Here is a 57,671-nt window from a genome sequence, read left to right on the forward strand (position 1 = left end):
ATGCCCTATAGCTAAAACATCTTTAGAAAAAGTATGTAAATTATAGTCACCTCCAACTACCGCTAAGAGTTTTCCATTAGCATAAACAGGAATGGCATAAGTAATTCCTATTTCTCCTGTTGTTACAGATTTATATGGATCAGTTGTTATAAATTTTCCAGCTGCTTTAGCTTCTTTATACCAACCTCTATTTTTAGTATCATAACCCTTTGATAAATCAAGTACTTGACCATCTGATTGATAATTTTTGCCACTATCTTCAAAACCAACATAAACTAGCTCAAACCCAGAAGTTTTTGCAGCTAGTTTGAGAATTTGCATAATTTGTTCTGAAGGCATATTTAAATTACTAGAAAATTGCTCTGCTAAAGATTCTATAGCTAATCTTTTAGTTTTTCCATAAAAATCATACAGAGCATTTGTATCCACCATATTGTTTACTTGTATTTCTGTTAGTAAATCAAAAGTACTATTTTTTGAATTAAAATAACTGACTAAATTAATCAGTATTACAATAGAAACTACACCTACACACATTATCCATATAAGCTTTGAAGATAAGCTCTTAGAAAATGAAAAAACCATAACAGCTCCTTAAAATTTTGTAGTAAATTTTTATACAACGATTATCATGCTATTAATACAATAAAATGACAACAAAATAATAAATATATAAAATAAAAAGTAAATTATTTATTACATGATGTCCTAGTTATAATATTTTAAAAGCATTTATCAAAAATGTATATTAATCAGTATATTTTGAGAGTATTGTAACTTTATAACACAATTTATACTAAGCTGAAAGAAAAACTTTCAGCTTAAAAAATTATAATTTATTTTCGTTTTTACTTAGATAATCAGCAACACCTTTAGGGTCAGCCTTCATACCTTCATCGCCTTTATTCCAACCAGCTGGGCAAACTTCACCATGTTCATTAGTAAATAGCATAGTATCAACCATTCTAATCATTTCATCAATGTTTCTTCCAAGTGGTAAGTCATTTATAACTGCATGGCGGATTGTTCCATCAGCATCAAGCAAGAAAGAACCTCTTAAAGCAACTGCTTCTTCAAATAAAACATCAAAATTTCTGGCAATTTGTTTTGTTAAGTCAGCTACTAAAGGAAATTTAACTTGACCTATACCACCTTGATTTACCGGCATATTTTTCCAAGCAAAGTGAGAGAATTCGTTATCGCAAGATACACCAATTACTTCAATACCTCTATCTTTAAAATCTTGATATCTTTTATCAAAAGCAATAATTTCAGAAGGGCAAACAAAAGTAAAATCTTTTGGATAGAAAAATACTACTGCACCTTTTGGTCCTATATTTTTATAAAGATTAAAATCTTCAACTATTTCATTATTACCTAATACAGCAGGTGCTGTAAAATCAATAGCTTTTTTAGTTACTATCATCGTTTATCTCCTAATTAATAAATTTTATTTGTAACAAAATAATATCATTTGTAAATTTAAAAATTTATTAATTGTGTAAATTTGTATGTAAATTAATTTTATTATCAAAATTAAAAGATTTTAAGAATAAAATTAAGACAATTTTGATAATCTTATATTAAACTTTTAATATTTAAGGAGTAAAAATGGCAGTTAAAATTACTGATATTTGTATAGCATGTGGTTCTTGTATAGATGAATGCCCAGTAAGTGCAATCGTAGATGATGCAAATAACCCTGAGGGCGAAGATAGATATTATGTTTATGCTGATAAATGTGTTGAATGTGTAGGACATAATGATCAGCCAGCATGTGCAAGTGCATGTCCAACTGATGGCTGTATTGTATGGAGCGATGTAGTTAGTGGTCAACCAAGTCGTGATAATATCGGAAGCGATTTAAGAGATGGCTCAACTCCGGTATTTGCTTAATTAATACCCAATACAAGCATCTTTCTAGTATTTAAGATGCTTGTAGCTTCTTCATTTTATAACTCAAAATTACAATTTTTATATAAATTTAAAGCATTTTTTGATATAATTAACTCTTTTATAAACATAAAACTTATCTAAATTAAGGGGACGATTTTGGAAAAAACACTTTCTATTATTAAACCTGATGCAGTAAAAAAAGGCGTTATTGGTCAAATTTTAACACGCTTTGAAAGCAATGGTCTAAGAATAGCGGCTACAAAAAAAATACAGCTTTCAGAAAAAGAAGCACAAGAATTTTATGCTGTACACAAAGATAGACCATTTTTTAAAGACTTAGTTGAATTTATGATCAGTGGTCCAGTTGTGGTTTCTGTTTTAGAAGGCGAAAATGCTGTGTTAAAAAACAGAGAATTAATGGGTGCTACAAATCCAAAAGAAGCGGCTCCTGGTACTATCAGAGCAGATTTTGCAGATAGTATTGATGCAAACGCGGTTCATGGAAGCGATAGCTTGGAAAATGCAAAAATTGAAATAGAATTTTTCTTTTCAAAAACTGAAATTTTATAATGAAAATTGCCTTTGCAAAACTTAGCTCTGTAGCTTATCCTTTTAAACTAGATCTTGATAATATAGTTTTTGAAGGAACTATTACAAAAGTTAATCCAAAATTAGCTAAAATAACAGCTAATTTTAAAGGATTTACTTATAGAAATTGCGATCGATGTGGTGATGAAATGGAACTTGAAATCGATCAAAATATAGAGCTTTTTGCAAGCGATGGAATTTTTAAAGATGAAAATAATACTTTAAGTGATACTATGGAGTTTTTTGACTCTCATATTGACTTAATAGAGCTTGCTACAAGTGAATTACAATCTTACTTAAGTGATTATTTTTATTGTAATAAATGTTTAAATTAATAAAGGAGTAAAAAATGGCAGTACCTAAGAGAAGAGTGAGCAAAACTCGCGCAGCAAAACGCAGAACTCATTACAAAGTTACCCTACCTATGCCTATTAAAGATAAAGATGGTAGCTACAAAATGCCTCATCGTGTAAATCCTGTAACTAAGGAATATTAAGAACAATGACGAGCATTGCTATTGATGCAATGGGTGGTGATTTTGGGGAAAAGCCTATTATAGAAGGTGTAATTCAAGCTCTAAAAGAGCGAAAATTTAAAGCCGTCTTAGTAGGAGATCCTCAAAAGCTTAAAACCTTAATCCCTCAAGAATTAAACTCATATATAGAATATGAAGAGGCTTTTGATGTATTTGCTATGGAAGAAAATTCTACAGATGCATTAAAACGAAAAGATAGTACAATCTACAAAGCCATAGATTTAGTAAGAAATCAAAAAGCAAAAGCTGTTGTGTCAGCTGGACATAGTGGAGCTACTATGAGTTTGGCTACTTTAAGACTTGGAAGATTAGCCAATATCGCTAGACCTGCAATAGCCACTTTAATGCCAAATATCCATTCAAGAACATTAGTGTTAGATGTTGGCGCAAATGTTGATTGCAAAAGTGAGCATTTGTTTCAATTTGCCATTATGGGTGAAGCCTATGCTAAAGAAATTTTAAAAATTGCTAAGCCTAGAGTTGCTTTGCTTTCAAATGGTGAAGAAGAATGCAAAGGAAATGAGCTTACTAAAGAAACCCATCAACTTTTAAAGCAACTTCCAAATTTTGTCGGAAATGCTGAAGGAAGAGATATATTTAATGGCACGATAGATGTATTAGTATGCGATGGTTTTAATGGAAATATCTTACTTAAAACCGGTGAAGGTGTAGCAAGTGTTATTACAAAACTTTTAAAACAAGAAATTCAAAAATCTTTTTTATCAAAACTTGGCTATCTTTTAGCAAAACCTGCTTTTAATGAATTAAAAACCCACATTGATTATGAAGAATATGGAGGGGCTCCACTTCTAGGTGTGAAAGAATGTGTCATTATAAGTCATGGTAAAAGCGGTCCAAAAGCTATTAAAAATGCTATTTTTCAAGCATTAAATTTTACACAATCAAATATAAATCAAACTATAGAAAAAGAACTTGCCAATTATGAAATCAACTAAAGCTTCATTAAAAAGTATAGCTTCTTACATTCCCGAAAAAATACTTAGCAATAAAGAATTAGAATCTATGGTGCAAACTAGTGATGAGTGGATATTAAGAAGAACAGGAATAGAACAAAGACGCATAGCAAATGATGATGAAAACACAAGTGATCTTGGTACTAAAGCAGCTATCAAAGCTATACAAAGAGCGAATTTAAAACCTCAAGACATAGATGCTATTATTGTTGCTACTTTAAGTCCTGATTGCTTTACTATGCCATCAACTGCATGTAAAATTGCTCATAATCTTGGATTAAAAAACATCACTGCTTTTGACATTTCTGCAGCATGTTCAGGGTTTATTTATCTTTTAGAACTTGCTAAATCTATGGTTGAAAGCAAAACAAAGAAAAATGTTTTAATTATTGGAGCTGAAAAAATTAGCTCTATTATAGACTATACAGATAGAAGTATTTGTGTTTTATTTGGCGATGGAGCTGGTGCTGGAATTGTATCTTTAGATGATAATTATCCGATTATAGATACTCATACAGCAAGTGATGGGGAGTTTGGAGATTTATTAATAACTCAAAGATCTCAAAAAAGTAGCATTTGCTCTCCTCTTTCTATGCAAATGAAAGGAAACGAAGTATTTAAAATTGCAGTAAATACTCTAAGTAACGATGTTGTTGATATTCTTGCAAAAAATAATATAAAAAGTGAAGAAATTGATCTTTTTATACCTCATCAAGCTAATTTAAGAATTATTAAAGCCGTACAAGAAAAATTAAATTTTGCAGATGAACAATGCGTGGTTACAGTGCAAAAATACGGCAATACTTCAGCAGCCTCAATACCTATGGCAATGAATGATGCTTATGAACAAGGTCGTTTAAAACAAGGCTCACTAATATTGCTTGATGCTTTTGGTGGTGGATTTACTTGGGGTTCAGCATTGCTTCGTTTTGGCGGAGAAAATAACAAATAAGTTTATAAAGCTTATTTGTTATTTAAAAGTTTCTATTTGATCTAATACTGACTTTCTAACTTGATTGTCTGAAGAATCTACACGAATATAAAACTCTACCCTATTATTTATTTCATCTTCTTTATTTGCACTTAAAGGATAATTATCACCAAAACTTACAACTATAAGTTGAGTTGGATCGATTCCTTTAGCTATTAAATAATCGGCTACAACTTGAGATCTTTTACTAGCTAAATCAAAATTTCTCTTAGGATCCCGATCGCTTGCATCAGTATAACCTCTAAGTTCTATTTGAGCTTGCTTTGGCATTTTCTTAAGCACTTCACTAATACGCTTTAAAAAATCTTGTACATCAGCAGAATCAATCTGAATACTACCCCTAGCAAATTCAACTCTAGCTGGTAAATTTAAAACTATATTATTTTCTCTTTGATCTAATGCTGCTTTTAATTTTTCTATATTTTCTTGTTGAGTAATACTTAATTTCTTAAGTTTTTCAAGCTCTTCTACATTTGCATTTGAAGGTGCGCTATATTTATTATGCACTTCACTTTCTTTTTCTAAAGGACTAGAAGCAGTGAATTCAAAAATTTTAACAAATTCAGTTTTCAAGGCTTCAGTTTTTGCAGGATTACTTTCAGAAATCGCCCAAAGAGCAATAAAAAGTGCCAAAAGCAAACTTAAAAAGTCTGCATAAGGCACTGCCCATTTTTCACCTGCTGGACATTCTGGACATTTATGTTTTTTTCCCATTTTTAACTCTTATTTATCAAATTGAGAAATTCTAGGCTCATCATGGCTTAAATAGTTAAATAACTTTGCCTCCAAATCTCTTGGATTAGCTCCTTCTGCAATGCTTACAATAGCGTGAGAAATAACTATTCTTTCCTTAATTAAATCATGTGAATTAGCTTTCATTTTATTACCCCAAGGCCCAAATAAAGCATAAGCACCAAAAATTCCCGTAACAGTTGCTGTAAAAGCTCCTGAAATACCCGCTGCCATAGCCTGTGGATCATCAAGTAGTTTAAGTGCCAAAATCAATCCAAAAACAGCACCAACAAGCCCCATAGTAGGACAAGTTTCACCAAAGCGTATCCAATATTCTGCACATTCTTTATAATATTCTTCCATTTCTTCTACTTGAATTTCCATACTTTCTTTAATTTCTTCTACGCTCTTACCATCTACCATCATCATCATAGCTTCTTTTAAGAACTCATTGTCAATTTCATTAGTTTTTGACTCTAAAGCCAAAAGTCCATCTCTTCTTGCTATAACAGAGTATTCTACAAGCTCAGCTATTCTTTGACTTAAATTTACCCCCGAACCTTTAAAAACTACCTTTAATTCCTTATATGCACCTTTAACAATTTTTTTATGTGTAGAAGTCATTGCGCAAAAAGCTGCTGTAGGCACCACGATAATAAAAGACGCTAAGTGTAAAACATGCAAAGGGTTACCACCCTCTAAAATATCCCCTACAGAAATACTAACAACAGCTAATACCATCCCAAGTATGGTTGAAAGATCCATTAAACATTCTCCTTATTTTAATATACCCCAATTTTTGGCAATACTTGATGAAGTTTTTAATTTAACTTTTAATTTTACAATATTTTCCATAATATCACTAGCTTTTTTTGCAAAATCCTCACAAAGTTCATCTTTTACTTCAAAAATAAGCTCATCATGAATTTGCAAAATTAAGCGTTTGTTTTCATCCAAATTTCTACTTATTTCTATCATTGCCAATTTTATTATATCGGCAGCTGAACCTTGAAGTATAGAGTTAATACTCTCTCTTTCATGCATTGCAATTTGCATAGGCTTTGCATTTTCAAAATCAAAATAACGCTTACGACCTAGTAAAGTACTTATAAAGCCATTTTGCTTAGCTTCATTTTTTACTTTTTCAAAATAAGTTTTAATACTAGTAAAATTCTCAAAATATTTTTCAATATATTCTTTAGCTAACTTCGCTTCTATTTTTAAATTTTGACTCAAAGTCTTATAACCCATACCATAAATAAGACCAAAATTTATACTTTTAGCAATACTTCTTGTCTCATAATCACTATGGCCAAAAATCATAATAGCAGTTTTTGCATGAATATCCTCATCGTTTGAAAACGCTTCTAATAATTTCTCATCTTCACTAAAATGTGCTAGCATTCTAAGCTCAATTTGTGAATAATCAAGTGAGATAAAACTAAATCCTTCTTTTGCAATAAAGCAAGATTTATAATCCTTAGCATATTGACCATGTGCAGGGATATTTTGCAAATTTGGATCTTTTGATGAAAGGCGTCCAGTAGCTGTTCCTGTTTGCAAAAAACTTGAATAAATTCTTGAATTTTCATCTTTTTTAGCTAATTTTAACAAAGGTTCACAATAAGTAGAAACTAATTTTGCAAGCTCTCTGTAAGCTAAAATTTCTTTTACAATCAAATGTTCATCTAAAATAGCATTTAAAACCTTTTCATCAGTAGAATAACCTGTCTTACCTTTTTTACCACTTGGTAATTTTAATTTTTCAAATAAAATATCCCCTACTTGTTTAGGAGAGTTAATATTAAATTTTTCACCCGCTAAATCATATATTTTTTCACTTAGTATTTTAATATCTTGATTAAAACTTTGCATTAAGTTTTCAAGCTTTTGAGTGTCAAGTTTAATGCCATTATTTTCCATCATAATAAGCACTTTGATAAATTCAAACTCACTTTTTTGTGCAAGTTCAAACAAAGGCTTTTCTAAATTTTTTAAAAAATACAAATAAAATCTTAAAGTAATATAAGCATCTTCAGCAGCATATTTACAAGCTTTTTCTACATCCACTCCTGCAAAGCTTTCTCCTTTTTTTACCAAGTCTTCAAAATGTAAAGTCTCATAAGTAAACAATCTTTTTGCCAAATCATCCATATTTACACGCAAACTTGGCTCTTTAAGCCATGCAAGTATCATAGTATCAGCATAGTTTTTTGGAGGAAGTAAATTAAAATTATTTTTTATGATTTCAAAGTCATATTTAAGATTATGGCCTATAACCGTGCTTTGATATATTTTTTCTATACCCTTTTTAGCTACTTGCATAGAAATTTGCTTACAAACTCCTAAATAATCATGTGCAAGTGGCACATAAAAGGCTTCACTTTCATGAAAACAAAAACTAAACCCTACTATCTTAGCTTCTTTAGTATCCAAGCCCGTAGTTTCGGTGTCAAAAGCAACAATACTTTGATCATCAATTTTTTCTAAAATTTCAAATAATTCTTTCTCATCTAAAATTAATCTTGCATTAAATCCTAAATTTTTATCTTTATTAGTAGGATTAGTGCGTAGTTTTTTTAACAAAGCATTTAATTCATAATGCTCTAAAATATCCATAATCTTAAGCAAAGGCTCATCTTTTGGATACTCACAATTTAAAAGCATATCTTTTACATCTAAATTTTCATACAAAGAAGCAAGTTTTTTGCTTAAAAAAGCATTTTCTTTGCCTTCAAGCAACAAATTACGACTTCTCTCATTACGCACTAGTGTTAAGTTTTCATAAATTCCCTCAATACTTTCAAACTCATCAAGTAAATTCTTAGCACCCTTAGCACCAATTCCTTTTACCCCTGGGATATTATCTGAACTATCTCCACATAGAGCTAAAAAATCTCTTATTTGGCTAGGTTTTACCCCATATTTTTCCAAACACCCTGCTTCATTATAATCATTTTTTGAAATAGGGCTATAAATACTAACTTTATCATCTTTTATAAGTTGATACAAATCTTTATCTTGAGTGATAATTCTTATAAAAATATCCTTACTTTCACACTCTTTAACTAAAGATGCGATGATATCATCAGCCTCATATCCTTCGCAAGAAAAACTTGAAAAACCCATTTTTTCTATCATTTGAATGCAAATTGGAATTTGAGCTAATAAATCAGGCGGAGGTGGAGTGCGGTTGATTTTATAATTTGGATCAATTTCACTTCTAAAAGTTTTTCCTTTACTATCAAGAGCAAAAATAATCATATCACTAGGATGTTCATTTTTCAAACTATAAATAAAATTAGCAAAACCACTAATCATATTACTAGGCTCACCTTTTGAATTTTTCAAACCCTTTAAAGCATAAAAAAGTCTAAAGAAAAAACCAAAAGTATCAATTATTGTTAAAGTTTTCATTTTTTTCCTATATTAAAAAATAATAATAATTATCGCCCAAAATTATTTAAAAGTCGGTAAAAAGTATTAAATTTCCATTTTAAGCATTTTAGTTACAATTATATTTTAAATTTAAAACAAAGGTTTAATCTTGCAAACAAAATCAATCGCGGATGAAAATTTTCAAACTCCACAAGGAAAAAAGGCATTTAAAAAGGCTGTGTTTTCATGCTGGCTAGGAACTGCCATGGAATATGCAGATTTTGCACTTTATGGCTTAGCTGCAGCTACTGTTTTTTCAGAAGTTTTCTTTCCTGAACAAACTCCTGTTATAGCATTATTGCTTAGTTTTGTTACTTATGGTATAGGTTTTATTGCTAGACCTATTGGAGCTTTATTTTTTGGATATTTAGGAGATAAATACGGAAGAAAAAATGTATTAATGAGCACCATTGCATTAATGGGTATTTCAACTACTTTAATTGGTTTTATACCAAGTTATGCAGTAATTGGAATTTGGGCTCCTATATGTTTGGTTATCTTGCGTTTTATGCAAGGCTTTGGAGCAGGTGCTGAGCTTTCAGGTGGGACTGTCATGCTTGGAGAATATGCTCCTAGCAAACATAGAGGTTTAATCTCTTCTGTTATAGCACTTGGATCAAACAGCGGAACCTTACTTGCGGCTTTTGTATGGCTTTTAGTTACAAGTATGGATGATGCTAGTTTTAAAGAATGGGGATGGAGAATTCCTTTTATAGGAAGTATTTTTATAGCACTTTTTGCTGTTTATATGCGTTTAAATGTAAAAGAAACTCCTGTTTTTGAAAAACAAAAAGAATTAATGCTAAAAATTCGTCATGAAAATGAAGCACATATGAAAAAAGATGAAAGAACTTTTTGGCAGAAAAGTCGTGCATTTTGGACTATGGTGGGTATAAGGATAGGAGAAAATGGACCATCTTATCTTGCACAAGGCTTTATAGTAGGTTATGTAACTAAAATTTTACTTCTTGATAAATCAGTAGCCACAACTGCTGTTGTTATCGCTTCTTTGGTGGGATTTTTGGTTATACCTTTAGCAGGATATTTAAGTGATAAATTTGGAAGGCGTATTACTTATAGAACCTTTTGCTTGCTTTTAATGCTTTATGCTTTCCCTGCTTTTATGCTACTTGATAGTAAAAATGAAATTATTGTAATTTTAACTATCATTGTAGGTATGTCTTTGGCATCTTTAGGAATTTTTGGCGTGCAAGCTGCGTGGGGTGTGGAGCTTTTTGGAGCAAAAAATCGCTATACCAAAATGGCACTAGCAAAAGAATTTGGCTCTATACTTTCAGGAGGAACCGCTCCTATGATAGCTTCAGCTTTGCTTGCTTATTATGGCACTTGGTGGCCAATAGCCTTGTATTTTGTTATCACCGCAGGAATTGGTTTTATAACAACTTTCTTTGCACCAGAAACTAGAGGCAGGGATTTAAATTTAATAGAAGATGCGATATGATACGCCTTATTTTAGATACTGATATAGGCAATGGAATAGCAGGGGCTAATACTGATGATGGTTTAGCCCTTGGACTTATTTTAGCCTCCAAAGAAATCAAACTTGAAATGATTAGCACTTTAAGTGGTAATGTGCAAGCTTTAACCGCTTATAGTGTTGCTAAAGATTTATTAAATAAGCTTAATCTATATATACCTTTGTATTTAGGTGCTCATGAAGCTTTATGTGAAGATAGTCATTTTTGGAGACAAAGACTAGATAAAGGCGTAGAAGAGTTTAAGCTTACTCATCTTTGGGATCATATAAAACCTATAAAAATCCTAGAAAACATAAACCCAAATGCTTGTATGAAAATGGGTGAGCTTATTATGCAAAACCCAGGTGAAATTTCAATTTGCGCTATAGGGCCTTTAACAAATATAGCCATAGCTATGAAGCTTTTCAAAGACTTTGATAAAAATGTAAAAGAAATTTTTATCATGGGTGGAAGTTTTGATATGCCTTATCATATCAAAGATACGAATTTTGGTTTTGATCCTGAAGCTGCTAGTATAGTTTTAAACTCAAGAGCTAAAATCACACTTGTTCCTTATAATGCAACAATGCAAACTATGCTCACACATGAAGATTTAAATGCTTTAGAAAATCAAAATCCTCTTTGTGATTTTTTAGTGCAGACTTTAAGAGTTTGGATTGATTTTGCAAGCAAAACAAGAGGCACAAATGGCACATGGATACACGATGCATTAACTATTGCTTATATGCTTGATCCAAATTTAGCAAATTTTGATGAGTATTTAGTAGATGTCATTTGTGATAGTACTTTTGCTAGAGGAAGCACGATAAGGTGTTTTAAAGATGCAAAAATGCCTATGAAAAATCATGAATTAAAAAACACCATAAAAGTTTTAAAAGATGTTGATAATGCTAGACTTTTAAATCTTTTAAAATCAAGGCTTTTAAATGGAATTTGCTATGAAAATTACAAAAGCATAACGACTTAATTTACCCAAGGCTATAAAAATACTTGCTTTTAAAAAAGAATACTTAGCAAATCCAAGCCCTAGTGCAAAAAGATCTCCCACTATGGGTAAAAAAGTAAAAAAAGCATACAAAGAGCCAAATTTTTTAAAGTTTGCATTGATTTTTTCTAATTTACATAAAGAGTTTTTAAAATATTTTTCCAAAATTTGACTCTCTCCAAAATAAGCTAACGCATAGGTACTTAAACTACCCAAAGTATTCCCCAAGCTTGCTATAAATAAAACCATATAAGCATTAAAATCTAATTTCACAAAAACAAGCACAAAAGCCTCACTTGCCATAGGTAAAAGCGTGCTAGAGAGAAAACATACTATAAAAAGCCCTATATAGCTTATATCATTATATAAAAAATCAAACATTATAAATTTTCTTAGTATTTATTTTATAAACTATCATTTTAAAGAATTTTTAATAATAATTATCTTAGAATGTAAAGTCATTTGGCAATTTTTTAAAAGGAAAAACTATGGAAAGGAAAAAATTTTCTAAACTAAATTTAGAATACTCATTTAACAAAGCTTCTTTTTCTTGGCGTTAAGCCTGCTACTACATTTTCAATCATTTTTATTTTACATTTTTAGTTTTAGTTGATCATTTTTTGATTTTAAATTATTAATCATTTTAAGGAAATACTATGAAAAAATATTATGGAAAATTTGGTGGGCAATTTGTGCCAAATGAAGTAAAAATAGCATTAGATGAAGTAGAAAAAGCTTTTTTAAAACTCAAAAAAGATAAAGATTTTAACACAGAATTAAAAGAACTCTTAGCTAATTATGTGGGAAGACCTACGCCTTTATACTATGCTAAAAATTTAAGCAAGCTTTATAATCACGAAATTTATTTAAAAAGAGAAGATTTAACTCACACAGGAGCTCATAAGATCAACAATGCCATAGCTCAAGCCTTAATGGCAAAGAAAATGAATAAGAAAAAAATTATTGCAGAAACTGGAGCAGGACAACACGGGCTTGCAACAGCTACTGCAGCAGCACTTTTGGGACTTGAATGTGAGATATTTATGGGAGCTATTGATGTAAAAAGACAAGTCTTAAATGTCTATAAAATGCAGCTTTTAGGAGCAAAAGTTCATGCGGTAGAAAGTGGAAGTAAAACTTTAAGTGATGCGGTAGATGAGGCTTTAAAGTTTTGGGTTAAAAATACCAAAGAAGTATTTTATGTAGTAGGAAGTGCAGTGGGGCCTTATCCTTATCCACAAATTGTTACGCATTTTCAAAGCATTATAGGTAAAGAATGTAAAATGCAACTTAGAAAATTAAATAAAAAAGTTGATTACATCATAGCAGCAGCTGGAGGTGGTAGCAATGCTGCTGGAATTTTTCATGCATTTTTAAAAGATGAAAAAGTTAAACTCATAGGCGTTGAAGCAGCAGGTTTAGGAAAAGATACACCTTATCATGCAGCCACACTTACTAAAGGCGAAGAAGGTATTATCCATGGTATGAAAACTAAAGTTTTACAAGATGATAAAGGCAATATTGCTCATACTTTTAGTATTTCTGCTGGGCTTGATTACCCTGGCATAGGGCCTTTGCACGCATATTTGCAAGAAAGTAAAAGAGCAAGTTATCATGCTATTAGTGATGATGAGTGTATTAATGCTTTAAAATTATTATGTAAAGAAGAAGGTATTATACCCGCTATTGAAAGCTCACATGCATTAGCTTATTTAGAAAAACTTTGTCCAACTTTAAAGAAAAAAAGTGTGATAGTTGTAAATCTTTCAGGAAGAGGAGATAAAGATATGCAAAGTATTTATGAATATAAAAAAGGTGAAATTTATGGTTGAAGAATAACTTCAACCAATTTATTTTTTTATGCTTTTTAGCTCTAAATTTAGATAATACCCTGTATAAGAACCACTTTTTTTATGATTTTTAGCAAGCTCTTCAACGCTACCTTTAGCTATAACCTTACCACCTTTAACTCCACCTTCAGGTCCCATATCGATGATATAATCAGCATTTTTAATCACATCTAAATTATGCTCTATCACAAACACACTATTTCCAAGATCAACTAAATGTTGCAAAACTACAATAAGTTTATTAACATCTTCAAAATGAAGTCCTGTTGTAGGTTCATCTAAAATATAAAGAGTTTTTCCTGTATCGCTTCTACTTAATTCTTTAGCTAACTTAATACGCTGAGCCTCCCCACCACTTAAAGTAGTTGCATTTTGTCCCAAGGTAAGATAATCAAGCCCAACTTTTACCAAAGTATCAAGCTTTTGTTTTATCTTTGGCACAGAAGTAAAAAACTCACTTGCTTCAATAATACTCATATTTAAAACATCAGCTATGCTTTTACCTTTATATTTAATCTCTAAAGTTGCATCATTATATCTTTTACCATTACAAACATCACAAGTTACCATCACATCAGGCAAAAAGTGCATTTCTATTTTAATTTCACCATCTCCACTACACTTTTCACATCTTCCACCTTTAACATTAAAAGAAAAACGCCCTGCTTTATAACCTCGCATTTTAGCTTCTTTGGTAGCTGCAAAAAGATTACGAATTTCATCCATAGCACCTGTATAAGTAGCGGGATTTGAACGAGGAGTCCTTCCTATAGGACTTTGATCAAGATAAATTACCTTATCAAGTTTTTCCAAACCTTCTATCTTAGCCCCACTTAGTTTTTTAACTTTTTTAGCACGGTTAAGCTCTTCTTTTGCAAATGGAAGCAAAGTTTGCAAGATTAGCGAGCTTTTACCACTTCCTGAAACACCTGTAATTGCTACTAAATTATGCAATGGAAAATCTACACTTAAATTTTGAATATTATTAATACTCACATCTTTTAAACTAATAAAATCTTTTTGTTCTCTATTTTTTTGATGGGCAATTTGCTTTTTACCACTCATATAAAGGGCAGTTTGGCTTTTACTTTTTAATAATTCTTTATAAGTTCCACTAAATACAACTTCACCACCAAATTTACCAGCATTTGGACCAATATCTACGATAAAATCTGCTTCTTCTATTGTCATTTTATCATGCTCAACCACGATTAAAGTATTACCCTTTTGCTGAAGATTTCTTAAAGTTTTAATGAGTTTTGCTGTATCTCGCTCATGCAAACCAATGCTAGGCTCATCTAAAACATACATCACCCCACTTAAACCACTACCAATTTGAGATGCTATACGAATTCTTTGAGCTTCACCTCCACTAATTGTTCTTGCATCACGCCCTAAGGATAAATACCCAAGTCCTACATCATAAAGAAAAAACAATCTTTCATTAATTTCTTTAAAAATAGGCTTAGCTATCAATCTTTCTTGCTCACTCAAATATGCAAAATTAGCTTCTTTTGAAAAAAATGCAGTAGTATTTTCTATGCTCATATCTAAAATTTCACCCAAATTTTTTTCAGCAACTTTTACAGCTAAACTTTCAGCTCTTAAACGATGACCATTGCAATCTTTACAAGTTTTTTCGCTCATATACTCGCTTAAATCTTTTTCATCTTTTAGCATTTCATAAGCATATTTAACTGCACCTTCAAATTTGCGATTTAAGCGATGTCTTTTCCATAAAAAGTTAATTTCCTTGGCATTACCATAAAGTACTAGACGCTTTTCTTCTTCGCTTAGCTCATTATATGGAATTTTTACCCTTATATCATTTTGCTCGCAAAAGGCCATTAAAAACTTATAGTAATAACTTTTATTAAACCCATATAATAGCTTTACAGCTCCTGCTTCTAAGCTTAATTCTTCATTGATAAGCTTTTTCATATCTAGCGTATATCTTATACCAAGACCATCACAACTTGGACAAGCACCTTTTGGAGAATTAAAAGAAAAACTCAAAGGCTCAAGCAAAGGAAAAGAAATTTTACAATCAAAACAAGCATTATGCTCACTATAATGAAAATGTTTTGCTATATTTAATTCTTCATTATTTAAAACTTCAATTTCCACTTCACCAAAGCTCTCACTAAGACCTTTTTCTATATCGCTTGCAAGTCTTGCCAACATATCATCTTGCACTTGGAGTCTATCTATCACAAGCTTTATTGTATGTTTTTTAGTTTTAGCAAGCTCAATATCCTCATCAAGACGCGTTAAAACCCCATCAATTTGTGCTCTAACATAGCCTTTTGCGACTAAATTTTCCAAAAGATCTGCAAAAGTTCCTTTTTTTTCTTTGATCAAAGGAGCATAAATGATGATTTTTGCCCCTTTTGGAAGCTTTAAGATTTCACCTACGATATCTGCTGCACTCATAGATGAGATTTTTTGGCCACATTGATGACAATGTTGTGAGCCAATCCTTGCATATAAAAGTCTTAAATAATCATAAATTTCAGTAATAGTTCCAACGGTTGATCGAGGATTTTTAGAAGTTGTTTTTTGATCAATAGCAATAGCAGGAGTTAAACCTTCTATTTTATCAACATTTGGCTTACCAACTTTATCTAAAAACTGCCTTGCATAAGCACTTAAACTCTCAATATAGCGGCGTTGTCCTTCTGCATAAAGCGTACCAAAAGCTAAAGTGGATTTACCACTTCCACTAAGTCCTGTAAAAACTATAAGCTTATTTTTAGGAATTTCTAGGTTGATATTTTTAAGATTATTCTCTTTAGCACCAATTATATTAATAGTATCATTCATAACTTTTCCTAAATATTTAAAAATAAATTTATGATTTTAACATAAGAAAAATTAAAATATTTTTCTTTTTTATAAAGGAAAAATTAAAATACATTCTTAAGTTTTATATAAATAAAAATATATATAATGATTATCAAAATTATTTTAAAGGAGAAAAAATGAAATTTTCAAAAATGGTGTTTTTGAGTTTTTTTATAGCAAGTTCTGCTTTAGCTCATCAATTCTTTCCTATGCAAACTAGCAATGGATATGAAGTAGGTTTTTGGGCTGATGATCACTGGGGACAATATCAACCTGATAGGGTTTTTGGTATAAGTGCAAAAGATTCTCAAGGAAAAAATTTAAAAGCTGGCTATGACTACGAAAATAACAAAATATTTATTGAGGGAAAACCTGCTGTTGCAAGTGTTAATTATGATTTTGGATATTACACATTTACAAAAGATGGAAAACATTATGCACAAAAAAGATCTGATATTACAGATATTACTGGTGCAAATGAAGTCACTCAAACAAGAAAAATTTTCAAAATGGGAAAAAGTATTTTTTCTTGGGATGAAGGTTCAAAAAAACCATTAGGATTAAAATTTGAAATAGTTCCTTTACAAAATCCTTTAACACTACATGAAGGAGATAAATTAAAACTCCAAGTTTTACTAGATGGAAGACCCGTAAAAGGAGTTGAATTTGAAGATCAAAATGATGATATCGACAACATAGCAACAAATGAAAAAGGTATAGCAACAATCACACTCACAAAACCAAAAGATGGTTTACAAATAATAGCTGCAAACATCAAACTACCATACAATCTAGACAGATATGGCGATACTTTACAATTGACAGCGACACTAAGTTTTAAATCTAAATAATTTCAAATTCTTAGTCAATAAAATTAATTTTTAATTGACTAAGAAATATGTTACATTTTGTAATATATTAATTTTTTATTTATCCTATATAGCAATAAAATATAATTCTACGATACACTAAATAAATTCACTAAAGCAAAGGAATTAAATGAATATTACTAACAAAATATTATGGTTTTTTGTTGCCATTGTCGGTGCTGTTTGTTTTGGCATATTAGCACTCCAAAATGGCGAAAGTATTTCAGCGATTTATCTTGTTATTGCTGCTTTATGTATTTATATCATAGGGTATAGATTTTATGGTAGATATATTGCCTATAAGGTGCTAGAGCTAGATAAAAACAGAGCAACTCCTGCTATGGTTAAAAATGACGGATGTGATTTTGTCCCTACAAATAAAATTGTACTTTTTGGACATCATTTTGCCGCTATCGCAGGAGCTGGTCCTTTGGTAGGTCCTATACTTGCTGCACAAATGGGTTATTTACCCTCTATGCTTTGGATATTAATAGGCGGTGTTTTAGCAGGTGCGGTACATGATTTTGTAGTTTTATTTATATCTACGCGTCGTAATGGAAAATCTTTAGGAGAGATGATAAAAGATGAATTAGGACAATTTATCGGCGCAATAGCAATGATTGCTATATTTGGAATTATGCTTATAATTATTGCGATTTTAGCTATGGTTGTTGTAAAAGCTTTAGCAGAATCTCCATGGGGATTATTTACCATCGCAATGACCATTCCTATTGCTGTTTTTATGGGAATTTATATGAGATTTTTAAGACCTGGTAGGGTTGGTGAAGCTTCTATTATAGGTTTTATATTGCTCATATTAGCCATACATTATGGAAGTGAAATAGCTGCTGATCCTTATTGGGCGAAAATATTTACCTTTGATGCACCAACTTTAGCGCTTATTATGATGGCTTATGGTTTTATAGCTGCAATTTTACCTGTTTGGTTTTTACTTGCTCCAAGAGATTATTTATCAACTTTTTTAAAAATCGGTGTTATTGTGGTTATGGCTTTAGCTATTGTATTTGTAGCACCTGATCTTCAAATGCCAAAAATTAATTCTCAATATTTAGATGGAAGTGGGCCTGTATTTGCTGGAGCAATTTTTCCATTTTTATTTATTACCATTGCATGCGGAGCTATTAGTGGTTTTCATGCATTAATTTCAAGTGGCACAACTCCTAAAATGCTTGAAAATGAAACTCATGCATTAGCTGTTGGATATGGCTCTATGCTTATGGAAAGTGCTGTGGCCATCATGGCTTTAATTTGTGCTTGTATTTTACACCCTGGTCTTTACTTTGCCATCAATGCGCCTGCTGCTACTATAGGTGTAGATGTTGCAAATGCAGCTGCTGCTATTTCTAGCTGGGGTTTTAAAATAACTCCTGAAGAAATCACTACTTTAACTACAAATATAGGCGAACAAAGCATATTATCAAGAACTGGTGGAGCACCAACATTTGCTGTAGGTGTTGCTTTGATTTTACATGAATTATTTGGTGGAGTGAATTTAATGGGCTTTTGGTATCACTTTGCTATTTTATTTGAAGCCTTGTTTATTTTAACTGCAGTTGATGCTGGGACAAGAGCTTGTAGATTTATGGCTCAAGATATATTGGGTAATGTTTATAAACCTTTAGGAAATATCAATAATACCTTAGCAGGAATTTTTGCAACAGCTTTAAGTGTTGGTGGATGGGGGTATTTTCTCTATCAAGGAGCGATAGATCCAAAAGGTGGAATTTACTCATTATGGCCACTTTTTGGAGTGAGTAATCAAATGCTTGCTGGCATGGCATTGCTTTTAGCAAGTGCGATTTTATTTAAAATGGGGAAGGCAAGATATACTTGGATTACTCTCATACCTGCTTGTTTTGTTTTAATCGCAACACTTTATGGGGGTATTCAAAAAATTCTTCCTTACAAAGAAGGAGATCCAATCCATAATGCTATAAGTCATGTTGCTGCTGTACAAATAAATACGCAAAAAATACAAGAATTTAATTTAAAACTTTCTCAAACACAAGATGAAGCAATAATCGAGCAAATCAAAAAAGATATAAAATTAGCATCTCAAGCTAAAAATTCCAATTTAATAAATGCAATTTTATGTGTGTTTTTCATGATTACCACTTTGCTTGTTGTACTTTCTTGCTTTGGAATTTTTATCAAAAAATTAAACATTCCTTTAAAAGAAAGCCCTTATATAGCATTAAAAAAGGAAAAAACATGATAAAAAAACTTAAATTATGGTATGAAAAATCCGAAAGGTTTTTTCATCCCTTAGTTGGAGTTGCAAGCTATGATAAATATCTTGAACATATGAGAGAAAAACATCCTAAAGCACCTTGTAAAAGTAGAAAAGAATTTTTTAAAGATTTTCTTGAAAAAAAATACAATAGTGGCTTAGGAAAATGCTGATAAATATTAAAGAGTAAAGTTTTTACTATACAAATGATTTTTGGTGAAAATCACCAAAAATCAAGCATGTTTTTTTGCAAAAGCTTTCATAAATTCACTTAACTTTTGAACCTTTTCAATGCTGATAGAATTATAAATACTAGCACGAATTCCACCTAAAATTTTATGTCCTTTAAGACCTATCATACCATTTTCTTCAGCTTCTTTTACAAAAACTAGCTCTAAGTTTTTATCATAAGCTATATTAAAACTAACATTCATTAATGATCTATCCTCTTTTTTGGCATGACCTTTATAAAAACCATTACTCTCATCAATCACATCGTATAAAATTTTGGCTTTTTGTATATTTTGCTCATTGATTTTGTCTAATCCACCTTGATTTAAAAGCCATTTCATTTCAAGATTAAACATATATATAGCAAAGGTTGCTGGAGTATTAAATAAAGAATTATTTTCAGCATAAACGCTATATTTTAACATACTAGGTATATTTTTGTTTTTACTACGCTCTATCATATCTTTACGCACAAAAGCACAAGCAAGCCCTGAAATTCCTGCATTTTTTTGCACCCCACCAAAAAGCATAGCAATATTAGAAAAATCTATCTTTTTAGAGAAAAAATCACTAGAAGCATCAATTATCAAAGGACTTTTAGTCTTTGGATAGCTTTTATATTGAGTTCCATAAATGGTATTATTAGAGCATATATAAGCATAATCTGCATTATCGCTAAATTCAAATTGTGGGATATGATCAAACTCACTTTCTTGACTACTTGCTACTATTTTTGTATTTACTCCTAAAATTTCAGCTTCTTTAATAGCCTTTTTAGTCCAAACTCCCGTATTAACAAATTCACAAACTCCACCCATATATAAATTCATAGGTATCATAGCAAATTGCAAACTAGCCCCACCTTGCATTAAAAGCACTTCATAATCATCATTTACACCATAAAGTTCTTTTGCCATTTTGATAGCTTCAAAATGCACTTCTTCAAAAACCTTTCCACGATGAGAAACTTCCATAATAGAAAAGCCTTTACCATGATAATCAAACAAATGTTCCCTAGCTTCTTTTAAAACCTCATCAGGCAGGTTTGAAGGACCTGCACTAAAATTCATCACTCTCATTTTATCTCCTTTTATAGTATTTGAGCTTCTTTACTCTCATTTATTGAGCAAAGCTTTATAATATCTCCTTTTTTTAGCTTTTCAAGAGAGATATTTTTGCCATCTTTTTGTAAATTTATCAAATTTTTACTTTTATCAAAGAAATTTTTTTGCTGAGTTAAAAGTTCCTCAAAATTATCAAGCTTATTTTCATAATTTAATAATTTTAAATTTAAAACGCTCTTTAGTTGGCTTTGTAAAAAATCAAGCTTTTGTTTTCTAAGAAAAAAAGCATTTTCTAAAGACTTAGCTTTGGCTAAATTTTGCAAATGATCGATTTTGTTTTGATAAAACTTAAGATGATTTAACATTTGGTTTTTAAAACGCATAGCAAGCTCATCAAGTCCTTGTTCTAAGCTTAGTTTATTTGGAAAAATCATATCAATAGCTGCACTTGGAGTTGGTGCTCTTAAATCTGCTACAAAATCACTAATAACATAATCAATCTCATGTCCAATAGCAGAAACAATAGGCGTTTTTAAAGAAAAAATACATCTTGCAAGTTCTTCATCGTTAAAACAAAACAAATCTTCTCTGCTTCCACCACCTCTTGCCAAAATAATCGCATCTAAATTATACTCATTGGCTTTTTTTAAAGCATTTATTAAAGAATTTGGGGCACTTTGTCCTTGGGTAAGGGCATTAAAAATAGTTATTTTGCAAAGATTGTATTCTTTTTGTGAAATTAGCTTTAACATATCTTGCAAAGCAGCTGAAGTAAAAGAAGTAATTATGCCTATTTTTTTAGGAAATTTAATAATGCTTTTTTTAACATTTGTATCAAACAAACCTTCTTTTTCAAGCTTTTCTTTTAGAGCTAAAAATTTAGCTTCTAAATCTCCAAGACTTGTTTTTTGCATACTTTTGGCGATAAATTGATACCTGCCACTTGCTTCATATAAACTCACATAACCTCTAAGTTCAAGCATATCGCCAACTTTAGGTTTAGCTTGGACAAACTGATTAAAGCCTTTAAACATCACACAAGCTATGCTTGATTTTTCATCTTTTAAATCAAAATACCAATGTCCTGAACTATGAATGGTAATTTTAGAAATTTCTCCACTAAGCTCTATATCATCAAGATGAAATTCTAATAAACTTTTAGCTTTTAGATTAAGTTCTGAAACTTTCATTTTTTTCTTGCAATAAACATAGAGCAAACACCAAAACTAAAGCTTTTATACTCTAGCATTTCAAAATACTCACTCAATTCTTTAATAAATTCTTCTTTGCTTAAAAAATCTTCTATCGAATTTGGTAAATACTCATAAGCACTATAATTTTTACTGATAAATCCACCCACTTTTGGTAAAATATTTTTTAAGTAAAAATCTCTACAAGCAGCTATAAAACCACCCTGCTCTCTTTTAGTAAATTCAAGCACAAGTAAAATCCCATCCTTTTTCAACACTCTTGCAAATTCTTTTATAGCTTCTTTCCTATCTACCACATTGCGTATGCCATAACTTATACTTATGATATTTGCACTTTCACTTTCAAGTGGAAGTTCTTGTGCTTTTGCTTGCACAAAAGTCGCATCAGGAATTTTTTTCTTAGCCACTTCAAGCATGCCCGCACTTGGATCAACCCCTTTTATACTAATGATATTTTTATTTGTCCTTAAGGCTTGATTTTGCCATTCTATAATCATATCGCCTGTACCACAAGCCACATCGATAATATCAAGTTCATTGTTAGAAAATTTAAAAACATCTAAACAAGCTTTTTTTCTCCAACTCACATCACTTCCAAAACTTAAAATTCTATTAGCCTTATCATAAGTTGGTGCTATATCATCAAACATTTTGACTATTTTTTCTTGTTTCTGCATGTTTTTCCTAACTATATATTTTTAATTTTTTAATGCTTTTTTCAATTTGTTTTATTGTATTTTCATCATATGAAATTTGTTCTAAATGATTATGTTCAAAATAATTTTTTAGTTTTTCAATACTTTTTTCTTCAAACATAGTTGCAAAATAGCATAATAAAAATTTTATTCTTTCTAATTCTTCTTCATGATTTGTTTGAGATTTTACAATTTTTTTCTTTAAAAAAACTAATTCTTTTCTTAGTTTAAAAGCCACTAAAGACTTTAAAATTTGATTTTTCTCTCCTTGATAAAAACTACAATCATTCTTTAAAATAAAATCCATATCAAGAAAAATATCATTGATTTTTTCATCACTTAAAATAAAAATATATTTTTCTAATTCAAATTTACAAATTTTATCATTACAAATTTGTTTTTCCAAATTCAAAATATAATCTTGAAGTTTATTTTGAATACTCTTTTCAAAAAGAGTGCTAAAAAGCTCAAAGAAAATGCATATTTGCCTAAGACTTACAAAAAATTGCTCAAAACTTTCAAAATTTAATTTTTGTAAAAAATTCAATCTGTCATTTTTTAATCTTTTTAAAAGTACAAAAAGTAAGATTTTACCCGCTTCAAAACTTTGAATTTGATTTGGAAAATGTAAGCTAATATCTTCTTGTTTATCCAAAATTTTAATACATCTAGCACTATCAAAAATTTTAGAAAAATCTCCATATAATGCTAAATTTTTGCTGTAGAAATTTTCATCATCTGAAATCTCTTTATAGCTTTTAAAAAAGTGAGGTAAATTAAATTGCTTTGCTTTTTCAAAAGTAGGAAAAACAACTTTCAAAATGACCAAATCTTGTAGATTATTTTTAAACTTATAAAGTAAAAATCGAGCACTATTAATCTCAAAACTAATTCTAGTTTTCTTAATAACACTTCCTATAAGTTTTTTACTTTGCTGTTTAAATTCTTTTTTAGAAAGTTTATGATTTTTTTTATCTAAAATATCATGCAGTTTATAAAGTGAAAATCGATAATAATTTTTATTAAATTTTTTATATTTAACATCACAAAAAGGACTTATACGCGTAAAGAAAACGCGTATTTTATCCTTAGAATATATAATTTTCTCTTCTTTTAAAATTTTTATAAAGTCATCATTTTTGAGTAAAAAGCGTCTTTGGACTTCACAAACCATTTTATTTTTTACAAGCTTTACAACCATTCACATAAGCAAATACGCCAAGATAATCAATAATATTGCCAATTTTTTTCTCAAGATCTTCTTGGTATTTATTTATCCCACTATCTTCATAACACACATCTTCTATATGATTGCATTTGCTACAAATTACATGTATATGAGGATATTCATAAATATCATAACAAGTTTTTTGATTTGGAGTGTTGATTTCTACAACCAAACCTTGTTCTTTTAAAGTATTTAAATTTTTATACACTGTAGCTAAAGAAATAGAAGGATATTCTTCCTTAATGCTTTCGTATAAAGATTCTATATTAGGATGTTCATGGCGTTTTAAAATTTTTAAAATACAAAGTCTTTGAGGAGTAGCTTTTAAATCACAATTTTTAAGCAATTGAATAAGTTCCATTATTAATTCTCCGATATTTTTTATATAGTATAACGCTTTTTTTATAAAAAAATGATTATATTAAAGGATATTTTTTATCTTTTAATAAATTTTAATCTTTTTACACAAAGATTCAACATCAATTTCTAGAAATTTTTCTACTTCATTTGTTTTACCATGAGTTATAAATTGATCTTCAAATTCAAAACTTACTAGTTTTATATGATAAAGATTTTCTTTTTGCAAGAAAGTTGCAATCAAACTTCCCACTCCACCTATCTTAGCACTATCTGAAAAAACAAACCAAGTTTTTGTATCTTTTGCCAATTCTTTTAAAAGCTCTTCATCTAAAGGTTTTGCAAAAATCAAATCTATTAAGCTTGCATAATCTAAACCAAGTTTATCTAAAGCTAGTTTTGCCTTAGCCACACCCTGACCAAAACCTAAAAATACTTTATCGCTTTGCACTTTAGATAAAATTTGAGCTTTTGCAAGTTTTATCTCACATGGATTAAAATTTTCATCTAATAAAAAATTACCTCTAGGATAACGAAAAGCAAAAACACCTTGATGAAAATAAGCATACTCCATAATTTTTTCCATCATAGCCTCATCTCTTGGAGCCGCTAAAGTAATATTTGGTATAGCACTTAAAAAACTAACATCAAAAGCACCTTGATGAGTTTCTCCATCTTCTCCTACTATGCCAGCTCTATCCATAGCAATAACTACATTTAAATTCATAATAGCACAATCATGGATAACTTGATCATAAGCTCTTTGCATAAAAGTGCTATAAATTGCTATAAAAGGCTTAAAACCTTCTTTAGCCATAGCTGCCATAGAAGTAACTGCATGTTGTTCTGCAATTGCTACATCCCAAAAACGCTCAGGATATTTTTCCATTAGCTTATCTATTCCAGTTCCACTTGGCATAGCAGCAGTTACACCTACTATATTTTCATATTTTTGAGCTAAATTTAAAAGTGTATTTGAAAAAATTTCTGTCGCACTTTTTTTGTTCATATTTGCCTTTAAACTCTCTCCACTACTTCTATCAAAAGCACCTACTCCATGCCATTTGGCATTTTTACCTTCAGCTAATGTATAACCTTTGCCTTTGATAGTTTGCACATGCACTACACAAGGTTTATTCATAGCTTTAGCTTGATTTAACGCATTTATAACTTCATTTAAATTATGTCCATCAATAGGTCCTATATATTCAAGTCCTAATTCTTCAAATAAGAGTCCAGGTGTAATAAGTCTTAAACCCTCTTCAAAACGCTTTGCCATATAAGATGCGCCTTGAGGAAAATACTCTAAAAGATTTTCTATGCGTTTTTTAAACTTTTGATAAAACTGCGTTGCCATTGCTTGAGAAAGGTATTTTGAAATAGCTCCAATTGGCCTTGAAATACTCATTTCATTATCATTTAAAATAATCACACAAGGATATTCTCTATCGCCAAGCTCATTTAAAGCTTCATAAGCCATACCTGCACTTAATGCCCCATCACCTATTAATACAACAGGTAAGCGATCTTCTTTTTTTAATCTTATAGCCTTACAAGCTCCAACTGCTAAAGATATAGAAGTGCTTGAATGTCCTGCTACAAAATAATCCCCCTCATCAGGCTTTGTATATCCACTCAAGCCATTAAATTGTCTTAAAGTATGAAAATTATCTATCTTACCACTTAAAAGCTTATGTGGATAAGATTGGTGTGAAACATCAAAAATAAAAGGATCTTTTCGCACATCAAAAACATAATGCATTCCTATACTAAGTTCAACTACACCTAAATTTGAACTTAAATGTCCACCATTTTTACTCACTGTATCTATGATAACTTCACGCAAATTACTAGCTAAATTTTCCAGTTCTTTAATTTGCATATTTTTAATATTTAAGTTATTTAAATCTATCATTCATTAACCATGTTTTTGATTTTTTGCAAACGATTGTTAAGGTTTGACTCTATATTACCCGCATCACTTAATATTAAAATACTTCCCTTATTAATCGCATCATCAAGACTAAATTTAATATTGCTTTGTTCTTGCAAGTGTGTTTTTACATATTCAAAATCATCAGGACTTAACTTTAATTCTATTTTAGTAGCATTTTTAAGTTCACTCATAAGTTCTTTTGCTAAATTTAATGCTATAAGTGATGAATTTTCTTCGAGCTCTTTTGCAATCACTTCTTTTGCAATAATTACAGCTGTATCGGCTAATTCTTTTTCATTTTTAGATAAAAACTCATTTAAATTTTGCACTGTATTTTCAAGCTTTTCTACGCTTTTTAAGTATTTTTCCTTCAAGGCTTCTAATTCACTTTCAAAATTCTTTTGTGCTTGTTCATAACCTTCTTTAGTAAATTTTTCCTTTGCATGTTCTAATTCTGTGTTTAAACGATTGTTAAATTCAGCCTCTTGGCTTTCTATCTGCATTTGCAACTTAATGATATTTCCTGACATTTCATCAGTTTTTTTAAGTAAATCTTCAACAAAATCAGGTTGAATTTGTGGTTGTGGGGCTTGTGGAGTAGCTTCTATTGTTTGATTTTCTACTGCTTGTTGTGTGTTTTGGACGGGAGAGACTTGATTTATAGTTTGAATTTCTTCTTGTTTTTGTTCTTCACTAGAGGGCATTTCACTCATAACTTTAAAATGATAACCCTCAACTACATGAGCAGAAATATTTTCAGGTGAAATTACATTGGTTAATTTTGCCATAATCTTACTCTATCATCTCATCAGCCTCACCCACTTGGATAAGACCTTGTTCTGCAAGTTTTTGCACCACTTCTACAACTTTTCTTTGTGCTTCTTCTACATCTTTAACACGCACAGCACCCAAAAAGCCCATTTCTTCTACAAAAGCTTCAGCAGCGCGCGTAGACATATTGGACATAAATTTTTGTTTTAAATCCTCGCTTGCGCCCTTTAAACCTATCATCAAATCACGCTTGTCAGCAGCTTTTAAAACTTCTCTAATCGCATTAGTACTAAGTTGAGAAATATCATCAAAGGTAAACATTAAATCTTTAATGGTTGTAGCAAGTTTTTCATCACTTTGCTCAATATAAGAAAGTGTTGTTTTAGAGGCTTTTTGACCCAAGCGATTAAGCACTTCAGCAACTGCTCTTGGACCACCCACTTCAACTTTATAAGAAGTAAGACTTTCAAGCTTACTTTCAAGCACAGCAGATACTCTTTTGATAATTGAAGGAGATATATCTCCAAGATTTGCCATTCTTATTACAACTTCAGCTCTTAATTCATCGCTAAAATATTCCAAAGTTTCAGCAGCTTGAGTAGTATCCATATGAGCTAAAATCAAAGCTATAGTTTGCGGGTGTTCTTTAATGATAAAGTCTGCAAGTTGTTGTGGTTTAATTTGTGAAAGATAAGCAAAATTTTGATTATTTTCCATACTTTTGGTAAGTTTTTCCAAAATTTTATTGGCAATTTCAGGACCAAAAGTTCTAAATAAAATTTCTTTTGCATATTCCAAACCACCACTTTTTAAGTATTGATTTGATTGTAATAAAGTATAAAATTCCTCAAGTACAGCAGTAGCAACTGGCTTATCAACATTTTTTGCTAAAGCAATATAGCGAGAAATTTCAGTGATGACATTAATATCCATATGAGAAAATAAAACTGTCGTTACATCTTCTCCAAGTTGGATTAAAAATATAGCAACCTTTTCTGGCATAGAAAGGTCATCATAGACCATTTTTTGTTCTTCGCTAAGCTTTATCATTAGATATCCTTCTCACCAAATTCAGCTTCATTTTCAACAAGTTTTTGCAACAATAATGCCACTTCTTCGCCTTTTTCATTAGCTACTGCTCTTAATTTTTCAAGTAAAACATCATATTGTAATGCATCCTCATCAAAACTATCTCCAAAACCAAGCTGTTCTTCAACTTTTCTACGAGCAGCATTGAATTTTTCAATAGCATCTTCAGCCTCATCAATAATCTGCCCATCCTTACCTTCCATCTCTTCTTCAAGTCTAATATCTGCAAGCATTTTTTGAGAAAATGGCACAATAACTTTTTTGTAAAAGATAAAAAGCAAAATCGCCGCAAATACATACTTAACAGGTGGAATAAAAGGCTCAACAAATCTTGAATAAAAAGTTTGAACCTTATTTTCAACTTTAGCTGTTCTATGAAATTCCAAATTATTTACTTCAACCGCATCACCTCTAGCAAGATTAAATCCTATGGCACCTTTAGTAAGATTTTCAATCGCTTTAATTTCTTTATCACTCAAAGGAATATATTCATTAGTAATATTTCCCTGATCATCAGTAATTACTTTATACTTTCCATCTACCACAACAGCTGCAGAAATTCTTTTAATGGTTGCAAATTGCTTAGTGGTGTTGGTAATTTTTTTAGAAATTTCATTATTAGTTGTAGTTTGATTTTTAGTATAAACCTCGCGCGCACCTTTATCATCCAAACCTTCCACAGGACCGATGTTTGAAACAGCACCTGGTACACCTTGAATTTCTTTATCTTTATAGCCTTCTCTATGCTCTTCCAAGGTTTGCTCACTACGCACAACGGTATTTGGATCATATACTTCACTTTGTGATTCTTCTTTAGAAAAATCATAATCAATACTAACCTTTGCTACTACCCTATCATAGCCACCTGCAAATGGAGCAATAGAAGCAACAATTTTTTGCTCTAATTCATATTCTTGATCTCTTTTATATTTAATTTGAGCAGCAATTAAATCACTTTCAAAAGCACCCTCATCATCTAAAGGAATACCTTTTTGATCCATGATTTTTACATTTTCTGGAGTAAGTTTTGTTACTGAAGAAGCGATTAGGTTTTTAATCCCCATAATTTGCTTTTTGTTAAGCTTTAAACCTTCTTTTATAGTCAAAGCTACTGAAGCAGTTGGTGGAACTTGTTGTTGGGTAAAAAGTGTATCTTTAGCAAAAGCAATATGAACCGTAGCACTATGAATAGGCTCTAAACTTTCAATCGTTCTAGCAAGCTCACCTTCTAATGCTCTTTGGTATTTTACCTTTTGCTCAGCTTCTGTGGCTCCAAATTCTTGTTTATCAAAAAGCTCAAAGCCTACTTTATTATCTTTTGGCAATAATCCTGCAGAAGCAATAGCTAAACGCTGTTTATATACTTGTTCATTAGGAACCAAAATCGTTCCTTCATTACGCAAAATATAAGGAACTCCACTTTTTTCAAGTTGAGTTACTATCATCGCCGAATCACTAGTATTAGCATTTTCAAATAATACTGAATATCCAGCTTCGCTAGCTACTGTAGAGCCACTTCTAAAAAGGGTTAAAAATACTAAAAATCCAACTACAACAACAATAGAAGCAGCAATAATAATACGCTGTCTTAAACTTAAATTTTGATAAAGCTGACCTACTTGGTGCAGTATAGTTTTATAATCCATTTATTTCCTACAAACTAAAAATTTTTAGAAAACTCTTCAAAAAACCTTGAATTTTCATACTCTGTACCTATACTTATACGCACAGCATTTAAACCATAACTTTGTAAATTTCTTATTATTATACCGTTTTTAAGCAGTTTTTCAGATAAATCTGTGCTATTTTTTTCATCAAAAAAATAGGTAATAAAATTTGTATAGCTTGGAATGTATCGAATTTTATAATTTTTAGCAAAATCTTCATAAAGTTTCATTTGTGAAAAATTATTTTCTAAGGTTTTTTGCACAAACTCATCATCATCTAATGCAGCAACAGCAGCTTTTAAACTCAAATTAGTCACATTAAAAGGCGCTCGTAATTTATAAAATGCATTGATAATTTCCTTGCAAGCTATACCATAACCCACTCTCATGCCACCCAAACCATAAAGCTTAGAAAAGGTTCCTAGATATACTGCATTTTGAAATTTATGGATTAATTCTTTAGGATTAATATGCTTTTTGCTATCTTTAAATGAAGCAAATTCATTATAAGCTCCATCAATGGCCACCAAACAATCTTCATCAATTTTCTCTAAAAACTCAAAAACCTCACTTGCGTCTAAACACTCGCCCAAAGGATTATTTGGCAAGCATAAAAAGATTACTTTAATTTCATTTTTATGCTTTTGATATAACTCATATAACTCATTTAAATCATGGGTTAAACTTGGAGTTTTATAAACCTTAACTCCTAGTTGTTTTGCATAAATTTCATACATAGCAAAACTAACCCCACATTGCAAATAAGCCTTAGAATGATCAAGTTTTGCATGTACTATATATTCTATGATTTGATCACTCCCACTACCTATGATGAGATTTTCTTTTAAAATATCATATTTTTGTGCTAGAGCTTGTTTTAATTCACTCATAGTATCATCAGGATATAAATGAGCTAAATGTGCATTATTTATGATGGCTTCTTTAGCTTTTTTGCTTGTGCCATAAGGATTTTCATTACTTGCTAGTTTAATAACTTCTTTTAAACCATATTCTTTAGCAACTAAATCCATATCCTTGCCACTTTCATAAGTTTTAATAGCTTCTAAAAAAGGATTAAATTTCATTGCTTTCTCCTGATAAATATGATCCAAGCCATTTTATATGCTCAGCTTTTTTTAATACTCTTTGGACATTTTCATCATCAATATGTCCTTCAAAATCAATATAAAAACTATGCACAAATTCTCTTGTTTTTATAGGGCGCGATTCAAGTTTTGTTAAATTTATCCCCTCTTTTTTAAACTCATACAACAAATCGCTAAGCCCACCTGGTTTGTGTGCAGCAAGTGCTAAGATAGAAGTTTTACAATGAAGCATTTGAGGTATTTTTATATCACTTAAAATCAAAAACCTAGTGCGATTTGCCAAATTATCCTCAATCGTTTCAAATAATATAGGTACATTATAAAGTTTTGCTGCAATTTTAGAGCAAATCGCAGCTGAAGTAACATCTTGCGAAGCTAAGTAAGCCGCATGAGCTGTGGATTTGCTTGCTACAAATTCTACTTCACTTAAATCATGACTTTCTAAAAAATTTCTACATTGATTATAGCCTTGTGGATGAGAATATATGCGTTTAATATCTTTTAAATTTTCACTCATACTTACAAAAGAATGATGAATGTCCATATAAATTTCAGCAAAAATCTTTACATCTTCATATTTTCCAAGACAATCAAGCGTCACACCCACTGCACCTGCTGTATTATTTTCTATAGGTACTACTCCATATTTTGCTTCTTTGTGAGCTAATTCTTTAAAAACATCTTCTATATTTGCAAGTGGAGTATAACGACTCATAGCACCAAAACGCGTTCTTGCTACTTGATGCGTATAACTTCCTTCAGGCCCTAAATAAGCTATGCTTTGAGGCATTTCTAAATTTCTTGATACGGCAAAAATTTCTTGGTAAATTGCTTCGATTGCATTTTGATCTAATAAACCATGATTATAATTTTTAAGTCTATTTATAATAGCTCTTTCACGCTCAGGTCTATAAATACTCCCACCTAAATTTTGTTTAATAACTCCTATATCTTTAACATGAAGCATTCTTTCATTAAGCAAAGCCAAAATTTTATCATCGATAGTATCGATTTTATTGCGTAATTTTTCTATATCTTTCATTTAAACCTCGATATGTAGTAATCCTTAATACTATCATATACAAAATTAAGTTTAGTTGTATCAAGACCTTGAGTGTTAGAAATTTTACCACTTAAAACTAAGCCTGTTTGCATACCAAGCTCATAAGCACCAAGCAAATCGCCTTTAAAATCATCACTAATAATTAAAGTTTTTTTAAAACTCACATTACAATCTTGCTGTTTTAATAAATTTAAAGCACTTTCATAAAAAGCCTTACTAGGTTTTCCTATCACTTTATAATCAAACTCGCATGCATTTTTAAGCATAGACATGATACTTCCAACGCCTGGATAAAGCCTTGAGTTTTTCTTATAAATACTACCCTCATGCATTGCTATAGCTTGCACGCCATCTTTAATATACTCTATCATATTAGCAAAATCTTGAAATTTAAAATCATCATAACTTGCTAGCAAAAATGCTTTTGGATTTTTATAATCAAGCTCATAACCTAACTCTTGAAGTGAATCTGAAAATTCTTTTGCCCCAAAAGCTGCTATTTTACAAGGTTTTAAATAATCTTTTAAAACACAAAAAGGATCAATATAAACCTTTTCATTAATTTCAAAACCCAAATTTTGCAAATAATTTAAAAAATCTAATCTTTTGGTGTTATTAGTAATAATCACATAAGGAATTTTTTCTTTATTTAAAGATTTAATGAGTTCTAAAGCACCATTTATAGGACTTTTATCATGATCTGAAATCAAAGTTCCTTGCACATCTAAAAACAACATTTTAATCCCTTAAAAAATCAAGCTCTAAAGCAATTTGATCCTCATAACTTTCTCTTTTTCTAATCATTCTTACCTTGCCATTTTCACAAGCTAGCTCACATACTCTATTGCGAGTATTGTAATTACTACTCATGCTAAAACCATATGCACCTGCACTTTTAACTATGATCAAATCTCCTGCTTTTGTTTTAGCTAGTTTTCTATCTTTAGCTAAAAAATCTCCACTCTCACAAACCCCACCAACAATATCACAAAGACTTTCTTCTTTATTTTCACTCAAAAGCTTGATTTCATGATAAGCACTATATAAACTTGGACGCAATAAATCATTCATCGCCCCATCAATAATCACAAAACGCTTTTTATCATTAAATTTTTCATATAAAACTTTAGTAACAAACTCACCTGCATTTGCTACCAAAAACCTGCCAGGTTCCATACCTATACACACATCAAGACCTTGCAAACTTGCTAAAATTCCTTGAGCATAATCATATAAATTTGGCTCTTGTTCATCTTTATAACAAACCCCTAAACCCCCGCCTATATCAAAGAATTTAATATTAATTTTCAAAGCTAAAAGTTCTTTTACTAATTTTGCAACAATCGCTGAGGCCTCATGGATACTACTTATATCAAGAATTTGTGAACCTATGTGAAAATGCACTCCAACTGACTCTAAAAATTGTGAGTTTTTAGCATAAAGATACATTTTTTTAGCACTTTCTATATCTACACCAAATTTATTTTCATGCAAACCTGTAGAAATATAAGGATGTGTTTTGGCATCTACATTTGGATTTACCCTTATACTTATACGAGCTATCTTTTGACTTTCTTTAGCAATTTGCTCCAAAAGAAGCATTTCTTCATAACTTTCTAAATTTACATAAAGTATGTTTTGCTCTAAAGCATATTTTAATTCATCAGCACTTTTACCTACCCCGCTAAAAATAATTTTATAATTTTTAGCCCCTGCTTTTAAAGCTCTATAAATCTCACCCGCACTAACACAATCAAACCCACTATCTAAAGAAGCTAAAAGCTTTAAAACACTTAAATTAGAATTTGCTTTGACTGCATAAAAAATTTGTGATTTTCTTGCCTTAAAAGCATCTTTTAACATTGTAAAACGCTCTTTAATTTTATCAAAATCATAAATATAAAATGGTGTGTTGTATTCCTTTGCTAGTTTTAAATAATCCATAAAAACCTCACTTGTAGTTATTTGTGTTTAAAATAATAAAAACTTCCTATACTTATTAAAATAAATACTGGTAGCATTATACCAAGCTCTGGAAGTAAAATTTCATTTTCACTCAATCTTGTTAATAAAAACAACAAACCCCAAACTAAAAGTATGCACACAAAAAACACAAAAGCTAAAAGTGCGAGATTAAAAAATCTTGCTGTTAAAGGAAAATAATAATACACAATAAGCATTAAAAATGGCGCAAAAAATGGTGTAAGAACTAAAGAATATAAACTTGTTCTAAGTGTATTAGTAGAAATATTTTGTTTTGCAAAAATTGCCATACTTTCTAGCGCGTCTAAAATAGAATAAGAAGGATTGCTCTCTACCAAAGAAATTCTTTCTAAAATTTTTGGAGAAAAATCTTCTAAGCCTTTGATATTTTTAAATTCTTCTACGCTTAAACCCTCTTTTGAAACAATCAAATTTTGTGGTACATTAGTAGTTTTAGCATCATTTAAATCCCAAGAATCTCCATTAAATTTAGCAGTTTTTGCATGGATTGTGCTTTGAATGTCTAAATTTTTTACATCAAAGATTTTTATATTATATAAAGTTTGAGAACTTGTTTTTTGTATATAAATAAATTTATCATTATATTTAATCAAAACTTCCCCACCCTCTCTATCTACAACGCCACGCTTGAGAATATTACTTTTATATTCATCTGCATAAGCAAAGGCACTAAAATTAAGTCCTACATAAACACAACAAAAAAACATAGCCCATAAAAAAGGATAAAAAATCACTTGATTTTTACTTAAACCCAAAGCATACAAGCTAACAAATTCATTCGAGCGTATCATATTAAAAATACATAAAACCAAAGCAAGGACTATAGCTAAAGGTAGTATATAAGAAGCTGCTGAACATGTTAAGAAAAATATATACAAAAGCTCTAAATTTGCACTTTTTGGCAGTCTATTGAAATTGAGTAAAAAATCAATCGCTACGAAGAAAAAAGTCAAAGAAAAAAATAAAATAAAAAATGATTTTAAATACAAAGATGAAATATAGCGAAAAAATATACTCATCGTTTAACTTTTTAAAGAATATTTTGAAGCGATTTTTTCTATATCAGAATTTAAAAGCTCAAATAAGGCTTTTTTACTATGTTCTAAAACCTTAGTTAAGCTTTCTTGTTCTTCTTGTTTAAATTTTCCCAAAACATGAGAAATTACATCTTGTCCTTTTCCTACTCCTATGCGTACCCTCTCATAAGCATTGCCACAAAGATTATCTATACTTTTAAGCCCATTATGTCCACCGCTTGATCCACCCATTTTAAATTTCAATGCACCCAAATTTAAATCTATATCATCATGGATTACAATGATTCTATCACATTTATAATATTCACTAACAGCTTTTACACTTTCTCCTGATAAATTCATATAAGTGGAAGGTTTTAAAAAAAAAGTAGAAGAGCCTTTAAAAAGCTCTCCTTTAAATTTGGGATTTGAAAGCTTTGTTGTTTGCAAATCTTTCAAAATTAAGTCAATTAGCATAAACCCTACATTGTGACGGGTTTGGGCGTATTGTTCTCCTATATTACCAAGTCCTACGACTAAGGTCATTTTATCTTGCTTTTTCTACGCCAACTACAGCTACTCTATCAGCATCAACCATAGTTACACCCTCAGGCACAACTACATCGCGGATTAAAAGTGCATCACCAACATCAAGTTTAGTTACATCTAATTCAAAATAATTTGGTAAGTTTTCAGCTGCACATTTTACTTTCAATCTTCTTTTTGATTGGATTAAAACACCTTTATTTTTAAGACCCATAGCTGTTCCTACGATCTTTACAGGAACCATATATTTAGAAATAACACCTTTTTGTGCTACTTTTAAATCTACGTGTTTTAATTCTGCAGTTACAGGATCTTTTTGATAATCAACTACCACAACATTTAATACTTTATCTGCTACTTTTACATCAAAAGCTAAAGTAGTTTTTTTGCGTACTTCTTTAATAAATTCATTTACTTTAAAAGCAGCATTGATGTTTTCTAATCCTTTTCCGTAGATGTTTGCGATTAGATAACCATCTCTTTTTAAAGCTTTAGCAGCTTTTCTACCGATACTCTCTCTAACGATACCTTCTAACATCTGTTTCCTTTCTAAAAAAATAAACGCTAATTATAGCCAAATAAGTTTATAAAGATTTTAAAATATCTTCATAAGCTATGCAAAATTGCTCCAAACCATCATCAAGCAAATCTTTGCAAGCTTTGCTTAAAGCATCTTTTGAAATATTTGCATTTAATTTTTTCTCTATACATTCATCTTTCAAAGGCTCTTTAAATATAATTTGCTTACCTTTAAAAGCCTTAATAGCATCTAGTGGTGCAGTATTAATAGCTTTATCATAGAGTAATTCTTTAATATAATAATCTTTTTCTAAATCATCACCCTTAACACCTGTACTTGCAAATAAAGCTCTAATATTTGTTTCATTTTGTTTAATGATATAATTATAAGCCTTTGTTGCGGTAAGAATTCCTATATAATTTTTATCTAAAACTTGATTATTTAATAATCTATCAAAACGGCTTACAAAAATACTAATAACTGCTCGAGGCTCTTTTTTAGCTGTGGTATTATTTTTTCTAAATTCTTTTAAACCTAAATTTAAAGCTTCAAAGCATTTTTTAGTTTGCTCAAAATCAAAAATCAAAGTAGCGTTAACATTAATACCATTTTTCATTAATTCTTGCATTACTTCATAAGAAGCTTCTGTAGCAGGAATTTTCATCATCACATTTTCTTTTGCAATTTGCATGTATAATCTTTTTGCTTCGGCCAAAGATAGGCTAGTATTATCTTTCAATCTTGGATCAATTTCAATACTAATAAAACCATCATTATTTTCATAATAATTAATAGCTAATTTATCCGCAGCCTTAGCTATATCTTCTATCGCAAGATACTCATATAAAGCTTTTTTATCTTTAAGATTTGATTTTTTGATTTTTTCTTTATAAATAGCTGAGTTTAAAATCGCATTTTTAAAAATAGCAGGATTTGAGGTAGCACCATTGATTGTTTTTGAGTAAATTAAATCTAAAAATTCATGATCTAAAAATTCATTTTCTATAAAATCACACCATAGTGAAAATTTTTTCATTGTATTACCTTTATTATTTCTTTTAAATCTTTCTTATCTATACAAATATCTGCATGAGATTTTAAAATTTCTTTGGCACAAAAAGCTATTTTTAATCCACATTCTTTAAACATAGAAATATCATTAGCTCCATCGCCTACACACATAATTTCTTCTGTTTTTAAATTTAAAAATTTCTTAAGTCTTTGTAGTATAATACCTTTTGAGTTATTAAACATAATTTCTCCGCCAACTTTTCCTGTTAAAAAACCATTTTTACTATGTAAAAAGTTAGCAAAACCAAAATCAAAATGAAGTTTATTTTGTATTAAATCAATTCCTTCATGAAATCCACCACTAAAAACGATTATTTTTATATTCTTACTTTTTAAATATTCACATAATTCTTTAGCGCCATTCATCAAAGGTAAATTTTCACAGCATTTCTTTACCTGCTCTATAGGCATACCTTCAAGCAAAGCTACTCTAGCACTTAAACTTTCAAAAAAATCAAGCTCACCATTCATTGCTTTGTTGGTGATTGCTTTTACAGCATCACCAACATTATATTCTTGCGCTAAAATATCGATAGTTTCCCCATCCATTAGCGTAGAATCAAAGTCAAAGGCACAAAGCTTTATCATTAAAACTCACGCTTTAATAAAGCTTCAGCTTTTAATATAGTCAAGATATTTTCTTCTCTTTTGCCTATACCAAAAATCATACCTTTTTCTTTTAGTAAAGTTTCAGGTGGTGGATCAATCCTACTTCTGTGAATTTTAATAGCTTCTGTTAATCTATCTATCACAAAGCCTGCATTACCTGCAGGAGTTTGATTGCCATTTGCTATACCTTTTAAAACAATATATCTTGTTTGAGGAGTCATTTTAGAACTACCTTGATTAAATCTTTTAGCAAGATCAATCAAAGGCATAACATTACCCCTCATATTAAATACACCTAAAACATAATCAGGTACACTTGGAACCCTAGTATATTCTATAGGTTTAATAATTTCTTGGATATTAAGAATTGGAATAGCGTATTCCTCATCTCCTACCACAAAGCCAACAAGCTGAATAATATCCTCTTCTTTATCTACATCAGGTTCTGCAATTTGCGCTTGTTGTTTTTGCAAAACCTGGTTTAATTTATCATTCATCTTCTTATCCTAGTTTTAAATTTTTTCTAACTACATTTTCTAAGTACTCTGGAGAGTAAGGCTTAGTAATATACTCAGTCATTCCTACTTCCACACCTCTTAAGCGGTCTGATTTACTAGTTCTTGAAGTTACTGCAACAAGTGGGAGGTTTTTATATTTAGAATATTTTCTAATTTCACCTGCTAAGGTATAACCATCCATTCTTGGCATTTCAATATCAATCAACACAGCATCAATATCATGCTCGCCTGATTTAATTGTATTTAATGCTTCAACACCATTAGTTGCTTCTATAATACTTACACCTAGTGGCTCTAATGATTTTTGCATGATATTTCTATCCATTTTAGAATCATCCACTATAAGCACTGTATAATCACTTGGTTTTTCTTTAGTTGTTTTTTTAGATTGTGATTCAATTTGTGCTTTAATATCAACTTTAATTTCTTTAGCTATATCCATCATAGCAGCAACATCGATAATCAAAGTTACTCTACCATCACCACGGATAGTTGCTCCTGCTATACCTTGGATATTTTGCAAATACTCACCCATAGACTTGATAACAATTTCTTCTTGACCTACTAAAGTATCTACTATAATACCAAGCTTACTTTCTGCCACACCTATAACAACTACATAAGTTTGATCAGTATTTTCAAGCACTTGTTTTACGCCAAATACATCCGAAAGTCTTACTAAAGATAAAACCTCATCTCTTAAGCGAAGTACATTTTTACCTTCAATGGTATAAATATCATCAATTGGCACTCTAACTGTTTCAAGAACACTTGCAAGTGGAATAGCATAAAATTCTTCTTGAGTTCCCACAAGTAAAGATTGAATAATCGCCAAAGTAAGTGGAATTTTAAGCTTCATCACAGTGCCTTTTCCAAGCTCACTATCGATTTCAATCACACCATTTAATTTTTCAATATTAGTTTTAACAACATCCATTCCAACACCACGCCCTGAAACATTGGTGATTTTTGCAGCGGTTGAAAAACCTGGTTTGAAAATCAATGCAAATGCTTCTTTATCACTCATTTGATCAGCTTCACGCTCTGTGATTAAGTTTTTCTCTATTGCTTTTGATTTTAACACATCAGCATCTAAACCTTTACCATCATCGGCAATTTCAACAACGATATGATTTCCTTCATTATATGCTTTAAGATTAACCGTTCCTTTTTCTGGTTTACCATTAGCTATACGCGTTGCTGGATCTTCTATACCATGATCACAAGAATTTCTAATCATATGCATAATAGGATCGCCAATTTCTTCTACAATAGACTTATCAAGTTCAGTTTCTTCCCCTGAAATTTCAAGCTCCATTTGTTTACCAAGTTCACGGCCTAAATCACGCACAACTCTTGGGAATTTATTAAATACTTTCGCAATAGGTTGCATTCTTGTTTTCATAACCGCAAGTTGAATATCTGTAGTGACAATACTAAGTTGAGAAACAACTTGATTTAATTCTTCTAAGAATTTTTCTCCATCATATCTTTCTTCAACATCATCATAAATTTTTAACAAGCGGTTTTTACCTAATACAAGCTCACCAATTAAGTTCATTAAATGATCAAGTCTTTTAACTTCAACCCTAATTGTTTGATCCATATTTGCACCACTGCTTCCACCACCTGCTGCAGGGACCTTTTTCTCAGCTGCTGCATTTTGTGCCTGTGGAGCTGGCTTACTTGGGGTTGGAGTTGATTCTTGAGTTTTTTTCTTTTCAGCGCGTCTTGCTTGATCTTCAGCTTTTCTTACTTTTAAAAGTCTTTCAATTTCAGCTTCAACTTCATCATCACTAAGCTTATTAACATCAACTTCAGGTTCTTCAGCTTTTGGCTCTTCTTTAACTTCTTCTTTTGGCTCTTCAGCCTTAGTCGGAGTAATTGATTCTAAACTTTCTCCTTCTGAAATTGCGGTTAATCTTGCACAAATTGGAGCTATATCAAGTCCGATTGCTGTATCATTTCCATTATCTCTAATAGAATTTAATAAAGTTTTCATCATATCAATAGATTCTAAAACTACATCCATTACTTCAGGAGTAATTTTAAGCTCATTATGTCTTGCTTTATTTAAAACATCTTCCATATGATGAGTAAGTTTTGTTAAAACATCAAAATTTAAAAAGCTTGACGATCCTTTAACAGTATGCGCAACGCGGAAAATTCTATTTAATAATTCTAAATCTTCAGGATTTGCTTCTAATTCAACCAAATCATGATCAATTTGCTCGACTAATTCAAAGGCTTCAACTAAAAAATCCTCAAGTATTTCTTGAATATCTTCCATTTTTACTCCTCACCTTTTTCATGTTTTGCTATGATACGAGAAATTTCAGCAAAGAAATCACTTGCATTAAATTTAACTAAATACCCATCTCCACCTGCTTCTTTAACACCTTTATCACTCATAAATTCATTTGATAAAGAAGAGTTAAATACGATAGGAATATTTTTAAATCTCTCATCATCTCTAACTTTTGCTGCAAAATGGAATCCATCCATTTGTGGCATTTCAACATCACTTACAATAATTTTTAAATGTTTATTTAAATCACTGCCATAAGTACTATAAAGCTCTTCTAGTTTATGTAAACCTTCAACACCATCTTTAGCTTCAATTACTTTAAGACCAATTTTATTTAATAAATCTTTAACAAGCTTTCTTGCAGTTGAACTATCATCAAGTGCTAAAGCCATACCTTCGATTTTTTGAATTTTATCATCGTCAATATCAGTTTGCGGGGTATAAATTCCAAGTTCTTGCACTATACTTTCTAAATCTAGGATAAGTAAAACCTCATCTCCTTCGATCTTAGTTACACCAGTAATTTTACCCTTATCTAAACTACCCGCACTTGTTGCAAAAGTAGCTGGCTCAATATTTTTCCAGTTAATTCTACGAATTCTTTTCGCCTCATGGACAATAAAACCGATTAAAACATTACTAAATTCAGTAATGATAACTCTAGGTTTTATATTTGTCATTTCTGGTTCTTGAATTTGCATCCATTTTGCTAGGTTGATTACAGGAATCACCACGCCACGAAGATCAAAAATACCTTCTACATATTCAGGTACTCCTGGAATTTCAGTCAAAAAAGGAATTTTAATGATTTCTCTAACCTTAGAAACATTTACACCATAAATTCCCTCATAGACTTTATCGTGGCCTTGCTTAAAGATGCGAAAATCAACAAGTTCCATTTCATTTGAACCTGTTTTAACGACATTCTCATCAAACATTATGCCTCCTTAAGTTCTATTTTGTGAAATCTGATTTCTGGCTCATATTTTACTATAAAAAAACTTTCCTTGTATGCAAAAGTAGCTAAATTTAGATATTTTATATCTTCATTTTTTAAAAATACATCTTGATGATAATGACCTTCTATTACAAAGCCTATATTATAGTGCTTTAAACGCTCTTTTACTAAAGCAGAAAAATGGGGAATTTTTCTAATAAGTTGTTTTTTGTTTTGATTTTTTAGAATTTTTTGAGTAATTCTTTCTTTACTAATAACATTTAAAAAATTTAAAAAAAGTAGCAAATAATGATTTCTCAAACTCTTTAAGCAAAACTGCAAAAAAGGTTTTAAAAAAATATCCCCATGGGCTAATTTTACTAAGGTTTTATCTTGAAATTCGCAAAGCAAGGGTTGTTGTTTTATACTAAAAACTTTCACTTTTTTAAAAAATTTAGCTAAATTAAAATCATGATTGCCTTCTAAATAAATGATTTCAATTTCATACGCAAGTTCTTCAAGTAAGTCTATATAAGCTTTTGCAAAATCATGCGTGGCCTTTACTTCATAAATTAAAAGATCAAATATATCACCCATTAAAAAAAGCTGTGGAGTTTGAATTTTTTTATTTTTTAAGGCTTGCAAAAACTCCCAAAAACCACGCCTATTTTTATTTTCATGCGCATCGGCAATAAAAATAGCATTTTCTTTTATAATTATTTTTTGCAAAAATTAAAATTCCAAAGCTTTGTATTCTATAGAAATGATTTCAAATTCACTCTCGCCTTTTGGCAAACGCACTTTAAAATCATCCCCTTCTTTTTTACCAAGCATTGCTTTAGCAATAGGTGAGCTAATGGAAATATAGCCTTTTTCTAAATTTCCTTCATTTACCCCTACCAAAGTATAAGTGCTTTGTTTTTCACTTTCTAAATCCTCTACAACAACAGTTGAGCCAAATTTCACACTATCATGCTCATAAGAAGATGGATCGATGATTTGTGCTCTTGAGATCAAATCTCCAAGTTCAGCAATCTTTCCTTCTATAAAAGCTTGTTTTTCTCTAGCCGCGTGATATTCTGCATTTTCTTTTAAATCTCCATGACTTCTTGCTATGTCTATTTCTTCTACTACTTTTGGGCGTTCAACTTTCTTTAAATGTTCTAATTCTTTTTCTAATTTCTCATAGCCATATTTACTCATAGGTTCTTTTTGCATGATTTATCCTTATTTGATTTCATAAAGTATTTTAGCTAAATTTTTTGCACTTGCAAATTGCAAATATTCTTTTAAAAAATCTACTTTATCAAAAAATGCCTTATAATCGTATTTAAGATAAGCTTGATATAAATTTTCCACATTCACTTGCTCTTGTAAAAATTCAGGATTAAGCTCGCTTTTTCCTGCAAAATCCAAAAAGATATTTGCAAGGCCTATATGTTTGAGTTTTACAAAACATCTTGCGATAAATACATCAATAGCTTTAGCTTTATAAGCAAGCACAAAAGGCGTGCCAACCAAAGCTGCTTCAAGTGTAGCTGTGCCACTACAAATAAAAGCAAAATCAGCATTTTTTAGCACCTTTGGGGTGTTAGTTTGAATTTCAAAATTACTCATTTCTCCGTAAATTTCTAATCTTTTTAAATTAAACTCGGGTACGCAAAGGATTTTTTTACCTTTAAATTTAGTGCTTAACTCTCTAAAAATAGGCATCAAACGCTTTATTTCACTTTTTCTTGAGCCCGGTAAGAAAGCGATGATTTTTTCATCATCTTTTTTTGAAAGTATAGAATTTATATCTTCTTGATTTTTAAATTCTTTTATCTCATCTAAAAGCGGATGTCCCACATAAGTGCTTTTACTAAAAAACTCACTATCAAAAGGTAAAATAGAAGCTAACACATCAAAATGACTTTCTATGATAGGAATGCGTCCTTTTTTCCATGCCCAAACTTGAGGTAAAATATAATAAATTCTTTTTACTTTGGAATTTGCTTTTTTTAAAGCCTTTGCAAAAGGTAAGTTAAAGGCAGGAGAATCTATACATAAAATCGCATCAATTTTTTGAGCAAAACTTAAACTCACTAGCTCTTTTATGGCTCTTTTAGCTTTTAAAATGAGCGGCAAAACCTCTATAAAACCCATAGCACTAAACTCATGTGAGCTATAAAGTGGCTTGGAATTTAAACTAAATTCTTCACATAAATTCTCATCATAAATTCCCATTAAATCAAATTCTTTATACTCATTTTTATAAGCTTTTAAAACTTCTTTTAAATGCAAATTTGCTGAAGGCTCTAAGGCACAAACTAAAAAGGTTTTCATTTGAAAATATCCTCTATTGTAGATTTAACAAAGTCTTTTAATTCATCTGAAAAAGTATAATTTTTATTATAAAAAAACAAATTAACTTTTATACTTTTATCTTCATAACTTAAATTTTTATTTTCAAATATTGCTTTAAAGCCTTTTAATTTAAATCTAGGATTATCTTCTATTTTTAAGCCTTTTGGATCTATAAAATATATAAAAAAATCTCCACTTTGTTTATTTTTTAACCAAAATATAAAATCAGGATAAAATTTTCTTTCTTTTTGCTGTTCTTCATCAAAATAAGGGATATAAATTTCATCTTGATTTTCTACCAATTTAGAAAAATACCATTCATATTGTTCAAAAAAAGACAAATTTAAATTACTTTCTAAATCTTCTAAAAATTCTTTTTCACTTTTATTAGAAATGGCAAAATTAATCTTATTTTCTTTATCATTTTTATTGTAAATGATTAAAGGGCTATAATAATGCTTGCTAAGTTTTGCACTAATTATATAGTTTTGCACCTCCTTGCTTTTTTGACTTTCTTTTATACCTTGCATTAGCTCATCTAAATTTATTTTTTTATTTTCAAAGTCTGCTTTTAATTCATCTTCACTTTTTGCGTTTAAAACATCTTTTATAGTCTTATTAATTTTTTGAACGGTTTCAAAATCTAACTTTGCTTGTATATTTTTATAGTGCGTTATTTCTTCTTCTAGCTTTACAAATTTATCCAAAACTTTGGCATTAGAATTTAACACACTATTGATTGTTTTTAATGTTGTTTTTTCATTAAATTCTACATTGTTTCTTAGTAATTGAATTTTACTTTCTCTTCCTTCGCTAAATTTATAAAATTCTTCTAATGTAGAATATTTAAAATTTTTATACAAACACTGCTCTAAAATCAAAACATCCTCATCGTAAGATTTTATAAATTCTTTTAAAGATTTTGCTTCTTTTTCTGAAATTCTATAGATACTATTTAGTTTATTTTCATTTTTATATTTTGGCACAGGTAAATTAAACGACAATTTTGAATTAATATCTTTAAATCCTTTTAAATGTCTACTTTCCATAAATTCACATTCTATACCATCTATGATAGCTTTTATGGCTTCATTATCACTTGCCATTACAAAAAGAGTTTCTAAACCGCATGCTAAATTTACACATCGCTCATCGATTTTAAACATCTCTTTTAAAGCATTTAATCTCTTTCTTATATTTAAAAAAGGTTCTATTCTGACACCTCTTCCTATAGTTTGCAAAACATATTTTTTAGCATTAATGCTTCCTATATTGATAAAAGAAATTAAATTTACGCGGTTGCTATCCCAACCTTCTGAAAAAACCTTACTTCCTAGCATTATATTGATAGAAGATTGTGAGCTATTGATATTTTCAAAATGACTTTGTGATATATCGCTTATGCTTTCTACTCCAAGCTCAAGTAAAAAATCTTTTTCCCATTCTTTTGCATTTGAAATATTTAAAAGCATGAAAGGTTTGTTTGAATTTTTACTCTTAAAAGCTAATTCTTTATCATTCCCTTTAATGCTATAACATTCTAAATTTGCGTTTGCGTTTGCATAAAAAATATTTTCTCTAAGTTCATCATTATTTGCATTTTTTATATATTTTAAAAAATCATCGCTTAGGGTATTTATACCAAAATACAAATTTTGATTTTGAAGTTTTTCATAAAGCTCTAAAGCTATATTGCCTATATCTACTTTATTTTTTAATACATTATACACTGCCTTAAAATACGCTTTTATACCCGCATCTTGAGTATTTACTTTATCAGAAACCGCTATGATTAAAGGATTATGATATATAAAATCTTGTCTTTTTAAAAATAATTCTTCTTTTGATTTTACAATAGCATTGAATATTATAAAACTTTCTAAAATCGTTTTAATTTTTGCTTCTTCGTTATTTTCACTTTTAAAATCTAAATTCTCATTTAAAACTGCTATATTTTTACCATATCCTTCTTGATTGAATTTTTGAAGATTATAATTATAAGCACAAGTTATAAAATCTATTTCATCTTCAAAAGTAGCAGAAAAATTAAAAACAAAGCCTTTTGGAAATTCATCTTCTTTGATAAAACCTCTAGCAAGCTCATGATAATAGTTTTTTCTTAGTGATGTTTTACTATCACCTCTATGAGCTTCGTCTAACAATATATACCAACCATCTTTATTAAGATAATTTTTATAGTTTAATCTTTTTGCTTTTTTATCTTTGCCTACATTTTCTTCACTCTCAAGTAAATCACTTCTTGCAAAATACACCACCGCTTCATTTAACAAACTAGCTTCTTTTTCTATGCTTTCAAAATCTTTTAAATCTTTTATTTTGATAAAATTGCTGTGATGATTATTGTATTTGGCTATATTTGCTTTGAATTGATTTAAAATCTTATCATTTGGCACTAAAAGCATGATAGGCTTTTTAGGTAATTGATTATTTTTAATGAATTCATGTATCAAAGCTATAAGTTTGATCATAACTATAGTTTTACCACTTCCTGTAGCCATCCAAAATGAAGCTCTTGCGATATGTTCTTTTTGTAGTTTTAAATTCTCGCTTTCATCTTGATAAAATTCTAAAAGCTTTCTGCGTTCTTGATTATATTCATGTAAATTTAACTCATCTTTCATATAAAAAGAAAGTATGGCTAAAGCATTTTTAACACTTTCTTGCTGATAAAATTGCAAATTTATGGCTTGAGAAAAATTACTAAAATCATAACTTTCATCAAGCTTTTGCACTAGTGATTTATCATGGATAAATTTATTTAACAATAAATGTTTTCTTGTATTTTGTTTTGCTTTAGCCATTATTTTTCCTTTAAAGCTTTAATTGTTTTTCATCATTTTCAGCATGTAAGAATTTTTTATATACTGAAAATTCTTGTAACTACTCATCTTGCAAGTGGTGCAAAGGATGACATTGTTTTAAATTATTACTTAATTTTTTTAATGTTAAAATTTCTTGATATTGAGTATCTATAATACCATTAAGCAATTCAATAATGAACTCGCCAAATCTTCGATTACATTTTTTAATCGGGCATCTCCAATATACTTTATTTGAATGACGCCAAATTTTATCTAGACTTAAAGAATTAGCAAAAATAGCATTCTGCCTTGAAATCCAAAATAAATCAAAATTTAATGTAGAATATAATTTTAACAATTCTTTTTGATCTTGGTTTGTTTCATAAATATTTTGAATATATATTTCCCATGGTGTTTTATACTCATGAAAATAAATTTGAATTCCAAAATCCCAATATATATCATTCTTAAAATCATTGGTTTTTTTATAAATTTTAATATCTCCTTCATTTATATAATTAAATCCATTGTATGGAATTAAAGATGTTTTGATTTCTATTTTTATTTCTTTTTGAAATAAAATTTGAGATGATCTAATATTTAATCCATAAATTAACAAATCTCTATCAGTGTTATCATCATTATTTTCATTTGACTTTGTTATAAAGCCATAGCTATCTAAAATATCTCTAATAAAAATCTCTCCTAAGACACCTCTTATATAACAATCTTTTTGTAAATTTTCATTTCTGTATCTTAAATTATTTACATAATCCGGAAAAGGTCTATTTAATGCCTCTTGCATTTGTTTTTCATTGAAAGTATACATTTTATTTTCTCCACCATATTAGATTTTTTAGTTTTGGATATTTAATTAAGTCTATATTTTCTAAATTTATAATCTCATCGTTTTCAAATTCGCAAGATTTTATGCCATTTTCATCTATAAAAATATTTTTGATTTGAAGTCCTAAAAGATTTGACATCGTTAAAAATATATCAAATTCTTTATCATAAGCTTTCATATCAAGGCATATATTCTCGCCTTTTTTAAGTGCTTTTACGAGTTTGCGTGATTTTCTATAATCTATAAGTGAATTTTCATCAAGTTTATACTCACAATTTTCTAAACTCTCTTCATAGCTTTCAAGTTCATAGTATCTAAAAGCACCACCACCTTTAAATTCTACTTCTTTACTTACACCACAAACAAAACCATTTAAAACTTTTTTCATTCTTGGGATGATGACTTTGTAAAAATGTTCTCCCATTTCCACCCCAAGCCATTTGCGTTTTAGTTTATGTGCAGTAGCTATTGTCGTACCACTACCTGCAAAAAAATCTAAAATAAGTGAATCTTGATTACTACCTATATCGCAAATCCTTTTTAAAAGCTTTTCGGGTTTTGGTGTATTAAAAATTTTATTTTCGAAATTTAATTTAATTTCATTTGTAGCATCAGCATTTAATACAAAATCATACCAAATAGAAGATGGCTTAAGATTAGAAGCTATATCAATATAGTGTTTATAATACACTTTATCATTATTTTTAAAAATAATTTCATCTCTTTCAAGTCTTGAATAAAAGGTGTTTTCTGACATCTTCCATTGATATTCACTGCCTTTTAGTATTTTTCCATTAGGTAATCTAATATCATAATGCAATCCAGGACTATCTTGCAAAGAGGTATCATTTAGTGGCTTTTCAAGATAATATCCCACTTTATCTTTTTTATATTTAGAAATATTTGTTCTTGTAATTCCATATGTTTTAAGATGTTCTATATTTTTTGCATATATATTTATATACTCTTGTTCAACTGCTATATGATTAGAGTCATTTCCACCACCTGCTCGCTTTCTCCAAATGACATTTGCTACAAAATTTTCTTCACCAAATACTTTGTCACATAAAATCTTGAGCCTTGCTTGTTCATTATCATCTATACTTATAAAAATACTCCCACTGCTTTTTAGAAATTCTTTTGCCAATTCTAAACGATTATCTATCATAGCAAGCCATGAAGAATGATTAAATTTATCAGTATATATAAAGCCATCATTGCCTGTGTTATAAGGCGGATCTATGTAGATTAGATCTATTTTACCTTGATATTTTGGCATTAAAGAATTTAGCGCTTGAAAATTATCTGCTTTTATAAGTTCTCCATTTAAAATTTCATCTAAATTTTCAAAACTTTGTAAAAGTTTTGAGTAATTTTCCTCACTTAAATACTTCGTATCAAATGGTAAGAATTTGTATTTTTCATCGTTTATAAACTTTATATCAAACTCATCATTTATGAAATTTAATTCTTTCCATTCTGCGATTTGCTCATTAAAATTTATATCTTTATATATGGAGTTTAAAATTTCATCAGCGTTGTTTAAGTGTGATTTAATAATATCTAAGCTAAATACATAGTGAGCGTTTTTAGCAAATTTTGGCTTTAACCATATAGCTTTTAACTCATTTTCAAAGTCAGCTATCATATCAATGATAGCAAAAGCGATTTGTTTTAGAGTGTTAATCTCATCTATCTTTTCTTTAGTCCAATCAGTAATGCTATCATTCACATAAGAAAACAACCACAAATCAAATTGTTCTTTTAAAAATTCTTTTGCATTTTTATGGATGAAAAAATCTACTTCATTTTGTTTTTTATAAGTTTTAAAAAGCTTTTTTAGCTCTTCTTCTTTTATGTTTATTTGTGCATTTTTTAAAGTCTTTAAAAAAACATCGCTAAATTCACTTGAGTTTTGTTTAAAAACATTTGCGCCATCATTATTTTTAGAATTTATCACTTTTATATTTATATTATCATCTTGTATATTTTGCAAATAAAAATTGATTTTACTTTTATTATTATCAGCATTTTGCTCATACTCATCGGTAAGAAAATTTAAAGTATATTTTTTATCTTCACTTCGCAAGCTTAAAGGATTGTAAATAGTATCTGATTTTACATAGTATAAATTTTGTGTTTTATAAAAAAGACTTGTGTCTTTTGAGTTTGAATATACCCTTGCATAGATATTTTTATACATAGGTGTATCGTAAAAAAACGGCGTTCCTGTTTCGTTTAAATAAGTGCTAAAAAAATTATAAAGTTTATTATAAGTATCTGTATAAAGATTTTGTGTGTCTAAATAGTCTTTGATTTTTTGAAAATATTTTTCTTTTATAACGAGTAAATTTGTAAAACCATTTTTAGCTTGATTTTGCGAGTTTTTGATTTTCGCACCTAAATAACAATCTTCTAATTTTGAATAAAATGCTTTTTTATAATCCATACTTTACCTTTAAATTTGTAAGTTAAAATAATATCTTTTTTTGACTTAAAAAAATGAATAGATATTGCGTAGAAAAGTAAAATTTACTTGCTAAAATAGCAAGTAAATTTAATAAATCGGAGTTGCTTCAACAATAGCAGGAGCAAAGAAAAATAACTCTTTTAACTCTATCGGCACAGAAGGATTTACAGTGCAATCATCTAAGCCAAAACGATTTTCTATAGGTACGCGCGCTTCATAAAAGGTACTCATGCATTTTACCCCGCCATGAGTTAAAGATCTAATTTGCACAGCTGAACTTGTAGTAGGCATGATAGAAAAAACCGTTTGCATTTGCCCATCTTGTAAATCTTGCTTGCAAGATTTCACTCCAAAAGATTTTTCACTTAAGACAGCTAAACACACATCAGCACCTCTAGGGTTTATAAACTGCACATAGCCAAAAGGGCGTTGCACGGCATATCTATCTTTTTGTTTTAACGCATCGCTAAGAATTATCTCTTTTAAAAACCAATTTTGCTCTTCTAGTTTTTCAGAGCTATATCTAAAAGGACTAAGTGAAATTCCTGTTTCTAAAGATCTTATCGCGAACATAGGTGTAAAATCTTCTAAATCATCAAATAAAACTTCAGCTTTTAAAAAACTTAAAATAAAGCAAAATAAAATACAAATTTTTCTCATCATCTTCTCCTAAGGTCTTCTAAAATTTACAGGAAAATGATCCGAAGCTAAAAAAGTCCTAAGTCCTGCTACAGCTAAGATTGCAAGAATTCTAGGCGGACTATATAAAGATGTAGTGCTTGAATTTCCCGTAATCGCATAATCAATTGTATTGCCACCTGTTTGTGTAAAAGAAGGAGGTGCGACTATATTAATGCGAGATCTTAAATCCGGATCAATTAAATTTACAATAGTCCCAGGAGGTCTGTTAAAATCCCCTAAAATCATCCAATTAACCTGTGGCATATTCCTAAAGTGCATATCCACAGCACTTATAATAGCCCCTGCATCATTACCGCCTCTTGATAAAGCGTGTATGCTAAAAAACGCATCATTTCCTATACGAATTCCTATAATAGGCCTTGAAGCAACAGTTGGAGGTGGTAAAACTATCACCTCATCAGCTCGCGTTCTACTCACAATAGCCATATTTACGCGATTTGCCCCAACATCAACTCTTGAGTAGTATATATAAACCGAATTTGGACGACTTGATGAGCCCAAATTCCACTCATACTCATGAATAGGAATGCCAACTCCCACGGGTTGAACTTGTCTTGGCGTCATTATAGCAGTGCTTGGTAAAACTCCTGCTTCTTGAACAGCCAAAATATCCATAGGATTAGCACCAGTTACAAGCTGTCTTATGCTAATATTCCACTTACTTTCAGTAGAAGCTGATGCACCTTGTAAATTCCAAGTACCACTATTATAATTTTCCAAAGCAGCAAATAATAAATTAAAACTAAAAATCAAAAATACTATCTTTTTCATCATCACTCTCCCGTATAAGCATAAGGCGATCTTGTTTGAAAAGCAGGCGCACTAATGCTCCATTGTCTATCTAAATTTTTTTCTTTTGATTTCAAACAAGGTGTCAAATAAATACTATAATAGTCAAAATAAAATTCCTCCATTACATTTCCAACTGTCGTTTGTATACATTGTTGTGTTGCAAAATTTTGAATTTGATAAGCACCATTGCTCATAGGATATAATCTCCAAAATTGTGCAAAATTTGTCTGATCGCAAGGATAATGTACTATACCATTACCATAAGCATTTAAGCAAGTTAAAGTTTTTGCATTTTTAATCATCACAGTATTATTTGGAAATTCAATGAGTTGCCACACTCTTGCATCACCAAAAGATTTACTATCAAATAAATTATACCCCCATATCCAATTGCCTGGATTTAAAGCCCAAACCGTTAGTGCAGCTCCATTTGGGTTCATAATAGTTACAAAATCGCTTACAAATCCTATATTTTCATACAAAGCATTTGAAGTAAATCCATTGCTTGATGTAAGCCTTGGTAATGGTCCTTTTACAGCATTATCTCCTTTAAAAGTATTGACTTTCATAAGAGGTGGCTCAAGTGGTATAGCTGGGATTTTCTTACCTTCCACTAAAGTTGGTGTTTTTTGTTTAGCCGGTGGAGTTGGATTTTTACCTATTTTCAAAGGATCTCCATCGCTAAATTCTCCAAAAGAACGCCCTAAAGGATTGATTTCTTTAGAAGAACATCCAATAAAAAAAGTTATAAATACACTCAATATCATCATAAATCTAAGTTTTTGCATATTCTCTCCTTAAAAAATATAAATTTAAATATATTATCATAATTTTAAATAAATTTTGATAGAAAATATCATTTAATAAAATCTTCTTAGATTAATCAAATATTTTAAAAATGAATTGTTATAATTTTATTAATTTTAATCTAAAAAGGAAAAATTATGGATATTGTACAAAGATTTATAAATTACACTAAGATTAATACCACTACAAGTAGAGAAAATGGCGCCAAAGGCATTATGCCATCAAGCCCTAATCAAATGGAGCTTGCAAAATTACTTGAAAAAGAATTACAAGAACTAGGTTTAAAGGACATCAAAAGAAGAGAAAACACCATCACCACAGCTCTTTTACCAGCAAACACTCCAAATGCTCCTAAAATAGCCTTTTTTGCGCATTTAGATACAAGTATGGAACAAACTAATGACACCAAAGCACAAATCACTAAGTATCAAGGTGGAGATATATGCTTAAATAAAAACTTAGATCTTTATTTGAAAGAAAGTGAATTTAAAGAGCTTAAAAACTACATAGGAGATGATATTATCCACACTGATGGCACAAGCTTGCTTGGAGCTGATGATAAAGCAGCTATTGCAGCTATTATGGATATGCTTGAATTTTTTGTTAAAAATCCTGATATTAAGCATGGTGATATTTATGCTTGCTTTTTACCTGATGAAGAACAAGGTTTAAGAGGGGCAAAAGCTTTTGATATAAAAGAAATTAATGCTGATTTTGGATATTGTTTAGATTGTTGTGAGATAGGAGAATTTATTTATGAAAATTGGAATGCAGGAGATTGTGAAGTAGAATTTATAGGAAAATCTGCTCATCCTATGAGTGCTAAGGGAAAATTAGTTAATTCTTTACTTTTAGCACATAAATTTATCTCTATGCTTCCAAATGGCGAAGCACCTGAATACACAGAAAATAAAGAAGGATATTTTTGGGTTAAAGAACTCAAGGGAAATAGCGCTAAAACTATTTTAAAAATAGATATTAGAGAATTTGATGATGAAAAATACAAACAAAGAATGCAATTTTTACAAGATTTAAACGATAGTTTTAAAAAGCTATATGGAGAAGAAAGAATTAACATTAAGCTTAACGATCGTTATAAAAATGTCTTTAATAGTCTAAAAACAACCAAATCTTTGCCTATTAAACTTGCTTTACAAGCTTATGAAAATTTAAATATCAAAACTAAAATCATTCCTATGCGTGGAGGATACGATGGAGCGGTGCTTTCGGAAAAAGGCCTGCCTTGTCCAAATATCTTTACTGGAGCACATAATTTTCACTCTATTTATGAGTATTTACCTGTTAAATCTTTAAAAGCGGCAAGCAAAGTTATACAAGAAATCATCATCCTAGCCGCAAAATAAATTTAAGCCTTTTAAGGCTTAAAATTATAATAACACAAAAGCAATTACAACCACCGAAACAACACAACCTAAAGCAGTTCTTTTAACAATTTCTAAAGGACTAACCCCGGCTATAGCTGAAACGATGATACAAGCTCCTAAAATAGGCGAAAGGTATCTTCCAAGCACTGCTGACATTGCCACTGCAGTACCAAGTTTAACTTGATCAAAACCAAGATCTTGAGCATGAATAGTTACAGCCTTGTTAAATGCCATAGCAGCAGCATCACCGCTACCTGTAATCATAGCCATTAAAAATGGTATAAAAGTTCCACCAAAACGCACATAATGCTGTTCATTTTTAAGCCATTCTATGATAATATCAATTACACCGCATGCTTTTAAACCCGCAACAAAAACACTAGCAGCTATGATAATCCCTATAATCTCTGCATAAGATTTTCCCATGCCATTGAAAAACTCTTTAAAAATATTATCAGGCTTACTCATAGTTACCACCAAAGCTATAATCGCCCCTAAAAGCATAGCTTCAGCAACTCCAACTTGTTTTGTCCATGTTAAAAACTCATAATCATTTAAAGGACTTGCGCCTATGATTAGTACAATCAAAGGCACTAAAGGCATAAGCGCATAAAATACATTTACTTTTTCAATATTATCTTCAGTCTTGTTTTGATTAGCCACTTCAAAAACTTGCCCTTTTTGATAATCTTTAAAAATCACTGCCATAATCATCAAAGAAATCATCACTATCACTCCTGCTGTTAATGCATTTGGAGTTTGAGTTAAAACAATTTCTTGTATATTTTTCCCTGAAATTTCAGAAATCAAAGCCGTATGAGAAACACCTGGACTTAAAATTCCTCCTATAGTTCCACAAAGCACTGTTGCTGCTGCCATAGCAGGTTTTATACCTGAAGCCATTAAAAGCGGTATTAAAGTCGCACCAACTGCAGCTGAACATCCTGCCGCTGAAGGTATAGCTATAGCAATAAAAAAAGTTACCATAAAAGCAAGTGGGATTAAGAAAAATCCTACATTTTTCAAAGGTGTTGTAAGTAATCTAACCAAATGTTTATCGCATTTAGTCACTTTCATCACAAAAGCAAAACCCATACTCGCACAAATTGCCTTAATCAAGGCAGGTTGCACCATAGCATGCGTAAAAGCACTCAAAGCTTCAATGGGCTTAAGTGAAATCAAGCACAAGATAAAACCAATACTAATTAAAGCTGTTTTTGTTTCCACTTTTTTAATAAGCAAATAAACCACAGCCACAATACCAAAAATCGCAGCTAAAAGATAAAAAGTTTGCATTTTTCTCCTTTAGATTTTAGTTGTTTGATTGACTTTTAAATATTCTACATTAAATGGATAGCTTAGCTTTAACACATCATGATGACCTATGATTTTTAAGCTATCATCTTGCACTTTTAATGCAGAACCCTCCGGTATAGCATAAACAATGTCTTTTGGATTAGTTAATAAAAACTCTTCCAAACGCTCTTCTCTACTTTCTCCGTTGTGTCCAGGAATTTTCCCGCCAATAAAATGTGGGTTGATTTGACAAGGAAAAACCCCTAAACTATCAAAACTTTTTGGCATAACAATAGGCATATCATTAGTTGTTTTTATGCTAAGACCTGCTATGTTTGAGCCTGCACTCCAACCTATATAACAAGCCCCTTTTTCAATACGCTCTTTTAACACTTCAAGCAAATCATTTTTATATAATTTATGCAAAAGCATAAAACTATTGCCACCACCTACTAAAAAAACCCTTGCATTTAAAATCGCTTCTTTTAAATTTTCAAAATGGTGTAATGATTTGATATTATCTTTTTTCAAGCCTTCTTTTACTCTAGCTTCATAAGCATCATAAGTCCTTCTAACACCCGCATAAGGTATAAAAAGAATTTCTTCATCTTTCATGGAATTTTCTTTTAAAAAATCATCTATAAATTCTCTAGTATGACTTAAATAAGCACTATCTTTATAGCCAGAAGCACTAAAAAGTAAAAGTTTTGACATCATTCTTTCCTTTAAAAAATTAATCAAAACTATAATTTTAATATTTAAAAAATGAAAAAACAATTTAGTAATAAAAAAATATTGTATTACTTGTGTTAGAATTTAAAAAAAGGAAAAAACATGAAAGAAATTTTAATAACAAACGATGATGGCTATGAAAGTGAAGGTTTAAAAAAGCTTATAAAAATGCTAAGAAAGCATTTTAAAGCTAAAATTACCATAGTAGCTCCTGCTAGTGAAAAATCAGCATGCTCACACTCCATAACACTAACTAAGCCTTTGAGATTTCATAAGGTTGGTAAAAGATTTTACAAGCTTGATGATGGCACGCCTGCAGATTGTATTTATCTAGCTTTACATGCTTTATATAAAAAGCGTTTGCCTGATCTTGTCATAAGTGGAATTAACAAAGGTGCTAATGTAGGCGAGGATATAACCTACTCAGGAACTTGCGCAGGTGCTATGGAAGCAGTACTTCATGGAATTCCTGCCATTGCTTTATCGCAATTTTACAAAGATAATCAAAAAGAGCTTGATTATAAACTTGCTTTAAAACTTACTAAAAAAATAGTCAAAAATATCTTTGAAAAGGGCTTTCCTTTAGATAAAAAAGAATTTTTAAATATCAACTTTCCTTCTAGCAAAACAGCCTTTCAAGGCTTAAAAATTTGCAAAGCAGGTAAAAGAATTTATAGCTATAAAGCACACTCAAATACAAATCCAAGAGGTGTAGAATACTACTGGCTAGCTGCTGCTAATCTTGATCATGAAAATGAAAAAGACTCAGACATAGCACTTTTAAAACAAGGCTATGCCACAATAACCCCTATAATGCTTGATCTAACAGCTTATAAACAAATGAAAAATCTCAAAAAATGGATGAAAAATGGATAGATACACGCGTATAAAATGGCTTATTAATGAAGAAAATTTTATCAAAATTCAAAACACTAAAGTTTTAGTTTGTGGGCTTGGTGGAGTTGGTGGAATTTGTGTTGATGCGCTTTTTAGAAGTGGCTTTAGTAATCTAACTTTAATTGATGCGGATAAATTTGAAACTACTAATCAAAACCGCCAGCTTCATAGTGAAAATATAGGCGAAGAAAAAGCTAAGGTTTTTGAGCGTATTTACAATGCTAAAGGTATAGTCAGTAAAATCGATGATGAGTTTTTGAAAAGTTTTAATTTGAGTGAATTTGATCTTATCATCGATGCGATTGATGATATACCTGCTAAGGTTGCTTTGGCTAATTTACTTGATTTGAAAAAGCAAATTTTTATCTCATCAACCGGTGGAGCTAGAAAGCTTGATCCAACGCGTATTAAAACGACAAGCATATTTAAAACACATGGCGATGCTTTAGCTAAAAAATTCCGCTATGAACTTAGAAAATCGGGCTTTAAAGGGGATTTTGATGTGGTATTTTCAGATGAAGAAGCCCATTGTAAAGATCTTGGCTCATTTATGGGTGTAACAGCTTCTTTTGGACTTGCTCTAGCTTCTTTGGCTTTAAGGAAAGTGCTTGATAAGAAAGCTTGATATAAAAGACTTAGCTCCTTGTATCAAGCTTTTTAAGCAAAGCGTATCCATTCTTTGTAAAAATGATTATACAAAAGAACAAATTCGTGCTTGGATTAATATAAACCAAAAAGCTTGGGAAGAAAAATTTCAAAATCAACTAGGTTTTGTTTATGAAGAAAAAGGCCAAATTGTATCTTTTATAAGTATAAATTTAGAAGAAAAAACACTCGATCTTTGCTTTACTCATACAAACTATGCTCATCAAGGTTATGGCAAAGCTTTATTGGAATTTGCTCTTAAAAACTACCCTTATAGTGAAATTTATACTTTTGCTAGCCTTAGTGCTAAAAATTTCTTTTTAAAAGCAGGATTTAAAATCATCAAAGAAAACATTGCTATAAGAAATCAACAAGAATTGAAAAATTTTTTCATGAAAAAGAAAATAAAACGATTTTAAAAAAGCAAATAAAATGCATTTTATCTGCTTCTACTTTAAAATTTTTAATGTCTTAATTACACTCAATAAAGGTATTATAAAAGATAATAATAAATTTTTCACTACAAAGGTA

55 protein-coding genes and 1 pseudogene (1 of these 56 running past the window's edge) are annotated in these 57,671 nt (G+C 30.1%); 17 read left to right on the forward strand and 39 right to left on the reverse strand.

Annotation, left to right across the window (positions count from 1 at the left end; all coding sequences use genetic code 11):
- Both L8X27_RS04530 and L8X27_RS04535 read right to left on the reverse strand, forming a co-directional pair.
- A partial coding sequence (locus L8X27_RS04530) for a cache domain-containing protein (protein WP_263665462.1) occupies positions 1-585 on the reverse strand: 585 nt, incomplete at its 3' end.
- Between the two features lie 244 nt (positions 586-829).
- Positions 830-1,426 carry a peroxiredoxin gene (locus L8X27_RS04535; RefSeq protein ID WP_263671241.1) on the reverse strand — a complete coding sequence of 199 codons (597 nt, stop codon included), beginning with the start codon at positions 1,424-1,426 and terminating at the stop codon, positions 830-832.
- 185 nt (positions 1,427-1,611) lie between these two features.
- Between L8X27_RS04535 and L8X27_RS04540 the strand changes: the two genes are divergently transcribed.
- From L8X27_RS04540 to L8X27_RS04565, 6 genes are all read left to right on the forward strand, one after another.
- Positions 1,612-1,896 (forward strand): ferredoxin, 4Fe-4S, encoded by a 285-nt coding sequence (locus L8X27_RS04540; protein WP_039619165.1) that lies wholly within the window; start codon positions 1,612-1,614, stop codon positions 1,894-1,896.
- A gap of 156 nt (positions 1,897-2,052) precedes the next feature.
- A complete protein-coding gene (ndk, locus tag L8X27_RS04545; RefSeq protein ID WP_039642239.1) occupies positions 2,053-2,466 on the forward strand; it encodes a nucleoside-diphosphate kinase in 414 nt (137 codons plus the stop codon).
- A complete protein-coding gene (locus L8X27_RS04550; protein WP_087699608.1) occupies positions 2,466-2,819 on the forward strand; it encodes a hypothetical protein in 354 nt (117 codons plus the stop codon). The genes ndk and L8X27_RS04550 overlap by 1 nt, the downstream gene beginning before the upstream one ends.
- Before the next feature lie 14 nt (positions 2,820-2,833).
- Positions 2,834-2,980 carry a 50S ribosomal protein L32 gene (gene rpmF, locus L8X27_RS04555; RefSeq protein ID WP_012662034.1) on the forward strand — a complete coding sequence of 49 codons (147 nt, stop codon included), beginning with the start codon at positions 2,834-2,836 and terminating at the stop codon, positions 2,978-2,980.
- A 5-nt stretch (positions 2,981-2,985) separates the two neighbouring features.
- Complete coding sequence (plsX, locus tag L8X27_RS04560) at positions 2,986-3,975, forward strand: phosphate acyltransferase PlsX (protein ID WP_263671240.1); 990 nt, start codon at positions 2,986-2,988, stop codon at positions 3,973-3,975.
- Positions 3,962-4,945 carry a beta-ketoacyl-ACP synthase III gene (locus L8X27_RS04565; RefSeq protein ID WP_263661466.1) on the forward strand — a complete coding sequence of 328 codons (984 nt, stop codon included), beginning with the start codon at positions 3,962-3,964 and terminating at the stop codon, positions 4,943-4,945. Before plsX ends, L8X27_RS04565 begins: the two co-directional genes overlap by 14 nt.
- 18 nt (positions 4,946-4,963) lie before the next feature.
- On the opposite strand, the gene motB is transcribed toward L8X27_RS04565, so the two are convergent.
- From motB to polA, 3 genes are read right to left on the reverse strand one after another with little or no spacing between them, the layout of a single operon-like run.
- Complete coding sequence (motB, locus tag L8X27_RS04570; RefSeq protein ID WP_220566602.1) at positions 4,964-5,698, reverse strand: flagellar motor protein MotB; 735 nt, start codon at positions 5,696-5,698, stop codon at positions 4,964-4,966.
- Between the two features lie 9 nt (positions 5,699-5,707).
- Positions 5,708-6,481, reverse strand: coding sequence for a flagellar motor stator protein MotA (gene motA / locus L8X27_RS04575; RefSeq protein WP_133319563.1), 774 nt, complete (start codon positions 6,479-6,481; stop codon positions 5,708-5,710).
- A gap of 12 nt (positions 6,482-6,493) precedes the next feature.
- On the reverse strand, positions 6,494-9,133 hold the full coding sequence (gene polA / locus L8X27_RS04580) for a DNA polymerase I (protein ID WP_263671239.1): 2,640 nt from the start codon (positions 9,131-9,133) through the stop codon (positions 6,494-6,496).
- A gap of 127 nt (positions 9,134-9,260) precedes the next feature.
- Here polA and L8X27_RS04585 point away from each other — a divergent pair, with 127 nt between their 5' ends.
- Together L8X27_RS04585 and L8X27_RS04590 are read left to right on the forward strand one after the other, a co-directional pair.
- The gene (locus tag L8X27_RS04585) at positions 9,261-10,616 is read left to right on the forward strand and encodes an MFS transporter (RefSeq protein ID WP_087685416.1); all 1,356 of its coding nucleotides are present in this window, start codon (positions 9,261-9,263) and stop codon (positions 10,614-10,616) included.
- Complete coding sequence (locus tag L8X27_RS04590) at positions 10,616-11,620, forward strand: nucleoside hydrolase (RefSeq protein ID WP_263671245.1); 1,005 nt, start codon at positions 10,616-10,618, stop codon at positions 11,618-11,620. The genes L8X27_RS04585 and L8X27_RS04590 overlap by 1 nt, the downstream gene beginning before the upstream one ends.
- Here L8X27_RS04590 and L8X27_RS04595 read toward each other — a convergent pair.
- Positions 11,576-12,019: a YqaA family protein gene (locus tag L8X27_RS04595; protein ID WP_263671238.1), complete on the reverse strand. Its 444-nt coding sequence runs from the start codon at positions 12,017-12,019 to the stop codon at positions 11,576-11,578. The two genes, L8X27_RS04590 and L8X27_RS04595, sit on opposite strands and share 45 nt — an antisense overlap.
- A gap of 275 nt (positions 12,020-12,294) precedes the next feature.
- On the opposite strand from L8X27_RS04595, the gene trpB reads away from it, so the two are divergent.
- Complete coding sequence (gene trpB / locus L8X27_RS04600; protein ID WP_263671237.1) at positions 12,295-13,470, forward strand: tryptophan synthase subunit beta; 1,176 nt, start codon at positions 12,295-12,297, stop codon at positions 13,468-13,470.
- Between the two features lie 18 nt (positions 13,471-13,488).
- On the opposite strand, the gene uvrA is transcribed toward trpB, so the two are convergent.
- Positions 13,489-16,311: an excinuclease ABC subunit UvrA gene (uvrA, locus tag L8X27_RS04605; RefSeq protein ID WP_263670100.1), complete on the reverse strand. Its 2,823-nt coding sequence runs from the start codon at positions 16,309-16,311 to the stop codon at positions 13,489-13,491.
- Positions 16,312-16,469: 158 nt separating this feature from the next.
- Here uvrA and L8X27_RS04610 point away from each other — a divergent pair, with 158 nt between their 5' ends.
- The 3 genes from L8X27_RS04610 to kcuS all read left to right on the forward strand — a co-directional run bounded on the left by L8X27_RS04610 (position 16,470) and on the right by kcuS (position 19,625).
- On the forward strand, positions 16,470-17,183 hold the full coding sequence (locus tag L8X27_RS04610; protein ID WP_263661470.1) for a DUF4198 domain-containing protein: 714 nt from the start codon (positions 16,470-16,472) through the stop codon (positions 17,181-17,183).
- A gap of 148 nt (positions 17,184-17,331) precedes the next feature.
- The gene (locus L8X27_RS04615; protein WP_263671236.1) at positions 17,332-19,437 is read left to right on the forward strand and encodes a carbon starvation CstA family protein; all 2,106 of its coding nucleotides are present in this window, start codon (positions 17,332-17,334) and stop codon (positions 19,435-19,437) included.
- Positions 19,434-19,625, forward strand: coding sequence for a KCU-star family selenoprotein (kcuS, locus tag L8X27_RS04620; protein ID WP_133319555.1), 192 nt, complete (start codon positions 19,434-19,436; stop codon positions 19,623-19,625). The genes L8X27_RS04615 and kcuS overlap by 4 nt, the downstream gene beginning before the upstream one ends.
- A 60-nt stretch (positions 19,626-19,685) precedes the next feature.
- Here kcuS and serC read toward each other — a convergent pair whose 3' ends face one another.
- From serC to L8X27_RS04770, 30 genes are all read right to left on the reverse strand, one after another.
- On the reverse strand, positions 19,686-20,762 hold the full coding sequence (gene serC / locus L8X27_RS04625) for a phosphoserine transaminase (RefSeq protein ID WP_263662790.1): 1,077 nt from the start codon (positions 20,760-20,762) through the stop codon (positions 19,686-19,688).
- Positions 20,763-20,773: 11 nt separating this feature from the next.
- Complete coding sequence (gene xseA / locus L8X27_RS04630; protein WP_133319553.1) at positions 20,774-21,937, reverse strand: exodeoxyribonuclease VII large subunit; 1,164 nt, start codon at positions 21,935-21,937, stop codon at positions 20,774-20,776.
- Positions 21,934-22,635, reverse strand: a complete 702-nt coding sequence (gene ubiE, locus L8X27_RS04635; RefSeq protein ID WP_133319552.1) for a bifunctional demethylmenaquinone methyltransferase/2-methoxy-6-polyprenyl-1,4-benzoquinol methylase UbiE — start codon at positions 22,633-22,635, stop codon at positions 21,934-21,936. The genes xseA and ubiE overlap by 4 nt, the downstream gene beginning before the upstream one ends.
- Before the next feature lie 7 nt (positions 22,636-22,642).
- Complete coding sequence (locus L8X27_RS04640; protein ID WP_263664594.1) at positions 22,643-23,827, reverse strand: hypothetical protein; 1,185 nt, start codon at positions 23,825-23,827, stop codon at positions 22,643-22,645.
- Between the two features lies 1 nt (position 23,828).
- The gene (perR, locus tag L8X27_RS04645; protein ID WP_133319550.1) at positions 23,829-24,242 is read right to left on the reverse strand and encodes a peroxide-responsive transcriptional repressor PerR; all 414 of its coding nucleotides are present in this window, start codon (positions 24,240-24,242) and stop codon (positions 23,829-23,831) included.
- 81 nt (positions 24,243-24,323) lie between these two features.
- Positions 24,324-26,153, reverse strand: a complete 1,830-nt coding sequence (dxs, locus tag L8X27_RS04650; RefSeq protein ID WP_263681086.1) for a 1-deoxy-D-xylulose-5-phosphate synthase — start codon at positions 26,151-26,153, stop codon at positions 24,324-24,326.
- Complete coding sequence (gene fliH / locus L8X27_RS04655; protein WP_220566592.1) at positions 26,150-26,962, reverse strand: flagellar assembly protein FliH; 813 nt, start codon at positions 26,960-26,962, stop codon at positions 26,150-26,152. The genes dxs and fliH overlap by 4 nt, the downstream gene beginning before the upstream one ends.
- Positions 26,963-26,966: 4 nt before the next feature.
- Complete coding sequence (gene fliG, locus L8X27_RS04660; RefSeq protein ID WP_039619192.1) at positions 26,967-27,995, reverse strand: flagellar motor switch protein FliG; 1,029 nt, start codon at positions 27,993-27,995, stop codon at positions 26,967-26,969.
- Entirely contained in the window at positions 27,995-29,680 is a 1,686-nt protein-coding gene (gene fliF, locus L8X27_RS04665; RefSeq protein ID WP_133319547.1) for a flagellar basal-body MS-ring/collar protein FliF, read from the reverse strand. Before fliF ends, fliG begins: the two co-directional genes overlap by 1 nt.
- 14 nt (positions 29,681-29,694) lie before the next feature.
- Entirely contained in the window at positions 29,695-30,786 is a 1,092-nt protein-coding gene (hisC, locus tag L8X27_RS04670; protein WP_263671233.1) for a histidinol-phosphate transaminase, read from the reverse strand.
- Positions 30,776-31,849 (reverse strand): prephenate dehydratase, encoded by a 1,074-nt coding sequence (gene pheA / locus L8X27_RS04675; protein WP_263671232.1) that lies wholly within the window; start codon positions 31,847-31,849, stop codon positions 30,776-30,778. The genes hisC and pheA overlap by 11 nt, the downstream gene beginning before the upstream one ends.
- Positions 31,846-32,607 (reverse strand): HAD-IIA family hydrolase, encoded by a 762-nt coding sequence (locus L8X27_RS04680; protein ID WP_263681087.1) that lies wholly within the window; start codon positions 32,605-32,607, stop codon positions 31,846-31,848. Before L8X27_RS04680 ends, pheA begins: the two co-directional genes overlap by 4 nt.
- 1 nt (position 32,608) lies before the next feature.
- Positions 32,609-33,814 carry a diaminopimelate decarboxylase gene (gene lysA, locus L8X27_RS04685; RefSeq protein ID WP_263681088.1) on the reverse strand — a complete coding sequence of 402 codons (1,206 nt, stop codon included), beginning with the start codon at positions 33,812-33,814 and terminating at the stop codon, positions 32,609-32,611.
- Between the two features lie 17 nt (positions 33,815-33,831).
- A complete protein-coding gene (locus L8X27_RS04690; protein ID WP_133319542.1) occupies positions 33,832-34,893 on the reverse strand; it encodes an LptF/LptG family permease in 1,062 nt (353 codons plus the stop codon).
- Between the two features lie 3 nt (positions 34,894-34,896).
- Entirely contained in the window at positions 34,897-35,436 is a 540-nt protein-coding gene (gene pth / locus L8X27_RS04695; RefSeq protein WP_133319541.1) for an aminoacyl-tRNA hydrolase, read from the reverse strand.
- A gap of 1 nt (position 35,437) precedes the next feature.
- Entirely contained in the window at positions 35,438-35,974 is a 537-nt protein-coding gene (locus L8X27_RS04700; protein WP_133319540.1) for a 50S ribosomal protein L25/general stress protein Ctc, read from the reverse strand.
- Positions 35,975-36,020: 46 nt separating this feature from the next.
- Positions 36,021-36,992: a transaldolase gene (locus L8X27_RS04705; protein ID WP_133319539.1), complete on the reverse strand. Its 972-nt coding sequence runs from the start codon at positions 36,990-36,992 to the stop codon at positions 36,021-36,023.
- A complete protein-coding gene (gene serB / locus L8X27_RS04710; RefSeq protein WP_133319538.1) occupies positions 36,989-37,615 on the reverse strand; it encodes a phosphoserine phosphatase SerB in 627 nt (208 codons plus the stop codon). The genes L8X27_RS04705 and serB overlap by 4 nt, the downstream gene beginning before the upstream one ends.
- Entirely contained in the window at positions 37,615-38,133 is a 519-nt protein-coding gene (locus L8X27_RS04715) for a chemotaxis protein CheW (RefSeq protein WP_133319537.1), read from the reverse strand. The genes serB and L8X27_RS04715 overlap by 1 nt, the downstream gene beginning before the upstream one ends.
- Before the next feature lie 4 nt (positions 38,134-38,137).
- A complete protein-coding gene (locus L8X27_RS04720; protein ID WP_263661981.1) occupies positions 38,138-40,444 on the reverse strand; it encodes a chemotaxis protein CheW in 2,307 nt (768 codons plus the stop codon).
- A gap of 2 nt (positions 40,445-40,446) precedes the next feature.
- The gene (locus tag L8X27_RS04725) at positions 40,447-41,400 is read right to left on the reverse strand and encodes a chemotaxis protein (protein WP_133319535.1); all 954 of its coding nucleotides are present in this window, start codon (positions 41,398-41,400) and stop codon (positions 40,447-40,449) included.
- Positions 41,400-42,128 carry a UDP-2,3-diacylglucosamine diphosphatase gene (locus L8X27_RS04730; RefSeq protein ID WP_220566581.1) on the reverse strand — a complete coding sequence of 243 codons (729 nt, stop codon included), beginning with the start codon at positions 42,126-42,128 and terminating at the stop codon, positions 41,400-41,402. The genes L8X27_RS04725 and L8X27_RS04730 overlap by 1 nt, the downstream gene beginning before the upstream one ends.
- A 3-nt stretch (positions 42,129-42,131) precedes the next feature.
- Complete coding sequence (gene greA, locus L8X27_RS04735; protein ID WP_039619215.1) at positions 42,132-42,617, reverse strand: transcription elongation factor GreA; 486 nt, start codon at positions 42,615-42,617, stop codon at positions 42,132-42,134.
- A 9-nt stretch (positions 42,618-42,626) separates the two neighbouring features.
- Positions 42,627-43,724, reverse strand: a complete 1,098-nt coding sequence (gene lpxB, locus L8X27_RS04740; protein WP_263661980.1) for a lipid-A-disaccharide synthase — start codon at positions 43,722-43,724, stop codon at positions 42,627-42,629.
- Complete coding sequence (locus tag L8X27_RS04745) at positions 43,721-46,567, reverse strand: DEAD/DEAH box helicase family protein (RefSeq protein WP_263681089.1); 2,847 nt, start codon at positions 46,565-46,567, stop codon at positions 43,721-43,723. Before L8X27_RS04745 ends, lpxB begins: the two co-directional genes overlap by 4 nt.
- A 79-nt stretch (positions 46,568-46,646) precedes the next feature.
- Complete coding sequence (locus tag L8X27_RS04750) at positions 46,647-47,396, reverse strand: hypothetical protein (RefSeq protein ID WP_263681091.1); 750 nt, start codon at positions 47,394-47,396, stop codon at positions 46,647-46,649.
- A gap of 1 nt (position 47,397) precedes the next feature.
- Positions 47,398-49,863 (reverse strand): site-specific DNA-methyltransferase, encoded by a 2,466-nt coding sequence (locus tag L8X27_RS04755; RefSeq protein ID WP_263681093.1) that lies wholly within the window; start codon positions 49,861-49,863, stop codon positions 47,398-47,400.
- A 108-nt stretch (positions 49,864-49,971) separates the two neighbouring features.
- On the reverse strand, positions 49,972-50,544 hold the full coding sequence (locus tag L8X27_RS04760; protein ID WP_133319530.1) for a cytolethal distending toxin subunit A: 573 nt from the start codon (positions 50,542-50,544) through the stop codon (positions 49,972-49,974).
- Between the two features lie 9 nt (positions 50,545-50,553).
- Complete coding sequence (locus L8X27_RS04765; RefSeq protein WP_133319572.1) at positions 50,554-51,357, reverse strand: cytolethal distending toxin subunit B family protein; 804 nt, start codon at positions 51,355-51,357, stop codon at positions 50,554-50,556.
- A 2-nt stretch (positions 51,358-51,359) separates the two neighbouring features.
- Positions 51,360-52,166 carry a cytolethal distending toxin subunit A/C gene (locus L8X27_RS04770; RefSeq protein ID WP_263666612.1) on the reverse strand — a complete coding sequence of 269 codons (807 nt, stop codon included), beginning with the start codon at positions 52,164-52,166 and terminating at the stop codon, positions 51,360-51,362.
- 156 nt (positions 52,167-52,322) lie between these two features.
- Here L8X27_RS04770 and pepT point away from each other — a divergent pair, with 156 nt between their 5' ends.
- Positions 52,323-53,549 carry a peptidase T gene (gene pepT / locus L8X27_RS04775; RefSeq protein ID WP_133319528.1) on the forward strand — a complete coding sequence of 409 codons (1,227 nt, stop codon included), beginning with the start codon at positions 52,323-52,325 and terminating at the stop codon, positions 53,547-53,549.
- A gap of 24 nt (positions 53,550-53,573) precedes the next feature.
- Here the strand turns inward: pepT and dcuC are convergent, their stop codons facing one another.
- Complete coding sequence (dcuC, locus tag L8X27_RS04780) at positions 53,574-54,866, reverse strand: C4-dicarboxylate transporter DcuC (RefSeq protein WP_263681096.1); 1,293 nt, start codon at positions 54,864-54,866, stop codon at positions 53,574-53,576.
- Between the two features lie 9 nt (positions 54,867-54,875).
- The gene (pepE, locus tag L8X27_RS04785; protein WP_263681098.1) at positions 54,876-55,580 is read right to left on the reverse strand and encodes a dipeptidase PepE; all 705 of its coding nucleotides are present in this window, start codon (positions 55,578-55,580) and stop codon (positions 54,876-54,878) included.
- A 120-nt stretch (positions 55,581-55,700) separates the two neighbouring features.
- Between pepE and surE the strand changes: the two genes are divergently transcribed.
- The 4 genes and pseudogenes from surE to L8X27_RS04805 all read left to right on the forward strand — a co-directional run.
- Entirely contained in the window at positions 55,701-56,474 is a 774-nt protein-coding gene (surE, locus tag L8X27_RS04790; protein ID WP_133319525.1) for a 5'/3'-nucleotidase SurE, read from the forward strand.
- Positions 56,467-57,120 carry a ThiF family adenylyltransferase gene (locus L8X27_RS04795; RefSeq protein ID WP_220566570.1) on the forward strand — a complete coding sequence of 218 codons (654 nt, stop codon included), beginning with the start codon at positions 56,467-56,469 and terminating at the stop codon, positions 57,118-57,120. Before surE ends, L8X27_RS04795 begins: the two co-directional genes overlap by 8 nt.
- Positions 57,104-57,559, forward strand: coding sequence for a GNAT family N-acetyltransferase (locus L8X27_RS04800; protein WP_263681099.1), 456 nt, complete (start codon positions 57,104-57,106; stop codon positions 57,557-57,559). The genes L8X27_RS04795 and L8X27_RS04800 overlap by 17 nt, the downstream gene beginning before the upstream one ends.
- Positions 57,549-57,671: pseudogene (locus L8X27_RS04805) on the forward strand (hypothetical protein); its annotated part runs 185 nt beyond the window's last position; the annotation flags it as partial. The gene L8X27_RS04800 and the pseudogene L8X27_RS04805, both read left to right, overlap by 11 nt.

The organism is Campylobacter sp. CNRCH_2015_1657, from assembly GCF_025772685.1.
Classification (GTDB): Bacteria; Campylobacterota; Campylobacteria; order Campylobacterales; family Campylobacteraceae; genus Campylobacter_D; species Campylobacter_D lari_D.

Excerpts from the sequence above, each read along its gene's own strand:
- rpmF (WP_012662034.1), top strand. The coding sequence starts at position 2,834 with ATGGCAGTACCTAAGAGAAGAGTGAGCAAAACTCGCGCAGCAAAACGC.
- surE (WP_133319525.1), top strand. The coding sequence starts at position 55,701 with ATGAAAGAAATTTTAATAACAAACGATGATGGCTATGAAAGTGAAGGT.
- trpB (WP_263671237.1), top strand. The coding sequence starts at position 12,295 with ATGAAAAAATATTATGGAAAATTTGGTGGGCAATTTGTGCCAAATGAA.
- fliF (WP_133319547.1), bottom strand. The coding sequence starts at position 29,680 with ATGGATTATAAAACTATACTGCACCAAGTAGGTCAGCTTTATCAAAAT.
- L8X27_RS04750 (WP_263681091.1), bottom strand. The coding sequence starts at position 47,396 with ATGTATACTTTCAATGAAAAACAAATGCAAGAGGCATTAAATAGACCT.
- serC (WP_263662790.1), bottom strand. The coding sequence starts at position 20,762 with ATGAGAGTGATGAATTTTAGTGCAGGTCCTTCAAACCTGCCTGATGAG.
- motB (WP_220566602.1), bottom strand. The coding sequence starts at position 5,698 with ATGGGAAAAAAACATAAATGTCCAGAATGTCCAGCAGGTGAAAAATGG.
- lpxB (WP_263661980.1), bottom strand. The coding sequence starts at position 43,724 with ATGAAAACCTTTTTAGTTTGTGCCTTAGAGCCTTCAGCAAATTTGCAT.
- L8X27_RS04615 (WP_263671236.1), top strand. The coding sequence starts at position 17,332 with ATGAATATTACTAACAAAATATTATGGTTTTTTGTTGCCATTGTCGGT.
- pepE (WP_263681098.1), bottom strand. The coding sequence starts at position 55,580 with ATGTCAAAACTTTTACTTTTTAGTGCTTCTGGCTATAAAGATAGTGCT.
- L8X27_RS04755 (WP_263681093.1), bottom strand. The coding sequence starts at position 49,863 with ATGGATTATAAAAAAGCATTTTATTCAAAATTAGAAGATTGTTATTTA.
- xseA (WP_133319553.1), bottom strand. The coding sequence starts at position 21,937 with ATGAAAGTTTCAGAACTTAATCTAAAAGCTAAAAGTTTATTAGAATTT.
- motA (WP_133319563.1), bottom strand. The coding sequence starts at position 6,481 with ATGGATCTTTCAACCATACTTGGGATGGTATTAGCTGTTGTTAGTATT.
- plsX (WP_263671240.1), top strand. The coding sequence starts at position 2,986 with ATGACGAGCATTGCTATTGATGCAATGGGTGGTGATTTTGGGGAAAAG.
- kcuS (WP_133319555.1), top strand. The coding sequence starts at position 19,434 with ATGATAAAAAAACTTAAATTATGGTATGAAAAATCCGAAAGGTTTTTT.
- L8X27_RS04715 (WP_133319537.1), bottom strand. The coding sequence starts at position 38,133 with ATGAATGATAAATTAAACCAGGTTTTGCAAAAACAACAAGCGCAAATT.
- L8X27_RS04760 (WP_133319530.1), bottom strand. The coding sequence starts at position 50,544 with ATGAGAAAAATTTGTATTTTATTTTGCTTTATTTTAAGTTTTTTAAAA.
- serB (WP_133319538.1), bottom strand. The coding sequence starts at position 37,615 with ATGATAAAGCTTTGTGCCTTTGACTTTGATTCTACGCTAATGGATGGG.
- dcuC (WP_263681096.1), bottom strand. The coding sequence starts at position 54,866 with ATGCAAACTTTTTATCTTTTAGCTGCGATTTTTGGTATTGTGGCTGTG.
- L8X27_RS04720 (WP_263661981.1), bottom strand. The coding sequence starts at position 40,444 with ATGGAAGATATTCAAGAAATACTTGAGGATTTTTTAGTTGAAGCCTTT.
- hisC (WP_263671233.1), bottom strand. The coding sequence starts at position 30,786 with ATGAAATTTAATCCTTTTTTAGAAGCTATTAAAACTTATGAAAGTGGC.
- L8X27_RS04725 (WP_133319535.1), bottom strand. The coding sequence starts at position 41,400 with ATGTTTGATGAGAATGTCGTTAAAACAGGTTCAAATGAAATGGAACTT.
- L8X27_RS04690 (WP_133319542.1), bottom strand. The coding sequence starts at position 34,893 with ATGAGTATATTTTTTCGCTATATTTCATCTTTGTATTTAAAATCATTT.
- perR (WP_133319550.1), bottom strand. The coding sequence starts at position 24,242 with ATGGAACTTATTCAATTGCTTAAAAATTGTGATTTAAAAGCTACTCCT.
- L8X27_RS04540 (WP_039619165.1), top strand. The coding sequence starts at position 1,612 with ATGGCAGTTAAAATTACTGATATTTGTATAGCATGTGGTTCTTGTATA.
- uvrA (WP_263670100.1), bottom strand. The coding sequence starts at position 16,311 with ATGAATGATACTATTAATATAATTGGTGCTAAAGAGAATAATCTTAAA.
- L8X27_RS04680 (WP_263681087.1), bottom strand. The coding sequence starts at position 32,607 with ATGTTGTTTTTAGATGTGCAAGGAACTTTGATTTCAGATCATGATAAA.
- pth (WP_133319541.1), bottom strand. The coding sequence starts at position 35,436 with ATGACCTTAGTCGTAGGACTTGGTAATATAGGAGAACAATACGCCCAA.
- polA (WP_263671239.1), bottom strand. The coding sequence starts at position 9,133 with ATGAAAACTTTAACAATAATTGATACTTTTGGTTTTTTCTTTAGACTT.
- pheA (WP_263671232.1), bottom strand. The coding sequence starts at position 31,849 with ATGAAAGATATAGAAAAATTACGCAATAAAATCGATACTATCGATGAT.
- L8X27_RS04535 (WP_263671241.1), bottom strand. The coding sequence starts at position 1,426 with ATGATAGTAACTAAAAAAGCTATTGATTTTACAGCACCTGCTGTATTA.
- fliH (WP_220566592.1), bottom strand. The coding sequence starts at position 26,962 with ATGGCAAAATTAACCAATGTAATTTCACCTGAAAATATTTCTGCTCAT.
- L8X27_RS04700 (WP_133319540.1), bottom strand. The coding sequence starts at position 35,974 with ATGTTAGAAGGTATCGTTAGAGAGAGTATCGGTAGAAAAGCTGCTAAA.
- lysA (WP_263681088.1), bottom strand. The coding sequence starts at position 33,814 with ATGGATTATTTAAAACTAGCAAAGGAATACAACACACCATTTTATATT.
- L8X27_RS04595 (WP_263671238.1), bottom strand. The coding sequence starts at position 12,019 with ATGTTTGATTTTTTATATAATGATATAAGCTATATAGGGCTTTTTATA.
- greA (WP_039619215.1), bottom strand. The coding sequence starts at position 42,617 with ATGCAAAAAGAACCTATGAGTAAATATGGCTATGAGAAATTAGAAAAA.
- L8X27_RS04770 (WP_263666612.1), bottom strand. The coding sequence starts at position 52,166 with ATGCAAAAACTTAGATTTATGATGATATTGAGTGTATTTATAACTTTT.
- fliG (WP_039619192.1), bottom strand. The coding sequence starts at position 27,995 with ATGATAAAGCTTAGCGAAGAACAAAAAATGGTCTATGATGACCTTTCT.
- L8X27_RS04565 (WP_263661466.1), top strand. The coding sequence starts at position 3,962 with ATGAAATCAACTAAAGCTTCATTAAAAAGTATAGCTTCTTACATTCCC.
- L8X27_RS04765 (WP_133319572.1), bottom strand. The coding sequence starts at position 51,357 with ATGAAAAAGATAGTATTTTTGATTTTTAGTTTTAATTTATTATTTGCT.
- ubiE (WP_133319552.1), bottom strand. The coding sequence starts at position 22,635 with ATGCAGAAACAAGAAAAAATAGTCAAAATGTTTGATGATATAGCACCA.
- L8X27_RS04745 (WP_263681089.1), bottom strand. The coding sequence starts at position 46,567 with ATGGCTAAAGCAAAACAAAATACAAGAAAACATTTATTGTTAAATAAA.
- L8X27_RS04610 (WP_263661470.1), top strand. The coding sequence starts at position 16,470 with ATGAAATTTTCAAAAATGGTGTTTTTGAGTTTTTTTATAGCAAGTTCT.
- L8X27_RS04640 (WP_263664594.1), bottom strand. The coding sequence starts at position 23,827 with ATGGTTTGTGAAGTCCAAAGACGCTTTTTACTCAAAAATGATGACTTT.
- dxs (WP_263681086.1), bottom strand. The coding sequence starts at position 26,153 with ATGATAGATTTAAATAACTTAAATATTAAAAATATGCAAATTAAAGAA.
- pepT (WP_133319528.1), top strand. The coding sequence starts at position 52,323 with ATGGATATTGTACAAAGATTTATAAATTACACTAAGATTAATACCACT.
- L8X27_RS04550 (WP_087699608.1), top strand. The coding sequence starts at position 2,466 with ATGAAAATTGCCTTTGCAAAACTTAGCTCTGTAGCTTATCCTTTTAAA.
- L8X27_RS04705 (WP_133319539.1), bottom strand. The coding sequence starts at position 36,992 with ATGAAAAAATTTTCACTATGGTGTGATTTTATAGAAAATGAATTTTTA.
- L8X27_RS04795 (WP_220566570.1), top strand. The coding sequence starts at position 56,467 with ATGGATAGATACACGCGTATAAAATGGCTTATTAATGAAGAAAATTTT.